Origin of the sequence: Providencia sp. PROV188, assembly GCF_027595165.1 — a bacterium.
Taxonomy (GTDB): Bacteria; Pseudomonadota; Gammaproteobacteria; order Enterobacterales; family Enterobacteriaceae; genus Providencia; species Providencia lanzhouensis.
In genome coordinates this window covers 461,372-519,042 of sequence record NZ_CP097291.1, presented here as the reverse complement: position 1 = coordinate 519,042, position 57,671 = coordinate 461,372, and the positions used below count along the sequence as shown (strand labels likewise).

Sequence of the window (57,671 nt, the reverse complement as noted above, 5' to 3'; positions counted from 1 at the left end):
CCAGAGTACGGCTCGACTCAGCAACGTGCTCAACATAGTTCAGACCGATCCCAAAAATGTTTTTTCTTGGGCGTGGAATTGGCGCTAAAATTTTTACATTCTGTACTGGCCATGCAGTTCCCGCAGGAAATTGCCCTTTATGTGCGTTTAATAATTCAGTACCTGCACGGATCCCTTGTGGACCTAACTCAATAAAATCCAACATATTATCAGGGAGATATTGACCATTCTGTTCCGCTAATCTCGCTAAATCCACGACTTGCTCGTTAGCAATCGCCCCTAAACGTGCTGCTGCGGTAACATCTGAACGGTAAGTAATAAGACGCATAATTTTTCTCCTTGAGTCAGGTCTCAGACCTAACTAAAATCTTCACGTAAACAATTAAAATAAGTCATCGGAATAAACAGTTATAAAAAATAAATAGTTAGCTAATCACTTTTTGGTGCCCGTCATTGTCCACAAGCGCCTCTTCATAATAGAGACCAAGGGAGTGCATCACTGGCAAGTCGTTAAAACAGAACAGACACGCGTCTTCGCTCTGGGATGTATTCACATGTTCGTGGAACATCCATGATGGTACACAAAAAATATCTCGCTCTTGCCAGTCAAAGCGCTGCCCATTAATAATCGAATACCCTTTTCCTTTCGCCACTTGGTAGATAAAACTGCCCGTATGACGATGAGCTTTGCCGACAAATCCAGGGCGTAATAACTGCATACTAGCCCCAATCGTTGGCATCACTGGCCCGCCGGTTAATGGGTTGGTGTAATTCATTAATACATCATCAAATACTGAGCCATCCGTTACTTTTGCGGCGCGTTGCAGCGCTTCATAAGTGGGTCCCCACTGGTATTTGAATAATGGCGAATAGGGCTTATCCCATCCCACATGGTGCGGACGTAACGCAGTCGCTCCCCACATGCCAACGGGATAATCAATTGGACGAGTTTGTGCTTGATGCAAATCGGGGTGAACTTTGTAGAAACCCGCTTCCATTGCATTGACTAATGGAATATCTAAACCATCTTGCCAAATACACGGTAATCCACCTTCTTCCACACCATGTTCATGCCAAGTACCATTTGGTGTCAGCACAAAATCATTAGCTTCTAAAATCATTTTTTGCCCTTCCACAATGGTGTAGGCGCCGCGCCCTTCCATGATGAAACGCAATGCTGATGATGAATGTGCGTGAGCCGAAGCGGCTTCTCCCGGATGCATCACCTGTAAACCGGAATACAACCAACCCACTGCCGCTGCCACATCTTGACGACCAGGGTTGTTTAAGTAGATAACACGGCGACCTGCTTTTTCAGGAGTCACCAAATCCACCGAACGCAAAACATGCTCACGTAAATCTTGGTAACGCCATAACACAGGTACAGATTGAGATTTTGGCTGCCACGGCTCAATTTTGTTGGCAACCGTCCACAATGCGCCCGTTTTGAGTTCATCTAACTGTTTGTAATACGCCAACAATTCTGGTGTATCTTCCACATCTGCGCGTCCTGCGACATTTTCTCTGTATTGGTCATGGGACTGAATCGTCATGGTGTTTCCCCCTCTCGCATTTACGCCATTAACGGCTTTTCGATTGTTGGATTAATTGTTGGCGACCATACTCATAAGGTGCTGGCCACGAGACTGAATTCCACCCAAAGCGAGCACACTCATGGAGTAACCAAGCAGGGTCGGCAAGAAGTGGTCGAGAGAGCGCACAAAGATCTGCTCGCCCTGACGCGATAATGCTATTCACTTGATCCGCATCAGTGATCGCACCAACGGCAATTACCGGCACCGATCCTTCATTGCGAATACGATCCGCCATTGGGGTTTGGTACATACGCCCATAAACAGGCTGTTGAAGAGGGGATACTTCGCCAGATGAGCAGTCGATAATATCTGCGCCCGCTTGATGAAGTGCCTGCCCAATTAATACCGCCTCATCTACTGTTGTGCCGCCGTCAACCCAATCTGTCGCAGAGATACGCACAGACAGTGGCTTATCCTCAGACCATACTTTTCTGACCGCGCTCACTACCGCTAGCGGGAAACGCAGACGATTTTCTAAAGACCCACCAAACCCATCGGTACGCTGGTTAGTTAACGGAGAAATAAAGCTTGATAGCAGATAACCATGCCCAGCTTGCAACTCTAACCAATCAAAACCGGCTTGATCCGCGCGTTTTGCTGCCGCCACAAACTGGTCGATAATCTTTGCCATTTGGGCTTCGGTTAGCTCAGTGGGCGTCTGTGAAATTGAAGGTAAATAAGGTAATGGTGATGCGGAAACTAATGGCCAATTACCTTGTTTCATTGGATGGTTTTCTTGCTCCCAACCGCGCTGTGTTGAGCCTCGACGCCCAGCATGTCCTAGTTGGATCCCAATTTTCGCATCCGTTTTTTGGTGTACAAATTGCGTCACATTTTTCCATGCCGCCACTTGCGCATCATTCCAAATTCCCGGGCAGCCTGTCGTGACTCGCGCTTCAGGAGAAATTGCCGTCATTTCCGTCATAATCAGGCTAGCCCCACCTAATGCGCGGCTACCGATATGTACCAGATGGAAATCACTGACTAGCCCATCAGTTGCGCAATACAGCAACGTTGGAGACGCTATCACACGGTTTTTCAGTTCCACATTTCGCAAGCGAAATGGCGTCAACATCGGGGCGACTTTTTGATTAGCCACCTGCGCTGGTAAACCCGATTTTTCGGCAAACCAGTTTTCATAGTGAGTTAACCAGTTACCATCACGCACACGTAAATTTTCATGAGAAATGCGCTGAGAACGAGTTAATAAAGAGTAAGCAAACTGCTCAGGATCGAGGTTTTCATAGCGCTGTACGTTTTCAAACCACTCGGTTGAGTTACGCGCCGCATTCTGGATTTTTAGCACTTCGACACTGCGAACTTTTTGGTAGTGCTCAAGTCCCTTGCGCAAATCTCCTTGAGTCGCTTTCAAGCTTTCGCACAGCTCAATCGCATCTTCTAGAGCCAATTTAGTTCCTGAACCAATAGAGAAGTGGGCGGTATGAGCGGCATCCCCCATCAGCACCACAGGAACCTCCTTGCGGCTTGTTGGTTGTGTCCAGTGCACCCAGTTATCACAAATCACGCGAGGGAATCGAATCCAAATCGCGGCACCACGTAAGTGTGCTGCATTGGCAATCAGTTTTTCACCATCCAGCCATGGGGCAAATAACTTTTCACAGTAAGCAATCCCATCTTCCTGAGACATTTGGTCGATACCTGCTTTCAACCAAGTCTCTTCCGTGGTTTCTACGATAAATGTGGATAACCCTTCTTGAAATTGATACGCGTGAACTTGGAACCAACCGTGTTCATTTTCTGCGAACAAGAAGGTAAATGCGTCGAAAATCTTTTTCGTACCTAGCCAAACAAAACGGCAACGGCGTTGGTCGATATCGGGTTTGAAGATATTTTCATAGCGAGTACGTACTGCGCTATTGATCCCGTCCGATGCAATCACTAGATCCGCATCATATTGGCGTGCAATTTCTTGGTCATCCGCCACTTGGGTTTCAAATACCAATTCCACCCCCACTTCAAGGCAGCGATCTTGCAAGATATTGAGGAGCTTTTTACGCCCAATACCGATGAATCCATGCCCGCCACTGCGGTTACAGCTACCTTTAAAGTGAATGTCGATATCATCCCAATGGCTAAATTCAGCGCTGATCGTTTCTGCTGAGACTGGGTCTGCTTTGCGCAAGTTACTTAATGTGGCATCCGAAAATACCACGCCCCAACCGAAGGTGTCATAAGGGCGGTTACGTTCAACGACCACCACACGGTTGCTTGGGTTTTGCAGTTTCATCAGCAACCCGAAATAAAGCCCAGCGGGACCGCCGCCGATACAAACGATATTCATGGAGTTTCTCCTTTATTACGTTGTGCCATTACACCGGTTGCTGCTGGGTTAAGGCGCTATACAGTGCTTCAGGGATAGGAATAGCCTGATGCGTAATCAATGATGTAGTGACATAGGTTTGCGTCACTTCCATGCGTAACTCGCCATCAAGGCTGGTACAGCGTTGACGTAAAGTCAGTGATTTACCGCCAATGCGTTCGACATGCAGCTCAAGCTGAACGTCATCCCCCATACGGCTAATCGCTTTAAAATCCGCCTCTAAATGCACTGTGGGCAAACCAAAACGTTGATCGAGGATGTACCCTGCAAATCCTTCAGGGAGTAATTCATCAAACCAACGCTCAATGAGATTGTTAAACATCACGAAATATTGTGGGTAAAACACGATCCCAGCAGGATCACATTCTGAAAAACTGATCCGATGGTTTCGAGAAAATGTCAGTAAACTCATGATGCTATCCTTATTCCATCGCCAAACGCTGACGGCATTTTTTCAACTCATTACCATGTTCATCCGCCAGCGCCGCTTCACGTAATTCACGTAAATTTATCGGTGCTAGCTGGCTACCATGACGTTCAACAATTTCCATCAAAACTTGGAAATTGCGCAATCCACGAGCATGGGTGTCGCTATACCCCTTAACCACTCTCTGACATTGCGCAATTTCGGTTGCCAAAGCAGGGTTACTGCTTGCGGCTTGCGCCACAGTGGCTAGCCATTTTTCAATACGATTATTTTCAAGCTGATAACGCAGCGTTGAGCGGCGCCCTCTGCGCCATGCGGCTAGCACGTATAACTGTAAGAATCCCCATAAGGAACTGGTAGTGATTGTTCGTCCCCTTTGCGTCAATTTGCGAACGGCTTTGTGTACCCAATGTGGTTTCATCAACCAATTGCCTAAATTTTTGGGAAGCGTTTCGCAAATCTCTTCGATTCTTGGATGCATAAATTCATTGATGTCGAGCAATTGGTTATCTTTCGCTTGGACTTCACTGCGTACTCGGGCAAAACGGCTATCACGAATTTTTAAGTCCGCAACGCGAATGGTGTCTTCATAGGACATCCATAGCGCTAAGTGGCGTACTAACGCACGCTGTAAACGCGGGTCATCACCGCCTTTTTGCGCAAATAGCCCTTGCAATCGATTGAGGTACGTCTCGGCATATGCAGGGTCTTGATAATCAACCAGCCGACGAACACCTTCGGTCGCAAGGTAGTGAACATGGTCAGGAAACTGACTTTCAATCCGAGAAAGGAGAGCTGCTACATGTTTGTTTTTTGGTGTTTTTTCTACCGCTTTTGCAGATTCTGCTTGATAAGCCTCTTCAGGCTGAGCCGCTTTTTCAGCACCCAATGCAAATGCTCGCAAACTCGGTTTCACGCCAACGCCACCACGAACGATGGTTTCTTCAAATTGTTCACGGCTAAAGGGCAGAACCCCCGAACCAAACAGCGCACCGAACAACACGGCGCTGATCACGCTGCCACTCTCTTGCGCAGCTTGTGCCATATCAAAATGCACAAACTGGCGGGCGGCTTGCCCCGCATGACGGATCAACGCTTGGCTATCCACTCGCCCATCCCCCATTGCCGATTTTTCTGCGATGGAATAAACCCGATGGGTCGAACTAATCAGCGTGGTACGCTCCGCGGTCACAAAACCACGTTGTACTGCACGCCCAGCCTCCATCAGCTCTGAAGCCAACACCACATCCACATCACCGGGCATTGGCATTAACGCTAAAACAGGTGAAGGGGTCTGCGGGTTATCAGCACCAGGGAATAATTCAACATAATAAATTGTTGCCCCTGTACGCTGCGCCACTCCTGGCACAGAAGTAGTTTGCGCAAAATAACCGTTATCTTCGCCAAGATTGACAATCCAGTCAGCGAGAACGCCACCACCTTCTCCGCCCATCGCAAGGATGGCGATTTTGATCGGCTGTAAGGCCATTAGCGATTGAGAGGTCATTAACGGTTGAGAAGTCATTAAAGATTGAGCCATGTGCCCCCCTAGAAACTCAGTTGTTCACGGCGGCGTGCATCACGACGCTGCAAGAAACCAATAAACCAACCGCGAACACGGTGGCGCAATTTGTCCCAGCCATTTGGGTTGGTAATAATCTGAGCTTTAAAGAATGAAGGGCACAGCACTGCGGCATGGGAAACCTCACCGCACAGTCCACAGCCTACGCAGCTATCCATCACTGTCGCGACAGGGTCTGTACGTAAAGGATCTGGGTTAGGTTTGATTGATAACGATGGGCAACCCGATAAACGAATACAGGAGTGGTCTCCCGTGCAAGTGTCTGAATCAACGCCAAAACGTTCACGGACAACTCGCTTGCCTGCTGAAACGTCATCACGAACTTTTTTCTTTTCGCGGCGCTGTTTGTTCAACATACATTCGCTTTGCGCAATTAACACTTTAGGACCGCTTTCTGTCGTCGTCAGTGCCTCACGCAGCGTATTCGTCATGGCTTTTAAATCATAGGTACGCTTGATGGTTTTTACCCAATTAACTCCAACGCCTTTAACTGCTTTTTCAATCTCATGCCCAGTGCTGCGGGTAGAATTTAGCGCCGTTGACGATAAAATATCTTGCCCACCGGTTGCAGAGGTATAACTGTTATCAACAACAATGGTTAAGTTATCGCTACGGTTAAATACACTGTTAGCAATACCGCTGGTTAACCCGTTGTGCCAAAAACCGCCATCGCCCATCACAGAAATCGCTCGTTTGCCCGCTTTGGCATTTAACGCAGCAGCACCCGCGCCACCAAGCCCGTATCCCATCGTCGTGTTACCGAGGTTAAATGGCGGCAGAATAGAGAATAAATGGCAGCCAATATCCGCACTCACATGGTGTTCACCCAGTTCACGCTCAATTAGCTTCATTGCAGTAAAAATGGGACGTTCAGGGCAGCCCGTACAAAATCCAGGTGGGCGTGCATGCACCGTTTCATTCAGAGTCGGTTCCGCCGCATTCACATATTCAGGTAGGTCATCATCGGCTTTGACAGCCGCGACATTAATAGTTGGAATACGAATCTGATTTGCAGCCGCTTTCACTTGTGGCTCAATTTTGCCATAACGTTCGAAGAATGAGCGCAGCCCTGCTAATACCGTTGCGGTGTTATATTCTCCCGCCATCGGCAGCATATCTTTACCGTGTAGCGCCACGTCAATATTGCGTTGACGTAAAATATTTGCCACGTTTTGCTCAACGAAATTCGGTTGCCCTTCTTCTAAAACTAAAATAGCTTTTTTATTGCGACAAAAACGTTCAAATTCGTCATCAACCAACGGGTAAGCCACATTCATGACATACAACGGGATTTTGCTATTACCAAAAACGTCGGCTAGACCAATTTGGTTTAATGCGCGGATCAGCGTGTTGTAGTTACCACCTTGTAAGGCGATCCCCACATCTTCGGCATCTTCCGCAAAAAATTCGTTGAGTTCACGTTCTTGAATAAATTTGATGGCAGCAGGCCAGCGAGCCTCAATTTTTTCTTTTTCATGTAAAAAACTGGCTGGCGGTAACACGATGCGGCTCACGTCGCGAGTTGGGTTCTCTAGCGCGTCTTTGACCGTAAATTTTGGATATTGATTATCAGAGCATGTGAACTGCCCATGAACATGGCAAGAGCGAATACGCATTTGCAGCATAACTGGGGTATTACTGGCTTCGGAAAGATCAAAACCATCTTTAACTGCTTGAACGATGCAAGGTAAATTAGGGCGTGGGTCGAGTAGCCACATTTGGGATTTCATGGCAAATGCGTGGCTACGTTCCTGCATGATGGAGGAGCCTTCGCCGTAATCTTCACCGACGATGATCAACGCACCACCCAGTACACCTCCAGAGGCTAAGTTTGCTAATGCATCTGAAGCCACGTTAGTACCTACGGTTGCTTTGAATGTCACTGCACCACGTAAAGGATAATTAACCGATGCGGCCAGAGTCGCGGCAGCAGTGGCTTCACTGGCGCTATTTTCGAAACGAATACCGTATTCCGATAGGATATCCTGCGCATCTGCCAGCACATCCATTAAATGGGAGATGGGAGCGCCTTGATAGCCTGCCACATAGGAAACCCCTGATTCGAGTAACGCTTTCGTAACGGCAAGTATCCCTTCACCGCTGAAGACTTCGCCTTCACCCTGCCGTAATTTTTGAACTTCTTGAACAAACGAGCGCTCAGCCATTTTAACCTCACCAGTCAACGTCAGCACGTTGTTATCTTTTTTGTGTTTCTTTCTTGTATCTCATTTGTTAATAAATGGTCAATCCATGATTAATCATGCATATTAGATTTTTGCAGAGAGTGGATAAGAGGTGCATAGAGCGGACAAAATCATTGTAAAACAATGAAAAAATGTCATAGAAATGGACAATGGATAAGAATCTTCACCAAAGAAAGCTGTGGCTAACTTTCCTAATGAATCAACGAATAATCCTAATTATCACTTACAAATAGAAGGGTATTAGAGTATTCCTCTAATAAAAAATGAAATGCCACCATAGATAACTTTTTGCTTAATCAATAGGTAGGTGAATATACAAAACAATATGAAAAATCATATATTTATAACTAAAAATTAATAAGAATAACTTTATTTTTTAGTTTGTTATAGAAATCACATTCAGTGAATTCTCTCTATTTTTTTGCAGTATCTGGATAGTTTTTGCACAAATATGGCTAGGTAAGCAAATTCCTTTATGCTATGTTCGAAGCGTAATTAGTTAAAATTTGTTTAATAAAATGTTAATAAAATCGACCTGTGTAATAAGTCGAAGATAATAAAAAAATAACAATGAGATATCGAAATATCCCATAGTGACCCTCGAGGATCCTAGCTTATCGCGACACTCGCTAGGCAACCTATCAAGGTCACAGTGTTTACTTTGGAGGCACCTCCTTATGTTGAGCAATTCATGGCCTTACGCACCTGCACCTCAGATAGAGAACCAACTCTGTTCTTCTGAGCGATTATTATTCAGTTCTGCTGATCCTGAAGAGATTAAATCTATGGTGGGGCGTGTGATGAAGCCTCATCAATTTCAGTTACTTAACCAGCATCAGCGTCTTGATGCTCGCATGCATTACATTCCAATGGGGGATATTTCTCTCAGCCGGCTACGCTATGGGGCAGATGTCGCTATCACCCCTGGACAACTGGAAGATTTTTTTCTGGTGCAAATGCCATTATCAGGTAGTGCAATTATCGAAAGTGGCGGGAAAACTTTAGAATCCACACCACAAATGGCTTCTTTGCTTAGCCCAGAAGAGTCTACGGTGATGCGTTGGAACAGTGACAATGACCAATTTATGCTACGAATTTCTCGTTCTTTATTAGAGCGTACGTTAGTTGGGCAGCTTGGGCATACCTTAGAGAAACCATTAGTTTTTGAATTAGGGTTTGCTTGGCAGTCTTGTATTGCATGGCGTACGTTGATGAATTATTTGGTTGAATGCGCTACACGTACACCTGATTTACTGCAGCATAAACTGATAACCACCCAAGTAGAGCAGTTGGTTTCTGTTACCCTACTTTCCACCCACCAGCATAATTATTTAGAAGATTCGGGTATGCGCCGAGCCACCATTCGCCCGCGTCATGTGCGCCGCGTTCAAGAGTACCTCGAAGCACACGCCCATGAACCGATTACCGTTGAACAACTCGCCCATATTGCTGGCGTCAGTTTGCGCAGCTTATATGCCGGTTTTAAAGAGTTTTTAGATATTAGCCCGATGCAATATTTACGTGATTTGCGTATGGAGCGAGTTAGAGCCGAATTGATGTCAGGGGAAGCCACCAGCGTGACTGGCGTGGCACTACGCTGGGGATTCGCCCACATGGGACGGTTTAGCGCAGAATATAAGCAACGCTACGGAGAAAGCCCAAGCCAAAGTATGAAAAAAGCGTAAATTCACGTATTAAAACCTATCTAGGTTAAAGTGACCGTATGGCTGATTAGCAAGCTGTACGGTCATTTTTCATATATGGAAGGCTCAACTATCACCTGAAAATGAAAATAGGTAATAAGAATTACGTACTTCAATATCAGCAGCCTTTCGGCTGCCAATATTGAGGAGGAAGGAATTAAAACGGAATAGACGCTTTGAGGTAAATTTGTGAACCTTCAGGACGGTTTTTCACAGAAAAATCCTTCTCCCACTTCGCCGTAAATAGCCAACCTTGTGGGTTTGCATAACGGATTGAAGGACCGACTGCGAAAGCTTGAGCCTTACCTTGCGCTGAGTTTGGACCACTGTCATTGGTGGTTTGCATAAATCCATAACCCCCAACACCCGCGATCCAGCCATTACCAAAGCCCCAGCCTAATGCATAATCGGCGTGGAATGCTTGCCCTGAACGCGTGTCCGTATCATTGTTACGGAAGTTAAAGTCATACATCATTTTTAAATCCGCATTCACCCCGACAGGAGGAATGTAGCTGATTGCCCACACCGGCTGTAATACCCAGTAATTTTTCCCTAAACTTGATGGGTCGGTTTTACTGTATTTTCCGGTTGGCGCGTAAGCATCCAGCCCTAAGACATAATGCAAGTCAGCGGAAGGATGGAAACCGAGTGCGGGGCCAAAAGTAATATCCCCGAGTCCACGACTGGTTTCTTTATTCCCCGCCGCCTTCGCCGTCACATCCAACAAAGGAAGGATGGTATGAAACGCTAAATCGCCACCAAACACTTTTTGGTCAGTTACCCAGATAAAACGTGGTGCGAGTACGTTCACATTCACACTAAACCCGGGGATTGGAATTTTATCGCCTTTGTTGTCGCGAACACTGTCATAGTGGGCATTTCCACCATAGACCAACACATGGACACCTTGCGGTGGCAGTGCGCCAGACATAAAGTTTTCTAGCCCATCAGGGTAGATCCCAAGACCGCCCCCTTCTGTTGCGACAGCACCAAATGACAGTGCACCCAAGCACGAGCCGACGAGCAGCTTATTCACCATTTCTTTATTCATCATTTACCTGCCGCTGTAGTGGTTTTATGATATTTTTTATATGTTTACTTTGATGTTTACTTGTATGTTTGCTGTGTTTGTCTTGCCTTGAATTGATTCAGGCCCATTCTCTATTACCGCTTTTTCTTCGCTGCTAATTTCTCAGCAACTAAATACCCAGAGCCCCCGCCAAGACCGGGACCCGGATGGGTTGATGCCCCAATATGGAACAGATTTTTGACTGCTGTTTGATGCGCTTTGGTCTGCCCTGAAGCGGCAAACGGTCGCAACCAAAAGAATTGATCTGGCGAACAGGTTCCTGAGTAAGGATCCCCCCCCACCAGATTGCAGTTATAACGCTCAAGATCGGCTGGGGAAATTGCTTTACGACCGACTATCAAATCAGACACCCCCGGCATCACCATTTCCAAACGCTGCTGAATGCGATCGGCAACTGCTTCACGCACCGCATCATTCCAACGGCCATCTTCAGGGATCGCAATTTCTCCCGCTGCATCCCCTTTAAGATAGCGAGGCAGTTCCTGCATTTGTATCCACAAGATCCACCCGCCTTCAGGGGCACGACTTGGGTCTAATGTGGTCGGTTGACCGATCCCAAACGTCGGGCGATCAGGTAGATAGCCATTATTGGCTTGCGTGACAGATAAGCACACTTGTTCCATGCTCTCTGTGAAATGAACCAACGGCACATTCAGTAATTCAGGGTTGCACCATGGCGGCGGCGCGCTTAGCGCAAAATGGATTTGCATCCCACCGCGACCATAACGATAACCTTTCGCCCTCTGCTTCACTTGTGGTGAAACCTCATCAAGCAAGCCGCCATATAACTGGGTTGGCGTTACGTTGCACACCACACTTTCACTCGCAGGGATAAACTGCCCATTCACACGAACCCCTGTGGCACGGCTATTTTTACCGCTGCCTTGTGTAATGATCTTCTCCACATGGGCGTTGGTACGTAACTCACCACCATGTTGCTCAATCACTTTGGCAAACGCATCGACAATCCGATAGCTGCCACCTTTGACAACGGGCATTCCACCCGCCACAACCGCGGCAAACGTCAGTTTACCAATCAGCGCCGAGCTGGCTTCATCAGGCCCTAACCCCGTATGCAGCACCCACGGCGCCATCAACGCACGGCTAAAATCATGCTGTAATTCCCGCTCAGACCAGCGACGAAAACTTTCCACGCCAGATTTAGCAAAATCCAGCAAGCCATCAACACCGCGTTTGCGCCACTCGGAAAACAGCAACTTGAGCATGCCGCCGCTGTAGGGATTTTGCCCTAATAGACCAAATGTCAGTGCGGCATCTTCGCTAAACAGTTTTTCTGCCATTTGGCGAAACACTAAGCCATCTCCGGGAGCGATAGCATCTAGCTGCTTAGCAGCCTGCGCAATATCTCGCTTTAATGCCACAGATTTGCCATCAGGCTGCACCAATCCAGTGGAATAGTCGCATTGCGCGAATTCCAACCCCTGTTGTTGAAGCAATGGCGCTAACTCTTGGTAGCCTGGGCTACCAACGAACAGTGAATACCAGCATGAAAGTAAGTCGTGAGTGTAGCCTTCAAATAACGCTTCGGTACGAATACAGCCGCCAAGGCGGTCGTTACGTTCTAGAACCAAAACCGATTTCCCACGCACCGCCAATAAGGCGGCGCACATCAGCGAATTCATCCCGCTGCCGACCACGATCACTTGGGGATTGGATAAGGTCGCCATACCTCACCCCACCAGCGCAAGCACGCGTAATGGGCTACCCGAACCGCCTTCAATTTTCAGCGGCGCAGCGACGATCACCACTCCAGTAGCCGGTAGTTGGTCGAGGTTTTTCAAGCATTGCAGACCGTATTTATTGTTGCCGTGCATTAGCGTGTGGCACGGGTATGGCACAGGCCAGCTGTAAGATTGCCCCGCATCCGTATTGATAGTTTCAACCCCAAAACCTTTGACATCACGCTGGTGGATAAGCCATTCAACCGCTTCTTGAGAAGGACCCGGTGTGTGAGCACCATCTTCGCGCATATTCACATACGCTTCTGGGTTATCGGACTTTTTCGACCAATCTGTACGCAGTAAAACCCATGCCGCTTTTGGAATTTTGCCGTGTTTCTCTTCCCATTTTTGTAGAAAATCCACAGTTAAAACCCAATCGGGGTTTTGCGCGACTTCTTTACTTGCATCAACCACTACCGCTGGGGCAATAAAGTGGTGTAGCGGGATGGTATCAACGGTGTTTTTTGGCTGATCTTTACCACTGATCCAATGAATGGGAGCATCAAAGTGGGTGCCGGTGTGTTCACCGCAGCTAAAATTGTTCCAATACCAAGCGGGACCATTCTCATCATAACGGGAAATTTGCTCCATTTTGAATGACCACACTTGCCCAAACTCAGCGGGCAGTTGCAATGCCGGAAATGAAGGCGATAAGATTTGTGTCAGGTCGATAATCTGAATATTGCCTTTTTGTAACTCGCTGGCAAATGACATCAAAGTTTGCTGTTCCATACTATCTCCTGCGCCTATTGCGCTTCATGTAGAGCGGTAAATGTGCCGCCGTGGAAAACTAAAGGCTTGCCTGTTTCACTGCCGATACGGCGTACATGCCCCACCATCAATAAGTGATCGCCAATATGATCTTGCTTGTGGTTTTCACACACTAAGGTGGCGATCGCGCCGTGTAAGGCGGGGATCCCTTCTGGCGTGATGTGTACGGCTACATCTTCGAATTTGTTTTCGATTCGAGGATTAGCAAAACGCATCGCTAACTCTTGGTGATCTTTGCCTAAGATATTGATCGTGAAATGTTGGCAATCACGAAATACCGCGAGATTGGGCGAATGGTTAACTAAACTCCATAGCACCAAAGGCGGGTCGAGCGACAGTGACGCAAATGAGTTGATGGTCAATCCAACGTCACGTCCATCAGGGGTGCGAGTGGTCACAACCGCTACCCCTGTGGGGTAGCAGCCTAGTAAATTGCGTAAGGTTTTCGATTCAAACTCGGTATGACCCCATTCGCTTTCGCACATAAGCGTGTCCTCTGCAATCATCGACATACTGATTTCTCCTACGAAGCGCGAACTTCTTCTTGCATCAGCGATTGAATATAGGCATCGCAGGCATGGGCATCATGCCACCATGGTGCAAGAACTGGCGGATAGTTAAAGGCGTTCGCGATGGTGTGCGCTAAGGTTGGCAGTTGTTGCGCTGCGCCTAATGCATTAAGAACATGCGGCTGTGGCGGCGCCAATAGAGCATTCGTCCACTCCACCACATGGCGACCGTATTTCCAGAATTGCTCAAACGTGTCGTTCATCCACTCCGCCGTATACGGCTTGTCACCACGGGCTAAAATAGCGTCGTAGTAGACTTTGCTGGCTTTCGTGGCGTTATTCGATCCTTGTCCAGTCAGTGGATCGTTGGTCACTAATGCATCCCCTAAACCAAAGACAATTTTGCCTGATGGCAGCGTGAGAACTGGCTTACGGACTGTTGGGGCAAAGCGCCCTGCCAGAATGCCATTTTCGTCAGTTAACTCCACATGGCGGCAGCGCTCTGCTTCCCACGGTAAATAGGTATCGATGATTTTTTTGCTGTAGGCCAAATGTTCTTGTGGTGTACGTGCTTCTCCCCACTGATCCATCGGCCCACCCGGTACACCTTCAAAAACCATGATGTGGCAGTCGCCGCTATTGGTTAGAGATGGGAACACAAAGTACTCCCCCACACCCGGTATTAGGTTGAAGGAGACTTGTGAAAATTCAGGGGTTGGCAGCATGCCGTGAACGTACGTGAGCGCTAATGCACGCTGAGGTTTATCATACGGAGAACGAATAGGGTCACGTTCTAGCAGCTTAACGATTTCCCCTTTTCCTCCCGCTAAAATCACTAAATCGTGAGTTTCAGCGAGTTTTTCTAACTCTGCTATGCCCACATCTTCAATCATCAAATTGCCACCACGAGCGGCAAATAACTCCAGCCAATAAGGCATTTTGATACGCTGATCAACGGCTTGAGCATAATTATCGATACGTGAGCGCCAGCTAATGGCTTTTTCACCTGCCTTTTCAGGATGCGGGACAGTAAAACCAATACCTTCTACTGGCGGACATTTGTCTTCCCAGAAGTTGATCCCTAAATCGCGCTCAAATTGCAGCGAAATATCGAACATACATTGGCTGGACATCACGCGACCATTTTTCACATCATCTGGAGTACGATTGGTGGCAACCGTCACGTCATAACCTTTGTCCAGCAGCCCTAATGCCAATGGCATACCCGCCTGACCACCACCTACGATTGCAATACGACGCATAGTGAATTCCTCGATAAAATTAAAATCAGGGTGTCTTATTCAGCAAGACGGGGAATGGCGGGTTTCGCCTGTTCAGGTCCCATGGCGGAGTATCCACCATCGACCGCGTAATCTGCGCCAGTGACAAAACTCGCTAGCTCAGACAGTAGGAATGCCACAACTTGAGCCACCTCTTCAGGGTCGCCAACACGTTGTAAAAGATGATAATCCGCCGCGACACGGTCGGTTTTTTGGCGATCGCCACCCGTCAATTCGTCCATCACCCGAGACCATGTCCAACCGGGGGAAACAGAATTGACGCGAATACCGTCGGGGGCATAATCCATCGCTTGGCTACGCGTCACTTCTAGCATGGCGGCTTTCGATGCGGGATAGAGCCAGCGACCTGTTTGCGCCACCGAAGAGGAGATACTGGTGAAGTTTACAATTGCACCTTTGCCCGCTTTGGCTAGATGGGGCTTGGCAAATTGCGCTGCCATCACAGCGCTCACCACATTGATATTTAATGCCGTTAGCCAGTCTTGACGTGAAGAGGCTTGACCGTCATCCAGATAGGTGGCGGCCAGATTAACCAAAAAATCGAGTTGACCATATTTTTGCGCAACGCGGTCAATACCTTGCTTTAACTGTTGGTCATCAGTGATATCTACGGGTAGAAAATCAATGTTGGGCTCCGATTGCGCCACAATTTCCCCATTGGTTTTGTCGATATCAAAAATGGTGACTTTGACCCCATAGGAACATAAGATTTTTGCCACGGTTGCGCCGATTTTGGTTGCACCACCCGTCACGATGGCAATTTTATTATTCAGACCTTTCATCACTGTGCCCTCTTTGCTCTCATTCGTTCACAAAAAATTAACATGACGAATCATTACGCAAAAAAGGCAAAAGCCTGTAGCCCATATGCGCAAAGATTATCCACACAGCGCGGCTATTTATTTAATAACATGATGATAATACAGAACAAATAGCCACATCTTGCCGTGGCTATCCAGATAGTGAAAAGTGTGATTTAAGGACGTTCGAGGATTTGGGCGCCCGAACCCTGATGACCTAAGATATCTTCAGGGTTGCGCAATGGGCAATCTTTGAGAGACAAACAACCACAACCAATACAGTGATCCAACTCATTGCGCAATCGAGTTAACTGTTTGATTCGTCTATCTAATGAACTTTTCCATTCCGTTGACATCCCTTTCCACTCTTCCGCGGTCAACTTGCTGTTTGCCGGAAACTGCCCCAGTGCATCTTGGATCTCTTTGAGGGGAATACCTGTGCTTTGTGCCACTTTGATAATGGCAATGTAGCGTAAAACCACAGGTGGAAAACGCCGTTGATTCCCTTGTGTTCGGGTACTTTGAATCAGCCCTTTCGCCTCATAGAAATGTACGGTAGAAACCGGAACGCCTGCGCGCTTAGCCACTTCTCCTACCGTCAGTGCCCGTGAAAAATCCACCTTTTCAGCGGCAATTTTTCGCGTTTTTATCGTATTCATGGTTTTACCCACCATTTCTTCTTTCCCCCTATTGACCTCAACTTAACTTAAGGTTTTATAGTGCCAGCCTCTTTAATTGTCAATTTAAGATGCCAATGATAATGAATAAAAAAACGCTAACTTTGCTATGTGCAGGGCTTCTCTCCGTAGGTGGAGGAGCCGCCATTTACTCGACTTACGCCAGCTCAGACGATAAGCCACAAGCGGCTTATCAGCATCCTCCAGTGAAAGTGGCTCTTGCTCCCGTCACCTTGGCTAATGCTCCACGCACTTTTTACGGTGTGGGGGAATTAGAAGCGGGTAGTCAGGTGTTTGTAGCCGCAGAAACCAGTGGGCGCATCACCAAAATTGGTTTTGAATCCGGTCAACAGGTCAAAAAAGGGCAATTATTAGTGCAGCTCAATGATGCGGTGGAACGTGCAGATTTAGCTCGCTATCAAGCACAATACCGCAATGCTGCCCGCCTATATGACAGAACCCGTTCTCTGTCTGCGCAACATTTAGTGGCAGAAGCGCAGGTGGATAGCACCCGTGCCGAGCGCGATATGGCACAAGGGCTGATTCAGCAGACCCAAGCACTGATTGCGCAAAAAGCCATTCATGCCCCATTCGATGGCACGATTGGTATTCGCCAAGTCCATGAAGGGCAATACCTTAGTCCTGGTGAAGCGATAGCCAGCCTTGTGGATACCCAAACGTTGAAGCTGAATTTCTCATTGGATGAGCAAGCCTCCCCGGAATTGCATCAAGGACAAGTGGTGGATATCACCGTCGATGCTTACCCCGAAACCCCATTCCCCGCCAAAGTGACGGCGATTGATCCGTTGATTGGCAAATCCCGAACAATTGCGTTGCAAGCTACGCTCGATAACAGCAATGGCAAGCTAAAAGCGGGTATGTACGCCAATGTCACTGTGGTGCGACAAGCAAACAATGCAGTGCTGACCATTCCTGAAACAGCGGTCACTTACACCGCTTATGGGGATACGGTATTTATCGCTGAAGGTACTGGGGACACCATGACGGTCAAACGCGTTTCCGTGAAAACGGGGCAGCGTTTTGATGGCAATATCGAAATTGAGCACGGACTTGCCGAGGGCGACCAAGTGGTCAGTTCTGGCCAGCTACGTCTGAATAATGGCTCTGCCATTACCCCTATCGCTCAAAATACATTATCTGAAACTCCGCAAGGTTCCTAAGGACGGTGCTATGAAATTTACGGACCTGTTTGTGCGCCGACCGGTATTGGCTTTAGTCGTCAGTGCCTTGATTGTATTGATCGGGCTGTTTGCGCTGAGTAAATTACCCATTCGCCAATATCCTCAATTAGAAAGTTCAACCATCACAATTACCACGCAATATCCGGGCGCATCGGCAAAATTAATGCAGGGGTTTGTGACTCAGCCGATTGCCCAAGCGGTCTCTTCCGTTGAAGGGGTTGATTACCTATTCTCATCATCCGTTCAAGGCAGCAGCCTTGTGACGGTGCGCATGGAGCTAAACCGCGATTCAACCCAAGCTCTCACCCAAGTGATGGCGAAGGTGAACCAAGTACGTTATAAGTTACCGAAAGAGGCCTATGACCCTGTGATTGAGCTCTCTTCAGGAGAGTCCACTGCCGTCGCTTATATTGGTTTTTCCAGTACCGAACTTTCGATTCCCGCACTAACCGATTACCTTTCCCGCGTGGTAGAACCAATGTATTCCGCCATTGATGGCGTAGCGAAAGTGCAGGTATTTGGCGGGCAACAACTGGCGATGCGTTTATGGCTGGATGCGGATAAGCTCGCTGGTCGCGGCATTTCAGCGGCTGAGGTCGCCCAAGCGGTGCGCCAAAATAACTATCAAGCAGCTCCCGGTAAGGTGAAAGGTGAGTTTGTCATTTCTAACGTGTATGTGAACACCGATTTAACCAATGTGGATGAATTTCGCGATTTGGTGATCCGCAATGATGGTAACGGATTGGTGCGCTTAAAGGATGTGGGTACCATTGAGCTGGGGGCTGCATCTACAGAAACCAGTGGCTTAATGAATGGGGAACCTGCCATTTACTTAGGTTTGTTTGCCACGCCAACCGGTAACCCGCTGGTGATTGTAGATGGCATGAATAAGTTAATGCCAGATATCATCAAAACCCTGCCGCCGGGGGTAAAAGTGGAAATGGCCTTTGAAACTTCACGGTTTATTAAAGCCTCCATCGACCAAGTGATCCAAACCCTTGTTGAAGCCCTACTGATTGTTATCGCCGTGATTTATCTGTGCCTTGGTTCGATTCGCAGCGTAATTATACCTATTCTTGCCATCCCGCTGTCCATGCTGGGTGCAGCGGCATTGATGATGGCGTTCGGCTTTAGTATTAACTTGCTGACCTTACTGGCGATGGTACTGGCGATTGGGTTGGTGGTAGATGATGCCATTGTGGTGGTGGAAAACGTGCATCGCCATATTGAGGAAGGAAAATCCCCTGTTCTGGCGGCCTTGATCGGCGCCCGTGAGGTAGCAGGTCCCGTTATCGCGATGACGATTACCCTCGCTGCGGTGTATGCACCGATTGGCTTAATGTCTGGATTAACAGGGGCATTATTTAAAGAGTTTGCGCTCACATTGGCGGGCGCGGTGATTGTATCTGGCATCGTGGCGTTAACCCTTTCTCCGGTGATGAGTTCGTTTATGTTGAACTCAAAACAGAATGAAGGGCGTATGGCGCGAATAGCAGAAACCTTCTTCGAGACCCTTGCCCATTACTATACGGCGGTGCTGAATTTCTCATTGAAAAACCGCTGGATCACCGGAATTTTGGCTGTCGGTGTCGTGATCAGCCTGCCAATGTTGTATCAATCCGCACCGCGGGAGCTGGCACCTGTTGAAGACCAGTCGAGCGTCTTAACGGCAATTAAATCTCCGCAGCATGCCAACCTTGAGTATGTGGAGCGTTTCTCCCGTAAATTACACGATGTGTTTATGGAGCTACCCGAAACGGAAAGTACGTGGATTATTAACGGTACCGATGGCCCATCAGCCAGTTTCGGAGGCACAAATTTAACGTCTTGGGAGCAACGAGAGCGCCCTGCGTCGGCGATCCAATCAGACTTACAAAATCGTGTTGGTGATGTCGAAGGTAACAGTATCTTTGTGTTCCAGTTACCTGCATTACCCGGCTCTACGGGCGGCTTGCCTATTCAAATGGTGCTAAAAAGCCCCCAAGATTATCCAGTACTGTATCGCACCATGGAAGAGATTAAACAGCAAGCGCGTGAAAGTGGCCTGTTTATGGTGGTAGATAGCGACCTCGACTATAACAACCCTGTGGTTGAGGTTCGCATTAATCGCTCGAAAGCCAACAGTTTAGGCATTCGTATGCAGGATATTGGAGAGTCCCTAACGTTGCTGGTGGGTGAGAATTATATCAACCGCTTTGGCATGGATGGACGCTCTTATGATGTGATACCGCAAAGCCTACGCAGCCAGCGACTGACGCCTGAAGCGTTATCCCGCCATTATGTTAAGTCCGAAGATGGCAGCATGATCCCGCTGTCGACGGTGGTGGATATTTCAACGCAAGTAGAGCCGAATAAATTGTCTCAGTTTAATCAGCAAAATGCCGCCATTTTCCAAGCGATCCCTGCACCGGGCGTTACCATAGGGCAAGCGGTGGCGTATCTCGATGAGATAGCCAGTGAGCTGCCAGCTGGTTTTAGCCATGATTGGCAATCTGATTCGCGCCAATATAAACAAGAAGGAAACACCCTCGCCTTCGCGTTTATGGCGGCGCTGCTCATTATCTATTTAGTGCTCGCGGCTCAGTATGAAAGTTTAGTAGATCCGTTGATTATCTTAATTACCGTTCCGCTTTCTATCTGTGGTGCCTTGATTCCGCTGGCATTGGGTTATGCCACCCTCAATATTTATACCCAAATTGGCTTAGTTACCTTGATCGGGCTAATCAGTAAACACGGGATCTTGATGGTGGAGTTTGCCAATGAGCTGCAAGCTAACGAAGGGTTAGATAAACGCCATGCCATTTTAAAAGCAGCACAAATCCGTTTACGCCCAATTTTGATGACGACGGCAGCAATGGTTATCGGTTTAGTTCCTCTTCTGTTCGCGACTGGCGCTGGAGCAAATAGCCGCTTTGGGCTGGGTTTGGTGATTGTCACAGGCATGTTGGTGGGGACGCTATTTACCCTGTTTGTGTTGCCAACTATCTATTCCGTGCTTGCACGTAATCACAGCGCAACAGCGTTAACCCCAAGACGTTATGAGCTGGCTGAAGCTAACCGTTTAATTAAACACTCTGAGGAGACGGCACCATGAATTTATCATCGTTAAACCATCTTTCACTTGTTCCCGCTCGCAAGGAAAAGCGAAGCGTTCATGAGAAACGGTCAGTTCATGACAGCAAATCAGCAGGTTCAGTGGCTAATCCTATGAGCAACAGTGTGGCAATGATGATGATTTATCATCCTTATCCGGTATGGAAAACGCGCTCCGACGCAACTAACCGATGGCGTAAATAGTGTTCTCAGCGATGTTTGAATTAATACTCTAATCAACAGAAAAAAGAGCCGCATACTTTCGTAGTGCGGCTCTTCTTCAAGCTATTATCAGGCTGTTAATTTACTGACCTTCATAGAAAGCCATCACTAACTTACCTTCTTTAATAATGATTGGCGTACCCGGTAAAGCATCAATGACTTCATTTTGCGAAGCATCAACCACCACCGCAACGTTGCGGTTATTTTGGCTCGCCAACAAGCTTGGTAGCTGCTCTAAACGGTAAAAACGATTTTCCGCATCTGGGTAATTCAGCCCGTAGCCTAGCTCACCCGTTTGATACAGCATGGTAATGTCATCGCGTTTGAGTACCCAAGCCAACGCAGTGCCTAATCCCACATTGTTGGTTAAAAGTACCGCGCGGTTTTGTAGCTGATCTTGGTATTTTGTTAACACGCCTTGCGGGGTGTTATTGCTCTCAATATATTTAGGGATCACATGCCCAATACTGAGGCTGAGTACTAACGTACAGGCGGCTGCCCATGACCAGAATTTGCGGTTAAATGACACTACCCCCATCACAGCCCAAAACAGAAATGCCCCTGCGGCAATCCACATTTTGTAGCTTTCATCCCCTTGATATAAATTCATTTTAGGGAAATAAGGTGATGCAATAAATGCCCCTGCCGCCGCGATACCCAACGTGATGTTTATCAGCGCATTCAGGCGAATAGTAGCCACTTTATTCTGAGTTAAAACCTGCTGCAAATAGGATGCCATCAAAATCGCGATGGGTGCGATGCACGGCAGAATATAGGTGAGAAGCTTCCCTTTTGTCACACTAAAAAACAGGAAAGGTAGCGCCGCCCACAATAAGAAATAGAGGTTCATGCCTCTCGCGCGAACTGCGTGTGCAATGGATGAGAAGAGGTAACCTAACCACGGAAGCACCGCCGCCAACAAAATCGGCATATAGAACCAGAACGGAGATTTGTTTTGTGCGTTATCCGCCATAAAACGCTGAATATGCTCAACCCAGAAAAAGTAGCTCCAATAATCTGGCTCTAGGCTTGCAATAGTAAGCGCCCACGGTAAGCAAACTAATACGGCAACAAGAATCGAAATTAATGCGTACAGGCAGACGTCTTTGAACTTTTTAAAGTAAATTGCGCTAACGGAACACACTAAAACGGGAAGCACTAAAACTAAAAAGCCTTTTGTCATAACGCCTAAACCGCATGCCACGCCAATCAGAATATAGGCATACAATTTATGAGCGCGTTGTGTCGTGGTTATCCCCCATTGGAAAAAGAAGATAATCATCGTAATAAAGGCGGTCACAATTGGGTCAAGGATGTTATAAGTCCCAATGGTCAAAATCATAAACATGGAAAGATAAATAAGCACCGCATTAAACGCGAGATCTTTATTTTTCCATGCCATCTTTGCACTAAGATAAACAAATAACCCGCTGATAAGGGTGCTAAACACCACACCTAACCGAACCGAGACATTGTTTTCACCAAATAACATTTGGAAGAAAGAACCGACCCAATAACCAAAAATCGGCTTTTCAAAATAGCGGATACCAAGCAGCTCAGGCACGCTCCAATGGCTACTTAATATCAGCTCACGGCTGATTTCTGCATAGCGTAGCTCATCGGGCTGCCATAGCATGCGCCCATTGAGAGGAAGAAAATAGGTTATGAGTACAAAACCGAATAATAGGCACCACTTAAAGTAGGCAACTTTATTATTTGCCATCATCATTTAATCTCAACCATTATTGTCATAAATATTTAATAATTATTATTTGCGCCGAAGCTTCAGGCACTTTTGATTAATAAAATCAGGGTTCTATTATCATTAGTTCGACTAAACCCAGTATAAACCAATAAACATTTTCGTATTTCATACATCCATATGAGATAAACAATCAATAAATGAATCTTTTATTTCAACATTAAGATAACAGGATGAGCTGCTTGTTAAGACTCGATTAAAAAACAATAGTTCAGCGATTTCCATTTATTTTTAACAGAATGAAAAATAAATTAAAAAACGGTGCCGCTTGCGAATAGTTATTAATTCTAGAAAGAAGAATAAAACCCAATAGTTAATCACGCAGGTAACAATAAAGGCAGTTATTGCAATATATTCTTCACAATAACCGCCTTTATTTATCGGTAGCTACTTAACAAGATTTACTTGGCTGCATCCAAGGCTTGGATTAAGTCAGCAAGAATGTCATCGATATGTTCAATACCAATGGATAAACGGATCATATCGCGCGATACTCCTGCACGAGCTAGCTCTGCATCATTTAATTGACGATGGGTGGTCGATGCTGGGTGGCAAGCTAATGATTTTGCATCGCCAATATTGACCAAGCGAACAATCAGGTTCAGTGCATCAATAAAACGCGCTCCCGCTTCTTGCCCGCCTTTGATCCCAAAAGACATAATACTAGCAGGTTTACCTTGCATATATTTTTGCGCAAGTGCGTGCTCAGGGTTGCTTGGTAGCCCCGCATATTTTACCCATGCCACTTGCGGATGGTTTTCGAGGAATTGTGCCACTTTCACTGCATTTTCAGTATGGCGCTCCATTCTTAACGCGAGCGTTTCCAGACCTTGTAAGATCAAGAAGGCGTTAAATGGCGATAATGCTGCTCCCGTTCCACGCAGCGGTGCCACGCGGCAACGCGCAATAAACGCCGCCGCACCGAAGTGCTCTGTATAGCTGACACCGTGATAAGCGATATCCGGCTCAACCAGCAGAGAAAAACGCTCTGCGTGCTCTGCCCATGGGAATTTACCTGAATCAATCACCATTCCGCCGATTGAGGTGCCATGACCACCGATATATTTGGTTAACGAGTGCACCACGATATCCGCACCGTGTTCGAATGGGCGGCATAAATATGGAGTCGCTACGGTATTATCGACAATCAGAGGTACGCCATGGCGATGAGCGATCTCCGCCAGCGCGGCAAGGTCAACAATAAAACCCGCAGGGTTAGAGATAGATTCGCAGAAAACGGCTTTTGTTTTCTCGTCAATTAGGGCTTCTAGTGCGGCTAAATCATCGTGTTCAGCAAACCGGGTTTCGATACCAAGGCGCGGTAGAGTATGCGCCAGTAAGTTGTACGTACCGCCATACAGTTTTGCCACCGAAACAATGTTATCGCCGACTTGGGCAATAGTTTGAATTGCATAGGTGATAGCTGCCATGCCCGAAGCCACCGCCAGCCCAGCAATTCCCCCTTCAAGGGCAGCAACGCGCTTTTCTAGCACATCGTTGGTCGGGTTCATAATGCGGGTATAGATATTACCTGCAACTTTTAAGTCGAACAGATCCGCGCCATGCTGTGTATCGTCAAATGCATAAGAGGTGGTTTGATAAATAGGCACCGCGACAGACTTGGTTGTAGGGTCTGGAGAATAGCCTGCGTGGATTGATAATGTTTCTAATTTCATTGAGTTATCCTTGTTATACCCGCACTGCCAATTGAATGGGTTCTTGTTTTTATTTCACGGTACTTATTATTTCACGGCAGTCCTTTCCAATATCCCCCAAGTAAATTCCTCGCACAACCATCTAGACTTGAAATAATTTCATCTAAAGTTATTCATAAAATAAATAAGACCGCATTAGAAACAAAAAAACCCATATTGCCGAAGTAATATGGGTTTCGGTACAACTGAATTTAATTACGCGAACGCGCCATAAATCACAGAGGTAATTGATGCTAAGCCGCATAGCAGCGTAAAGATTTGCGCTGGCTTAGAGGTACTAAACGGTTTCATTGCAGGCACGATACGCATCGCCACAACTGGCAGGATAAACAGGATTGCCGCAATCATTGGGGCACCCATGGTTTCAATCATACCTAAGATACTTGGGTTGATAATCGCGACGATCCAAGTGGTGATTACAATGAACAGTAAAGAGATTAACTCAATTTTCTTCACAGAAACTGAAGAGCGCGATTTGACTAATCCAACCAGACCTTCGTGCGCACCTAAGAAGTGACCAAAGTAGCTAGAAACGATAGCTGCGAATGCCACGATAGGACCTAAGTAAGACAGGATTGGTGATGGGTTAATGTTCGCAATGTGGGATAACACGCTGATATTTTCTTTCTTCGCGATTTCTAACTCAGCAGGACTCAGTGACAGAACCACAGAGAATACGAAAAACATCACGAAGCCAGTTAGCATAAATGCTGCGCCGCCAGTGATCATGTCAGTTTTAATCACAGCTTGGTCGCCAAATTGCTGACGTTGGTCTTTTGCAAACTGGCTGATGATTGGGCTGTGATTAAAAGAGAATACGATGATAGGAATCGCCATCCAGACAACAATCGGCATTGCGCTCCAATCTGGTGCGACTTCTAACATCGACGTATTCCACTCAGGGATCAGGTACAGAGACAGCGCTAATAAGATGAAGACTAATGGATAAACCATCATAGAAGTGAGCTTCAGCATTAAGTCACGACCGAATACGACACCTGCGGTCATTGCTGCAATTAACACACCAGACAGCAACCAACGTGGCAGTGGGTCCATACCAATTTGGTTCACTAAGAATGAGTCTACTGTGTTAGTGATACCCACGCCGTAAATTAATACGATTGGGTAAATCGCAAAGAAATAAGCAAAAGTGATAATATTCGCACCTGTTTTACCGAAATGTTCTTCCACAGTATCGGTAATATCAGCATCGTGTTTCTTAGCCGATAAAACAAAACGCGCTAACCCTTTATGAGCTAACCAAATCATTGGAGTTGCAATTAAAGCTAATACAACTAATGGCCAGAAACCACCCGCGCCAGCTTTAATTGGCAGAAAAAGAACACCCGCACCAACGGCGGTACCAAAAAGAGATAATACCCAAGTGAAGTCTTTATAAGTCCACTTACTGGCAGGTTTGTCTGTCGTGTTTACTGCGGTTTTTATTGTGCTCATACCGTCACTTCATCGTTTTAAAATGGATAAAAAAAGATGCGGCGAATTTTGCATTAAATGCGTTAGAGCAACTAGCTTATTTTGATTAATCTTTCTGGCTTTTTGGTGTAGATCTCATATCTGAATTTAAAAAAATGACAATTTGTTAATAATCGCAAATAAATTTTTATCATTTGATTGAAAATACCAAAACACCACGTCAAAAAAGCGTAGAGTTTTTTTCTTTTGAACCTAAGTTTTAACCGAAATAAATATCGATAAAAAAAATGGCTAGAATAATTTCTAGCCATCAGACCATTTCCAAACCCATCAGGGTTGGAAATGGCTCTTTTGGGTTGTAGAATTAACAAGGAAAATCAATTCATTGATTTTCGCCTGATAACACAAAGAGGGAAAAACCACGCTTTTATCCCTCTTTGTCAGCAACAAAAATGGCTAGAATAATTTCTAGCCATTTTTGTTTGGTAAATACCTATTTTGTTACAAATAGACTGGCACTAAAATCTCAGTGGCAATCACAACAACGATAAGCCCAACTAATACGGGAACCGAGGTTCTTTTCACCACTTCAAATGGTGAAATCTTCGCCATCCCCGATACCGCAACCACCACCCCAGAAACCGGTGATAATGTACGACCTAAGTTAGATGCCTGTAGCATTGGAATGACAAGGTAAGCTGGGTTGACGCCCATTTGCTTCGCTAAGTGAGGGATCAATTCAACGAATGCGTAGAATGGCGCGTTACCAGAACCAGTGGTCATCGCCGCTAACATAGTGATCACCACCAGCGCAATCATCATCACAATCGCGCCAGAACCAAAGGATTGCGCTAAGTCGATCAAGCCTTTAATAAAGCCGATGGTGCTTAGACCCTGAGCAAATACGCCAGCTGCCACTAACAGCATCACGACGGTTGCAAACGCATCAGCCATACCTCTATAGCAAACTTCTAAGCCACCATAGACATGTTTTGCACTGAAGCTACGAATGAACTCAATGATTGCAGCCATAATAATACAGCCAACAATAATGGTGACAATATGTAGCTCAGGCGCCCATTTACCATCAAACACTAATACGCCGATGATTGGAGTAAATGGTAGAATCGCGTAGAAACCTGGTGCGTGGGTTTTAATTTCATTCACATCCAGCATTTCGGTTTTAACGTGCTCTTTTCTATCCAGAAAACGCTGCCAGAAGAAGTGAGCCACTGACATCGCAACAATGGCAGCGATGGAGATAGGCAGTGTGGTTTTGAATGCGAAATCAATCAGAGGCATTTCTGCTGCTTTCGCCGCTAAGATAACGTCTCCAGACGTTGGTGCCAGAATGATAGCGGCCGGTGATGCACAGATAGCCGCCGCTGCGCCACGGCTGATCCCGACGTTAACCATCACAGGGAACAAGGTTGCCATCAATAACACCCCTAAACCTGTTGCCGATGAAACTGCCAGTGACATCAAGCAAGCAACAATATACGCCGCAACCATCAATAAGTATGGGGAGTTGATCATTTTTAATGGCTTGGAGGCAATTTTCACCACCACGTCATTCGCACCGATGTGAGTCATATAAGACGCAAACCCACACAGCACCATGATCATCATACCGAGGTCACCACCTCGGCTCATTAATAAGAACTTGATGTATTCCAGAATATCAGTAACGCGCCATCCCGTTGCTTTCACTGATTCTGGTAAAATGCTTTTACCCATTAACGCAGTAATAATTAGGAGTAAAATACCCCCCGTCATTAATACCCCAGTTGCAGAGTAACCCTTTATTATATAGCGCCCAACTCCAACGGCGACCAATACGCCTATTAAGAGCTCAATCATGTGTTTCTCCTGCCCGTCTCATTTTGTAATTATTGGTGGTACTCTGCCTAAAAAAAAAGCGAAATACACTGATAATGATCATAGTGGACAATATTTTTAATCTAGAAATAGATAAAAACACAAGTCAAAAAAATATTATTTTTTGACTAAGCAAAAGAAATGAAATTCAGGGGCATTAAACATTTAAACTAAAGCCAAATAATAGTAATTTAAGCGATATTAAATGGCGTGATTATCTACATAATGACCATCATAAATAATGTAAGATTAACTGCAAAAATTAGCGCGAGAATAACTCAAATATCATGTCACCAAAAAAACCTCGGTATTGCAGATAACGAATTTGTTTACCCTTCTCTTTAAAGTCAGTTGGGATTTCATCCCCAAATTTTTTACTGCGTACTTCTGCTGCCTTTTCAAACCAGTCGACATCAAGCTCAGCAAAATGGTGTTCGACTAATGTCTCGGCAAATCCTTTTTGCCGCATTTCTTGTTTGATCCGTAAAGGTCCATATCCTTTACGCGAATACCCTTGCAATAGCAGTGATACCACACGGTCATCATCCAAAAAGTGCTGCTCACTCAGTTTATCCAACACCCCTTCAATCAACTGCTCATCGATAATCCCCTCATTTTTTTCATACATACGGCGCTTCATACGGGCAAATAACTCCGCTTTGCCATAATCGCGTCTGGAAAGTAAAAATAGGGCATATTGGTACAGTTCAGGTTGGGTCATTGTCACATTTAACTCATTAAAAAGGGCACTGAATTCAGTGCCCTATTCGCATTAGTCAATCAAGATAGATTAATGCACTTGAGCACCACTAAGAAGTTTATAGATTGTATCAGGAGTATAGCTACCGTCCTGATAATAAATAGTCCAATCCGTGATATGGTCACGCGTTAGCGGATAAACACCGCCCTCTTCCATGGTTTCCACATAGAATGGGTGATTAATTAAACGGCCTTCAAACTGGTCGCCGTTCCATGTCAACGGCTCAAACCACATATGTTCGTGCCCTTCATCACCCTCTTCATCTTGATAACTAATGCCGCATTTAATTAAGAAGCGCCACTCTGATTCTTCCTCTTCTTCCGATTTTCCGAGCAGCTTCGCAAATAGCCCTTTTTTCGGTGTGACTGGCTTTGGACCATAGTTATCGAGCATGTGAGTGAAGTATTCCCAACGTAGTCTGGCTTTGCTGGACATATCCGCCGTTTCTTCATCAGTGCGCATAAACATCATTGCATTTTGGTCTTCAAACCCTTCAAAGAAGCTTTCCAATGTTGGGTTTTCTTGCGTGACACGGAATAACATTACGGATGGATGCTGGTGAGATTCGTCACGGTCGTGCCAATCCCCCATAAAACGCTCAGAGCTCATATCGCCAAACTCGAAGTTCATCTCTTCCAGCGGTTTTAAGTTATCGATCGGTGTGGAAGTTCCTACATGAAGGAGACCTTCTTCAAAAGGTACCGCCACTAAATATTCATAGCCGGTTTGTGTTTGCCCAATGAAAATCGGCTCATTAAAGTCGATTTTTCCGTTGGTAATGCTGTTGTTCACAAAGCTCCAGAACAACTCAGGGATCCCATAATAAGACGCAATCGGGTGTGGAATGATAATTTCCGCTTCCGATAAACCACAACGGGCTAACCCATGAGTATGGAACCAATATTTGGTCGGCGCTGAATCTTCGGAGTTTTCATCGTGATCGTAAATGGCATGCACCACATACAGGGAATCAATGCTTGGCATTAAATCGTCGATCAGCTGGAAGTTAAGCCATTCACGGGTAAAGACTTTACCTGCGGCAGAAATATCCAAGCCCAGTAATAAATCAGGTACTAAAATTTGGATAATTTTAAGCTGCTGTAAGTAGCTCACTAGAGGCTTTTCTTGGAATAGGCATTCAACCACCACGGCCTGTGGCGCATTGCTTGCCTGCGTGTAAAGTTCTTGGCTAATAGGATCTGTCGCGAAATACGGGTTGATGGTGTATTCCGGGTCGCTCTCCACAAGCGAAACGTAAAAACGTAACTCTTCTTCGCCACGTTTACAGCTAAAGAAGAAACCGCCGCCTTCTTCATCAGGCAGGTAATCAATTTCCCCTTCAGTAAAGTAGGTTTGCTCTTCCAGACGCTGTTCAAGTTGTAGGGAGGTCAGCTCTGATGCAGGGATTGCCACCATCATCGAGGCTTCTTTCTCCCCGTTTCCAGCAGCAATATCAAGGTATTGTTGTTTATTGTTCACTATTTTGCCCTGTTATTTATTATCTTACTGGAGGATATCAGCTTATATTCGATAAGAATATTGTGATAATTCTTAACCCAATCAGATAGGCGTTTAATCTCTCATATTTAAACTAGGAGCATTAATCATCATTATTTGATGCAACGTAATTCCACTTTTCATCCCGTATTCACTAGGGCACAATGAGAACCAGCATCACCAAGGCTTTTGGTTGGTGAAATAATCCTTTCTTATATAGGTTTTGAAAATAGAGGCTTTACAACATGGCTGATTTATCTGAGAAACAAAAAGAATATATTGATGACCTCGCAATGAAGCGCGTTTTTGATATGAATAATGATGATGTCTTAATTAATGCGCTGGAACAAAAAATTCACAGCATGGAAGCGCATTTAAAAGATTACTTCCATGAGCGTGTTCAGTTTCATCAGAAAAACAGCAAATAATACCGCTCTTACTCCTCTAATGCATTTCAGTGCTGAAATACCCAGAGTTTCAGCACGTTTTTTAGTACCTCAATAGCATCTTCTTAATATCTTAATCACATCCATCATATTGATAATAATATGCGTTCATAGGTAGCGAAATATCATTAAAATAGCACCATGAGCCATACTATCAATTGCCATATATGCTAAACTTTTGTGGATAACTGTAAGTTAATTAATTTATTGTTTCCTTCATTCTATTCTACTAATCATTGAGTCCATTATGACACGCATTCAATACAGCGCAGCGCTGCTACTTTCCTCTTGTCTGGCTATCCCTGCCAGTTTTGCCGATAGTGACACACCACTATTTTCATTAAGCATGAGCGAATCTGGAGTCCCTAAAAATAATAGCGAAGGCGGCGTCACGCGTTCATCCACGACTGAATCCCGTGTATTGCCTATTTGGGGAGATGAAGCACGCGCTCGAGGTTATGACTTACCAGAACCTTTTGGTGTCAGTTATGGCTATATGAATCTGCGTCAGGATGTTGTAGTGGACAAGATTGGCTTTCATACAAATTCAGAGGTCAAAGTTCCTGGAATGCCATTTGTTAAATTCGACATGAATAAAGATTTAAAAATAGAGACAGGGCATACCCGCAGCAAAAACCAATCTCAAATGTTAAAACTGGATACTTGGATATTCCCATTTATGAATGTCTATGGTGTTTATGGGAAAACTAAAGGAACATCAACAACTAACCTAACAAATGTTGAAGCTAATGTTAAAATATTTGGCCAAAATGTTCCAATCCCTATCGGTAAGAACCTCCCATTTGAATTAGATTATGATGGTAAATCTTATGGGGGAGGAGTGACCTTCGCTGGAGGTTATAACCAATTTTTCTCCACTTTAGATATCAACTATACAAAAACCAATCTCGATATTATTGATGGGGATATTAAAGCCTTAGTCATTACTCCTCGTATTGGCTATGAGTTTGTCTTTGAGCCGCTCATTTCTGGTCAAGGTAATACTAAAGTCCAAGTCTGGACAGGTGCCATGTACCAAGATATTACTCAGCGCTTTAAAGGTAATATTAGTAATTTAGATTTACCACCCGAATTAAATAAATGGATGGCTTTAGCGCCCGCTGATACTAAGTTCGATGTAGAACAACACCTTGCCCATAAATGGAATAATACCGTCGGTGCTCGCGTTGAGTTAACTCGTAACTTTAACGTTCTGACCGAAGTGGGCTTTAATAACCGTAACAGCTTCTTTATTTCAGGCGAGTTCCGTTTTTAATGTTACAACAGAAACACCTGCGTAGGCTGACACTGCTCAGCCTTATCATTGCCTTCTCCTCGCAAGCGAAAATCCTTCCTGAACGTGAGCAAATTGATGGTTGGCTCAGCGAGCTTGGGGGCGAAAACAGCTTTGATGAATCCAAAACTATCGACTGGGGCGTCTTACCGGGGCCTTTCTATACTCCTGAAATGGGGTTAGGTGTCGGAACCGCTTTAGTGGGTTTATATCGTCTCGACAAACAAGACACCAAAACCCAGCCCTCTTCGATTGGATTAAGTGGTTTTGCATCATCCACAGGGGCTTTTGGACTCAACTTCACTAACTACAACTTTGTAGATAGCGACCAATGGCGACTGTTTGTATCTGGCACCATCAATAATGTACCAACTTATTATTGGGGTAAAGGATACGCAGCGGGTAAAAAAGAGAGCAATAAAGAAAAATACCATTCCCAAGAGTTCAAAATTACCCCAAGGGCTTTATATAAGCTAACCGATGCCACCTATGTGGGACTAGGTTGGAATTTTTCGTCGATCAATGCCAGCGATCCCGATGAAGGCGCAAAAGCTTACTTTTCGCAATCAGTTGGCGGGCGTTCGGTTATCAGTTCAGGCGTCAGCGCCTACTATAGCTATGACACCCGAGACTTTTTACCCAACGCACACCATGGGCAAACACTTGAGGTTATTTATACTTATTTTTCACCGAACCTCGGTAGTGATACCCGTTTTCAAGCGACCCAGTTGCAGTATGCCTATTACCATGAGCTCACAGAAAAAACCGTCGTAGCCGTTGATAACTATGCCCGCTTTACCACGGGAGATGTGCCGTGGAATCAGCTTTCTTTATTAGGTAACAGTAACCGCATGCGGGGTTACTATGAAGGGCGCTATCGGGACAACAATATTTTTACTAGTCAAATCGAGTTACGGCATAAATTAGACTGGCGGCACGGGGTTGTTGGCTGGTTAGGCACGGGGACCATGAGCGACTCTCCCTCAGAATTAGGTGCTGGACACTGGCTACCAAGTGCCGGTGTAGGCTATCGTTTTGAATTTAAGCCTCGGATGAATGTGAGACTGGATTTTGGTGTTGGTCGCAACAGTACGGGCGTCTATTTCCAAGTTGGTGAGTCTTTTTAATGTTTAAGCTGCTAATAACTTCATGTTTTTTACTTATGCTCGTCGCCTGCCAAACTCGCGAGGAGCTGAACTTACCTGCGGCGAACCTTAATCTAGATACGATTTCCAACGAGGAAGCATCTAAAGCGTGGTCTGTTCTACAAGATCTCAAAGCCCCTCAAGGACTTCGAGCCTGCTGTGCTTTTGGCTATAACCTGCAAGCGGAAGTGGCAGGTATCCCCGTACCTTTCTATACCATCGACAACATAGTGGAAGCCGATAATCTTGGTGAGCACCATTATAATGATAGTTACTTGGGCGCCACCGCAGGTCTAATGGGGATCAGTAACGAAAAAGTGGGGCTTATCTATACCACAGATGGCGGATTTATTGATATTGCACATGTTCGAGATACCGCCGACTATACGTTATATCTCTTTAGCCAGATTTACCCAAAACTTGGTGAAGAGTGGACACTAACCCTCAGCGATGAACTCGCGAGCAGACAAATCCATTTTTCAGCCTTTACACCACCTGCGTCCCCCGCAGAGCGCTATACGTTAAGTACTTATCTGGCAGCTAAACTTGCATTTCAGTTAGCTGCTTGGCATGAAATTGCACAATGGTATGGCTATCAATCAGTTCCTGGCTTTTCGGAGGGGATATCTGCCTTCTCTCCCGAAGACTTATATTCCAACTTAGTGGGAGCAAGACTAGCAAGTTCGCTGATTTTACAAGGTCGTGCTGAGTCACTTGCGATATTCTCGCAATCTCTCGAAGCACTGCTTCCCATTGCACTACATCAACTTGGGGCTCAAGAAAAACCCTTAACTCGCGATGCATTTAACAAAATTGATGGGCTTTGGTGGAATAGTGCGAAGCGTGTTCCAGATAAATTTTTAGTGCTCACACGCGATTATGACACCACCGATAGCCGCTATCCGTTTTTACCAACCCAAGCTGTAGCGACTTTGGGGCTGAAACTCAGTTTGCCGTCGGAATATGCAGGATTTGCATTATCCTCTCTCGCACAGTTTCGCTTAGTACCCACCGATCATATGGCACAACTTCCTATCCCAGAGACATATTGGACAGTTGATGATTTCAAACGGCTCGCGGAGAATGCAAAAATTGAAGATCAGAAACAGCAAACCGTGCCATTCTACGACTAAAAAAGTCGTCGACTAATAGTAATATTTGGCTGAGGCAAAAGGTCAAAAAACGGCATTTTTTTTGTCCTTTTCACACATTGAAAGTCGATTTTGATTCTGTATTTTTAACAACCAATACCACTCATAAAATGCGAAACACCCCATTTTGTTTAAAATTTAGACCACTGATCGGTTATTTTTTAAGCATAATAACCCTACAATACACCTGTTAATTGTTTGAAAATCAATCTAATTTAGCTTAAATCAGATGATTGCAAGATGAAATCAAAAACAAAAATTGATAAATAAAGCATTGAAAATATAAATAACGCAATTATTTTTAATATAAAATCATTAATTTAAAATAAATCAACACTTAATGACATACTAATACAGAAATTTACCTAATGTGAGTCGGATAAAGGTAGCTCGTGAAAAATTATTCTGCTACCATTCGCTCGATTTTTGTTCAGAGAAACATAGGAGAAGCAAATGCCCTCTCGAACGATGGGGACAAACGCCGTCTTCGCTTTCTTATTTTTACTTTTGTTTTCGGGCCTCAGTTTTGGCTCCACCAGTACCAGTACGATGCTTAAAAAAGACTTCACACTGAAGTCGGCACAAAACTCAAATCAAGCAGAAACACCACTGCCTGATATGCGTAAATACCCGTCTGGTACTCCACGTAAGAAAGCGTTTTTGAAAACGATTGTCCCGGTGATTGAAAAAGTCAATCAACAGATTATGGAAGAGCGTAACTGGCTGCTTTCCGTGCGCACGAACACCAAATGGAGCGCCCAAGAGCTACGTCGCCTAACCCAGATCTGCGATAGTTATGGCATCAGTTGCAGCAACCCAAAACGTATTAATTGGGATAAGCTGTTAAGTCGTGTAGACATCATGCCAACGCATTTAGTTGCGACACAAGCGGCTACAGAGTCTGGTTGGGGTACTTCTCAGCTTGCTCTACAAAACGGAAATTTATTTGGTATGCGCTGTGGTAGCGGTTGCCAAGTTAGCAAAGGAAAGATCAAAGGCTACTCAGCTTACGCTTCTGTTGAAGCAACAGTGACTGCCTATATGAAGAATATGAATACCCATAACGCGTATGAGTCTTTACGTCACTCGCGTGCTAAACAGCGTCAATCACAAGATGAGTTAGACTCCGTCAAGCTGATTAACGATATGAAAGGGTACTCAGAGTTAGGTTCATCATATAACCGCTATTTGAAAGAGATGTACGCGAGCAACGAAGAATTGATTACACAAGCTCAACAAAGAGCAGCGACTCGCAGCTAATTTTAGTATCTACACACCAGGTACACAGTATAAAAATCCACTTTTTCGAAAGTGGATTTTTTTTGCACGTTTTCCCATCCACTCGAAATATGACAACCCACCCCGCCCCAGCTATACTTCTTAAACTTTGAGTCTTGAGTCTTGTATAACTTATTTTCCCTATCCCCGATTTACTCTAAATCATTAGGTTTTTTGGGTAAGAAAAATTCATCTACGGTTGAATTTCTAAATAGTTCGTGTTGTCGCTAGGCGTCGAGGATTGATATCCCTAGGAGCATACACAAGTATGTGACTAGGGTGGCAATACGATGACAACACCGCGACGGCGCGAAATATGACGAAATTCTGATTGCAAGCCGAGGAAGAATAAATATCATGGTCACCCATAACAAATAACACCTGAGTCTAATATGAATTTCTTCTCATTTGAGTTTCTTGGCTCTTTTTTAGTTTTTTTTCTTATTTATTGGGGCTGCCAACCCAGCTCTAAATTGCAGAATGGGTTGCTCATCACAGCAAGTTATTTCTTTGTCTACTCGTTTAGCCCTGACTTTGCCTATATTCTGTTTGGCTACACGTTATTTATCTATTTTCTCACCAACTGGGCAACGGTTTGGTTATCTAATCGATGGGTATATTCGTTATTAGCTATCGGGATCATTGGCTGCTTTACTGCGTTTAAATATTATTCTTTTTTCCAGGAAACTATTCAGCAAACCCTCGATAAGTTTGGATTTAGCGTTGGACTGCCTGTACTGGAACTGTTGGCACCATTGGGGCTCTCTTTCTACGCCTTCCATTCCGTCAGCTATACCGTTTCTGTATGCCGCAAAGAAATTGAAAAAGCCGACTTTTTTGACGTCGTATTATATTTGGCTTTTTTCCCAAGTATCGTTGCGGGTCCAATTAACCGTGCAAAAAACTTTTTACCGCAAATCCAAGCTGAAAGCCGCGTTATTCTCGACTCTCGCCGCGCCATTTTGTTAATTAGCTTAGCACTGGTAAAACTGTTTCTATTCAGCTCATACCTCGCTGAAAACTACGTTAATCCAGTATTTGATGCTCCCGCAGGCTTTAGTGCAGGGGAAATATTAATTGCCACCTACGCTTACGCGTGGAATATCTATTTTAACTTCTCCGGTTATACCAATTTAGTGACGGGGATTGCGTTACTATTAGGCTTTAGAGTGCCACTTAACTTTAATGCCCCATATTTAGCCACTAACTTGCAAGATTTCTGGAAACGTTGGCATATCAGTTTATCGACCTTCATCATGGATTATATCTATATTCCATTAGGTGGTAGTCGCAAAGGATTTGTACGCAAAAATATCAACGTATTAACCGCAATGTTAATTTCGGGTCTGTGGCATGGTGCTGCAATGACATTTGTTATTTGGGGCGCAATTCATGGCTTAGGGACGGTAATTTTTAATATTAAAACTGAGCTAATGAAAAAACTGGGGAGAACCCACTTAATTCCCAACGCCCATGTTTCAAAATTACTTGCACGAATTCTGACTTTCCATTTTGTCTGCTTTGCATGGATTTTTTTCCGTAGCCCATCGTTTGATGATGCTCTGGTGATGCTCAATCAATTTATTGAGCCTGGATTTATCGCCTCAATTAGCGCGAACCTCGGCTTGCTGATTGCATTCTGGTTACTGTTCTTCGCCTACCCTTATTTCGTTCAAGGCTACCAGTATGTTGCCAAGAAATATCAAGATATCGCTTGGTACTATTACCCAATCCCATTAGCCATCGTGTTGACGATTATGTTTATGCTTTCACCTTCAGGAATGCCAGGATTTATCTATGCTAACTTCTGAGTTTAAAAATAACCTGAAAAAAACCGGACAAGTGGTGCTGATTGTCATCATCACTGGCTTGCTACTGATTTGGTTAAACCAAAGCTCCTTAGAGCGATTCTGGCAGCAAAAGTATCACCAAGATACCCCATGGGCGAAAATCAGTGGAAACCCTGTCTGGGATTACGGGAGCGCGTTACATGATGGTGTCCAAGAAGCAGGGGCAACTTTTGCCTATCACGCATCTGGACAAAAAGCCGCTGAAGATAAACTTGCCGCCCAAATGGCCGCTAACCACGAAACGTTAGTTTTCCCACAAGATTTCCGTGTCGGGCTACACTTTGTTAATGGTTATATTCATCCCGCAGAGAGCTTATCGGTCACATTCCCTGAGTTATTAAAACGCCCTCAAGCTCGCGCTAAAATTTCAGGTCGAACCTTTGCAGGAGTGACTATTGCGCAGCCTGAAGGACCTGTTGTTCAAAAACAGATAGCCAATATTGCTGCAGGGGATCAAGTCTTGTTTGCTGGGGACTCCATGATGCAGGGCGTCGCTCCCCATGTTAAAAACATGCTGTTGAAAAAGTATAATATTGAGAGTATTAACTTAAGTAAGCAGAGTACCGGTCTCGCGTACCCTAAATTCTTTAACTGGCCAGATACCATTGCCAAAGCATTGAACGATAACCCGAAAATTAAAGTCTTAGTGGTATTTTTAGGTCCTAATGACCCGTGGGATATGCCACCACAATCGGGCTATAAGTATGTGAAATTCAAGAGTGAAGAGTGGGAGCAAACCTATCGTTCGCGTATCAGTGAAATTCTTTCCACCGCACGCCAACATCATGTCGATGTGATTTGGGTGGGTCCACCGAATATGCGTAAAAACACTCTCTCCGATGGAATGAAGTTCCTACGCGGTCTCTACCAAACCGAAGTTGCGAAGTATGGCGAAATGTACATTTCTGCTAATGACGTCTTTAAATATAAAAATGACGACTATTCCGACTATATTGGGGATGGTAGCAATGCTATAAAATTGCGCAGTGGTGATGGGATCCATTTCAGTGGTAAAGGGCAACAAATGATTGCCGAAAGCGTATTTTCACTGATCCATTTCGAAGAGGAAGACAAGGAACCTCATGAAACTGAACAACCAGAATCAGATCAAGAGCAAGCTACTCACAGCTAGTGTTATTACCCTGCTGTCATTAGGCTTAGTCTCTTGTCAAACCCCTGATACTAAACGCGGCAAAACGTCGCAAACTCAGTGGCAAGCGCCTACAGAGCAAGGGCAGTTAGTCAATAACGGTGAACCCAATTTAAGTCAATTGGCGTCTAAACTGCGCCAAGGTGGTCAACAAGTCCATATCGTTCAGATAGGGGATTCACACACGGCCGCAGATTTTTTCACTGGTGAATTAAGAGCATTGTTCCAACAACGTTATGGAGATGCAGGTCCTGGTTTTGTACCGCCAATTTCGGTACCGGGTCAACGCACCGCCACCATTAATCGCGTCAGTGATAAGTCAGATTGGTCACTTTCCAGTAGCCGCAAAGACGAGCGTTTTGACTACCCGTTAGGTGGATTGATAGCGGAGCCACAAGGTAGCAAGAGCAATGTGTTATTAAAACCGTTGCAGCCTGTCCAAAATAGTTATCGCTTACAAGCACTGTACCAAAGCTCGAATGGTGCCCAGATGCAGGTTTCGCCATCCTCATCTTCGACAGTTGCCTTACCTGCCACGGGAAATAGCTGGCAATTCTCTGCGCCAGTGAGCACGCAATTGCCATCAACTGTGTCAGTTGGAACAACAAGTAATCTCAAAGTGGGTGGATGGTTAGTCCGTTCGAATAAACCCGGTGTGATGTTATCTGCTATCGGTTTAAACGGTGCGACCATCAACATGCTGGATAAGTGGCAACCACAGTGGAGCGCCACGCTGGCTCAAATGTCGCCAGATATGGTGATTTTAGCCTTCGGCACCAATGAAGCGTTTAATGACACACTGAACTTAGTGGCTTACGAACAAAATCTACGGGATAAAATTCGTCAGATCCGCCAGCAATCACCTAATGCCGTGATTATGCTAGTGGGGCCTAGCGACTCAATTAAATTCAGTAATGCGGCGGGTTGTAGCGCACAGATGCCGGTGAATTTGATGGATGTGATCCGTATTCAGAAAAACATTGCCGCTCAGGAACATACGCTGTTTTGGGATTGGCAAGCGAACATGGGCGGGCCTTGCTCTATCCGCGCATGGGCATCACAAGGTTTAGCCCGTCCTGATAATGTGCATTTCTCTGCGGATGGTTATAAGAAAAGCGCACAGGCTTTATATAGCCAGTTTAATCAGATGTTGAAATAAACCTATTTCGTTATCTTCACATACAAAAAAGTCAGCCTACCTAAGTAAGCTGACTTTTGTTTTTTACAGAAGAGATAGAGAGAAATCAGTTTTAGAGGAAGGTAAAGAAAATCATCCCAACAATCGCACCCGTCGTTCCTAAAATCGTTTCCATGATAGTCCACGTTTTTAAGGTTTGAGCTTCAGTTGCACCTGTAAATTTACCGAATAACCAGAAACCGGAGTCATTCACATGGCTCAGAATTAATGAACCACCAGAGATACAAATCGCTAATGCAGCCAGTTGTGCGCCAGAGTAACCTAGCTCACCGATAACAGGCAGGACTAAACCAACAGTCGTTAGACAAGCAACAGTCGCAGAACCTTGGATAACACGCACCGCACCCGCTAAGACGAAACACGCGACAGCAATCGGTAAACCTGCACCAATCAGCGAATCACCTAATGCCGGACCTACACCTGAGTCCACCAGCACTTGTTTGAATACACCACCCGCACCAGTCACTAACAGGATGATACCCGCAGGTTGAATTGCTGCGGAACAGACCGCCATCACGCGCTCTTTATCCATGCCGTAGCGGAAGCCTAAGCCGTAGATTGCCAGCAAACATGCCAGTAATAATGCAGTAAATGGATGACCAATAAACTCTAACCAGTTTTCTAGATTCGAGCCTTTTTCCACAAAGTGAGTCCCGATGGTTTTTAAACCAACCAGCAGTAATGGGAACAACACGAGGCTTAAGCTGAAGCCAAAGCTTGGCATTTTGCCGTTAGTGCTTTGTGGTGCTTGGTAGTCAGCAGGAATTTCAATACTAACAAACTTGCTGATAAAGCTACCAAACAGTGGACCCGCTAAAATCATGCTCGGGATAGCCGCACACAGACCAATTAAGATCATCCAGCCATAATCTGCACCCATTTGCGACGCCACCAGCATTGGTGTTGGCCCCGGTAACAGGAAGGCTGCCGCTGCTGCCACACCAGCAAACAGAGGAATTGCTAAGCGAACTACGTTGTGGCCAGTACGGTTTGCGACCGCAAATACCACGCCGATTAATAGCACGATAGCCACGTCAAAGAACAATGGCAGTGCGCAGATTAAACCGGCGATCCCCACCGCATAATGCGCGCGCTTTTCACCGAAAAGGTCTAATAGCTTATGAGCAACCTGATCCAAAGCGCCCGTTTCATGCAAGATTTTACCGAACATGGCACCTAAGGCGACGACGATAGCAAGGAATCCCAGGGTTCCCGCCATCCCTTTTTGCATGGTTGCAGTGATATCTTGGACTGGCATACCAGAAAATAGACCCGCGCCAATCGACACAATCATTAACGCTACAAAAGCGTGTAAACGCGCGTACATCACTAAAAATAGCAATAATACCACCGAGCCAACGGCGGTCAGTACCAATGTTAAGGTACTTAATGTTTCTACTGGTGCGTTCATGCTTTATCTCCCGTCATGATTTGACGAATGGTTGCACAGGTATTGTCGATAACCTCATTGAGCGCAGGACGGATATCAACCGCATAAGCGTCGGCTTCTTGGGTATCTGGTTCTTGCAGTGTATCGAACTGTGATTTCAACATTTCTGGTTTAAAGAAATGACCACGACGCGCTCTTAAACGCTCTTCAATCACTGCTGCATCGCCTTTCAGATAGATAAAATAGAGATTTTTATTATCTTCACGAAGAATATCGCGATAACTCTTTTTCAATGCAGAGCACACAACCAGAGAAACCTGATTGGTTCTTTGCATTGCAAAAATGGCACCGTTCAGCGCTTCTAACCACGGACGACGGTCATCATCATTCAGTGCATGTCCAGATGCCATTTTCATAATATTGGATTTCGGGTGCAAAAAGTCCCCGTCTAAAAAGGCAGCTTGTAACTGCTGAGCAACGCCACTCGCCACTGCGGATTTGCCGCTACCCGATACCCCCATTAAGACAAATGTGTAGTTTTGATTTTGGGTATCACTCATAGGAAACTCCTCGGGTGTTGAAAAGAGGTTATTTAATTCTAGATTTGAAATTTAATTTAGGTTGTTATTCCGGTGCCCTGGCTGGATGTTACCGGTAACAGGTTGCGGGTAACATTATTGCTAGTGGATATTTATTTAGCAATTAGATAGGTGAAGAAAACAGCGGAATTGTGATGGTAATCGCAATAATGTTTTGCTGACTCGATGCAACCTTACTAGATACTTTCACCAGTTAGTAACTTAAAACCAACATCGAATTTTTTCTGTGCTAATTTTTCACCGCGCATCCTTGCCAGCAGCACTTCTGCCGCCTTGCGCCCCATAAGGTCACGAGGGGTTAAGATACTGGCTAATTTCGGTGTCATCACCTGTCCCACATCGTGTCCATGGAAGCCCGAAATAGCCAAATCATTGGGGACATTAATCCCTAAACGCTGGCATTCAAAAATCGCGCCGATGGCTAAGTCATCGTTGGTACAAAATAGCCCATCAGTATCGGGGTATTTTACGCGGCATTCTTGAAGTAATTGTGCGCCAAGAGAATAAGAGGAGCTCTCTTGAGTCATTAAATTACGCGGAGTTAGTTTGGCATCGAGCATGGCTTTTTCATAACCTTCCAAACGGATGATTGTCCGCTCATCCTGCCTCGCCCCTAAATAGACTACTTTTCGGCAGCCACGGTCGATCATCGCCTGCGTCATTTGGCGAGACGCTTCAAAGTTATCAATACCTACCGCGGCATCAAAACAAGGCGAAATACTGTCCATAATTTCAACGACAGGGATCCCCGCCGTTTTTAACATGCGCAGGGTGCGCTCGGTATGGGTACGCTCCGCTAAAATCACGCCATCAATATTGTAAGAAAGTAACGAAGTTAAGCGCTCTTCCTCTTTTTCTGCACGATAACCATAGTGCGCCAACATGGTTTGATAACCATGTTTGTCGGTGACGGCTTCAATACCGCGGATCACTTCGGCAAAAACTTGGTTAGTTAATGATGGCAATAGAACGCCGATGGCGTGGCTTGTGGCATTCGACAAAATATCAGGCGCTTTGTTTGGGATATAGCCTAATTCCTCCACTGCACTGGCAATTTTCCCACGCAAGGATTCTGAAACTTGCTCAGGATTTCGCAGGAAACGACTCACCGTCATTTTTGTGATACCGACTCGGTCGGCTACATCTTGCAAAGAAGGTCTTTTATTCTTCATATATCCCAGATTATCTATAATACGCCGTTATATTTCGCTATGTTCTGCGATCTGCCAGTGGATATCAATCCTTGATATTGCTTTAAATCACAGAAACATCGACTTTTCAGTGCTATCTCATTTTTACTGTTGACTCTGTTGCCTGACTTCGCTAATTTTCGCGCTATATAAATATAAGTATAACGATGTTAATTATGGCAATGAACAGAAGACATTTTATCCAATCCTGCGCTGTCCTTGCGGCATACTACAGTTTACCTGCATTTAGTCGCAGCCCTGTCGCAGAGGCATTATTCGGTACTTTACCTGCAAATGGTAACATTCAAAAGGTGATCACGGCGGGTCCGCCCGCAGACTTACTGATGTTTGCCCTCACCCCAGAAAAAATGGTGGGTTTTGCCTCGATTAACTTGAAAAAAGGGAATAGTGAACTATTTGCGCCACAATGGATGAATTTGCCTGTTTATGGTCGTCTTGCGGGACGAGGTAGCACGTTATCCCTTGAACAATTATTGGCTTATCACCCTGATTTGATCCTCGATACTGGCAATATCGATGAAACCTACCGTTCCCAAGCGGAAAAAGTCGCCAAACAAACGGGGATCCCGTATTTGCTGATGGATGGTAAGCTGATTGATGCTCCGCAACAGCTGCGTCAACTTGGTCGTCTATTGAATGTTAATCAGCAAGCTGAAAAACTGAGTATGGTAGCAGAACGCTATCTTAGCAATGCGCAGCAATTTGCACTGACTCAACAACAAAAACCCCTCAGTTTTTACCTCGCCAGAGGTGCAAAAGGACTACAAACCGGCACAAAAGGTTCTATTCATACTGAAGCCATCGAAATGCTCGGTTTTCGTAATGTGGTGGACATCGATGGATTCCACGGTTTGACCGATGTTTCCATGGAACAGCTGTACCAGTGGGAGCCAGATATTATCATCACCCAATATGATGAATCTGTTGAATTAATTACTCGCTCGCCATTATGGGCAGGACTCAAAGCCATCTCATCGAATAACCTGTTCGTATTCAGTGGGATGCCATTCGGTTGGTTAGATGGTCCACCAGGGATCAACCGTTTACTGGGCATGAGACGCTTACAAAGTCACTTTGATAAAGCGGTTGAAGAGACGATGACTCACGATCTAAGACAATTTTTTGAGCTGTTCTACCATTCATCGCTCACTCAAGAGCAGGTCGACTTACTAATGGAAAGGTCATGACGGCGAGCTGGCTCAATACCAAAACTAAGCCATTATTATTGATGGCTATTTTGCTACTCTGTTTTCTGATGGCATTAACCAGTGGTAAATACTCACTAACCTTGGAAGAGCTCTATCACTTGTTTACTCAAGCGCCCGTCGATGATCCTCGTAGCAATACGGTATTTTGGCAAATTCGCTTTCCACGCGTCTTAGCCGCCATCTTGATTGGCGGCGGGCTAGCGATTGCCGGCGCGGCTTATCAAGGTATGTTTCGTAACCCTCTCGTTTCCCCTGATATTTTAGGCGTTTCCGCAGGGGCGGGCGTCGGAGCTGTTTTAGGGATATTTCTCGGACAATCTCTGGTTTCTATCCAACTGTTTGCTTTTGTGGGTGGGCTTATCACGGTGGCGGTGGTGTATCTGATTGCTCGCCTAGCCCGCCAGCACGATCCTATTCTATCCCTTGTTCTAGTTGGGGTTGCCGTCAGTGCGATTTGCGGCTCCGCCATCTCATTAATGAAAATTTTAGCCGACCCCTACACGCAGCTTCCTTCTATTACGTTCTGGCTACTCGGTGGATTATCTTCCATTACTCAGCAAGATTTATGGTCAGTGTTGCCCATTATGATCGTGGGTTTCGTGCCATTATTGATGCTGCGTTGGCGCATGAATTTGCTAAGTTTATCCGATGAAGAAGCCAAAAGTTTAGGCGTAAATGTCACACTCAATCGCACCATTTTGATTGTTAGCGCAACCCTGATTACCGCCAGCACCGTGTCGATAGCTGGCATTATTGGCTGGGTAGGATTGATTGTTCCCCATATTACGCGAATGATAGTGGGTGCTAACTTCCGCTATCAGCTCCCTGCAGCAATGGCTATCGGCGCTATTTTACTGCTGATCACCGATACGCTAGCTCGCACCATTGCAGCCATTGAGTTACCGCTCGGGATCTTAACCTCCGCCGTGGGCGCACCCTTTTTCTTAGCCATTTTGCTACAAACAAGGCGGGTTAAATGAGTATTTTAACCCTAGACAATGTGGCGATCGGCTACCACCGCCAAGCCATTATTGAAGGCATTAACCTGCATTTACCTGAAGGTGAGATGACCTGCTTGCTGGGCGCGAATGGGTGCGGAAAAACCACCTTAATGAAAACCTTATTAGGGTTACTTCCTGCCATTGATGGGGATATACGCTTGCAAGGGCAATCCATCAGCCGGCTGAAACAGCGAGATATCGCGAAAGTGATTGCTTACGTACCCCAAGCTCACGATACGCCCTTTACGTTTTCGGTGGTCGATATGGTGATGATGGGGCTAACCCCCTATCTCTCAGCGTTCAGCGTACCGGGGGAAAAAGAGAAAGTCAGTGCCATGGAGCAATTGACCCAATTTGGCATTGCTCACCTTGCAGAGCGCTTGTATAGCACCCTCAGCGGGGGAGAAAAGCAGCTGGTTTTAATTGCCAGAGCCTTAGTCCAAAAACCCAAGTTATTGATTATGGATGAACCCGCAGCCAGCCTCGATTTTGGCAATCAAATTCGGCTGTTACAGCATATCGAAACACTGAAGCAGCATGGGATCACGGTGTTAATGTCCACCCATCACCCCCAACATGCCGCTGCCATTGCCGACCATGTGATTTTATTAAACAAACAACAGCAGGCACGGCAAGGCTCGACTCAAAGTATGTTAACGCTCACTAACTTGGCAGAACTCTATAATATCGATGCACCGAGTATTACGGCGCATTTTCAGCTTCCACTCAATTTTACTTGTTAAGGTCAGGGATCATGCTTATTCACCAACTCGATTTTGCCGCGATGTATCAGCAGCATATGCAACAAGCCCAACGCACACGCAAAGAACCAGAACATTGGGATAAAAAAGCCCACCAAATGGCGCAAAACTGTGCCAATCCGAACGACCCATACTTAATTCGCTTTCGCCAATTAATGGATTTTACGGGTGCAAAAACCTTGCTGGATGTGGGATGTGGACCTGGCTCTATTAGCCTTTATCTCGCTAACCAATTTCAATCTGTCACCGGCATTGACTACAGTGCAGGTATGCTCGAAATGGCCAATATTCGCGCCAAAGAGATGAATGTCACCAATGCGCAATTTAAAACCCTTGCGTGGGAAGATAGCTGGGACGACTTACCAAAAGCCGATATTTCGGTGGCCTCCCGCTCTACCCTCGTGGATGACTTAAAAGCTGCGATGTTAAAACTCAACCGCCAAACTAACCTGCGCGTGTATACCACTCACACCGTTAACCCGACATTTATTGATGAGAAAATTATCCGTGAAATTGGGCGCGAAGTGGTTAGCCTGCCAACCTATATCTATGCCGTGAATGTCCTGCATCAAATGGGGATCCATGCCCGTGTCGACTTTATTAAAAGTCCAAATCGAGGTGGATTCGATAACGTGGATGCATTTATCGACAGCGTAAACTGGTCGCTCAAAGATCTCACCGAAGAAGAAACTGAAAAGCTGCGCGCTTACTACGAGAAACAAACCGCCGATGGTAAAGCCCTGCCGTTCCCATCCCGCGATTGGGCGATGGTCTCATGGGATGTGGTGGATGAAGCGGAACTGACATTATGATTTACTTGCCTGACACCCTAATTGACCAGCTGCTTCTCGATGATATCCAGTATGGGGATCTCACCAGCCGCGCACTTGGCTTACACACCCAGCAAGGCACCATGACCTTTACCTCGAAACTTGGCGGCTGTGTAAGCGGGTTGGATATCGCCCAGCGTATGCTCACAAAGCTGGGCATACGCAGTGAATGCCTATTTCGTGACGGAGATATTGTGGAGCCACAAAGCCGCTTGATTAACGCGTCTGGCTCGGTTGAAGCACTGCATCAAGGGTGGAAGGCAGTCCAGAATGTCCTTGAATGGTGCGGTGGCGTCAGTCACTACACCCATCAAATGGTCACGATATTAAAAAAATATCACCCTAATGGGCAGCTCGCTTGCACACGGAAAACCATTCCCGCGACCAAGCCCCTTGCGTTAACCGCGATCCTCGCTGGTGGCGGCATTGTCCATCGTGCTGGCAGCGCAGAAACTATCTTGCTGTTTACCAATCATCGCAACTGCCTTACAAATCCCGATGATTGGCAATCTCATGTCGATACGTTACGAGCGGCCGCGCCTGAGAAGCAGATCATCGTTGAAGCCGATGATTATCAGCAAGCTCTGCTTGCCATTGATACCAACGCCGATATTGTCCAGCTGGATAAACTTCCTGTGGAGCAGATTCAGCAATTACAACGCTTGGTGAATGAGAAAAAATCCCGCTGCCGATTATCCATTGCCGGTGGCGTTAACTTGCAAACTATCGAAAGTTTCGCCCAAGCGGGTGTTCCTCTGTTGATCACTTCAGCTCCCTATTACGCAAACCCGAGAGACATCAAAGTACAGATATTTAAATCTTAACGACCCAAATACATAGATTTAAAACCTTATCCTGCGGCTCACCGCGGGATGGTGTTTTATGGCAAAAGCGACGCCCATCGTTATATAAAAATAAATATATCGATATAAGTCGCAGGAAAAACTAACTGGAAATTATTAATAATGAAAATAAAACAAATTACCTATTTGATAGGAATGGCGTTATTCGCAACACAGGGGCAAGCAGCAACGACCTCTCCAGAGAATAATCAGACACAAGCTGACGCGAGCCGCGATGTGATGTCAGTCTGGAGTACCCCACTCGCCGCTGATGCTAACGTGATCACTGAGTCGCAAATGAAGCAACTCAATAAAACCAACGTGGCTCAAGCTCTCAGCACCCTACCCGGCGTGGCGATCCAAAAATCCGGTAACCGTAATGAGACTCAAGTGAATGTACGTGGTTTTGATAGCCGCCAAGTGCCTGTTTTCTTCGACGGTATCCCGACCTATGTTCCTTATGACGGTACCCTTGACCTTGGGCGTTTTATGACCAGTGAACTGGCAAGTGTTGAGCTTTCTACGGGGTATACGTCCCTGTTACAAGGTCCGAACTTAATGGGCGGCGCCATCAACTTAACCACCGCGACCCCAAAAAAACCGTTCGAAGCGAATATCAGCCTGAACCAAGGCTTTGCGCGTGGTGCAGATAATGCCCATAACGTTAGCGCCCGCCTTGGTGGTCGCAATGATTTAGGTTTTATTCAAGTCAGTGGTAGCCAATATAAGCAGCGCTTTATGGGTCTACCTAGCTCTGATGATAATAACCCGTATGCGGGAACGCATGGACGCCGCACTAACTCCGCCACCGATGATAAGCGTTTGATGCTGAAAATGGGCTGGACGCCACGAGAAGCCGATGAGTATGTGGTGACTTATATTAAGCAAGATGGTGACAAAAACAGTGCGCCGAATGCCAACTCTGATAAGCAGCAGATCTGGCAGTGGCCAGCTTATGATAAAGAAAGCATCTACTTTAATGGCACCACCCAAGTCACTGACGGTATTGCCCTGCAAAGCCGCGTTTATCACGATTCATTCAAAAACACGCTGCACCAGTACAAATCCGTCAAGGATTATCAAAAAGGTAATTATAACTACAGCCGCTATGATGACTACAGCAACGGCGCAGACCTACGCGCAGACTTTACTGTGCGTGAATTAGATATGCTGTCATTTGCCGCACACTGGAAAGAAGACGTTCACCGCTCTCGCAGTAATAAAACCAACCCATTTGACCGTTATAAAGATCAAACCTGGTCTGTCTCTACCGAATACCAATGGGTTGCGACAGATAAGCTCGATATCATCGGCGGAATTGGCTATGACTGGCGTGATAGTGATGATGGAAAACGCTATATATACAATAAAAAAACCGGTGCAATGGAAGGCGTTCAACATTATGACAATAACAACCAACATGCCTTCAACTGGGAGATGATGGCCCGTTACCATTTAGAAAATGAAGATACCGTTCAATTCTCTGTATCCGAAAGAACACGTTTCCCGACACAAAAAGAGCGCTACACCGAAAATAAAATGAAGAATGATGATTCATTCCTCATTAACCCGCATTTAGATGCTGAGCGTGCACTGACCTTTGATTTAACTTATAAAGGGCATTTCACTCCAGTGTGGAGCTATACAGCAAGTACCTACTATAACCACGTTTCTGATGCCATTATGGCGCACCATGTAGGCGAAAATAAAAAAGGTGGCGCATTACTGCAAAACCGTAATAGCGGCAAAGTGGATTATATCGGCGCGGATTTAGGCACTACAGGGCAAATCACCGATTGGATGGAAGCAGGTATGAACTACAGCTATATCCACGCGGATCCGAAACACTATAGCGTACGCCATGTTGCAGAGCTGCCAACCCACAAAGCGTTTGCTTGGGTGAAATTTACCCCATATCAGCCAATGAGCATTACGATTACAGAAGAAGCCAGAAGCTGGGCATTTAACTATGTGGACAGTGAAGATAAGGTACGCGGCTTCGCCAAAACTGACCTCCGCGTGGATTATGACTTAGGGCATGGGCTATCTGTGAACAGCTCAGTCAACAACCTGTTCGACAAGTCTTATGAATATACTGATGGCTATATAGAAGAAGGTCGCAACTATTGGCTAGGAATTGAATATAAATACTAATACTTAATTTTATAAGGCAAGATATTACTTTCTTGCCTTATAAATTGAGAAATAAATTGTCTTATCAGTTAATTTCACCTATAAATAGAATTAAGCGAAATCCCTTAGGATAATTCTTATAAATAACTCTACTTATCGCGCTAGAAATTTAGTTTTATCTACCGATATAACAACGAAAACGAATATATTTATAATAATAAACTAGCAATAATATTTTATTTAGTTTATTACTCCAATATGATATTCAAATCAATATTTTTGCTAATTTACAGCAAAAAAGCTCATCTCCGAATACTTGAAGTTATTCCAATCCCTATTTAGACTATACCTATAATTAAATTAATAAAAATATATAAATCCCTAGAATAAATTTAACTTAAATTACATTAAGCCACTAATTAATAGTGGCTTAGCTATTGAATTATTTGAATTTCAGAGAGCAGAAGATAACTATGATTGAAAAACATGATTATACAATCGATAACAAGTTTATTTTTGAGCACAGGACAAGTCGTATTTTTCTAAAAGATGATCCAGATCAACATATTGAATTATCTAAACCTGCCGCTCGATTATTTGGTGAAATCCTTTTATTAAATTTAAAGAAAGGTATTGCTACTCGAGACGAACTTCTTACAAATGTTTGGGAAGAATATGGTCTGGTTGGATCAAATAATAATTTAAACACCTATATCAGCGAAATAAGGAAAAAGCTTGAGCTGGTTGGTATTGATCCAAAAACAATTGTTACGGTTCCCAAAAAAGGATTTAGAATTGATAGTCATCTATCCAGTATTGCAATGGATAATGACAACAAGCAAACTGTATCCAATGAAATTATCACTTCAGATAATTATGGAATAACAGAAACACTTGTCACCCCATCTAAGAATTTGCTAATACCCCAAAATACTGAACTGACAAAAGTCGCTATTTCAGAGGGTGAAAATGAAATTTTAGAACTTAATACTTCAATAAGTAATAGCACCGATAATTCAAAGACGAAACCCATTGCAACTTCAGAAATCATTGCCACTAAAAATAGTAATCTAAAAGGTAGGATGCTTTTATTCGCTATCATTTCATTCATCTTTATTGGATCATTTTACTTATTTATCAATACACTAAAACCAAATAATGATAAAAGGAATAGCTATACAACATTTGGAAGCCGAGATAATTGCGTATTTCAATCTCCCATCAAAATGAATGAACAGGCAAAAAAAACCAATCTCGATTTTATTAATAAAAAGCTAGATAAATATAATATTGCCTGCGAAGAACCAAAACGAATTATTGTTCTTTCAGATGTCAATGCCTCTTACTCATTCGATAAAAATGCTGCAATTAGCGTTTGTAAAGAAAAAAATAATAAGTTTGACTGTGTTTCTATTAACGATCAGAGAATTTAAATGAAAAAGTATCTTATTACTGCGGCTCTAGCTGCGGTTATTATCCCCATTACTTATGTTACCTTTGCAAAAGATAAAGATGATGTAAAACTTTGTCATTCTGAAATTGTTTGGATAAAAGAAAATGGCACACCGGATGGTATTATCCTTAAATCTAAAATGTCATTACAGGTTTCAGACAATCATAATGGCAGAATGAATTTTTATGGTTATATAAAAAACCAAGAAACCATTTATCGATTAGATCGTGCTATTTATTTTTCCTATACACCGGTAGATAAAAAAGGTAATTATTTAATCGTGATGAATTCCTCATCAGTGACAAACTCTGATAGCACCCCTAATGACGTATTTACCAATTTCATTCAATTGGAAAAAGACAAAATAAAATATTATGTAAATGTGACTAGAATGGAGGATAATGTTTATATTTTGAAGGATGAGGCCTATTCTGCCTTCACCTGTTATGTTGAATAAGCATAAAGCTTAATAAGTTCTATATTAGAAATGCGTATTTTAGAATAAATAAAAAAGATTAAAAAAAAGCCTACCAACATTTACGTTTAAGTAGGCAAAACCGTCAACATGGGAAAATGACGAATACAAAATTCTTAACGCTTTACATTATGGAATGGTCATTACCAGTGTAATTACACCACTAAAGTTACCCGCTGCAACCGTACCATTCGTTTTCAATACAGATTCTACTGTCACAAGCTCATTCGTATTTGCTCTTGCATTGATGATCGTGCCAAACCAAGCCGGTTGACCGTTCAATGTCACTCGTGACATCAATTCACCATTCGGACGTAAATTCACATACTCTTGCAACATATTTGAAGAAACTTTTACTCGCATGTTTTGGTTACAAACAATCGAGAAGAATCCACGCTGCGTATTTCCATTCAGATCCCCAGTGTTCAATGTACCGTGATCTAATTCCATTCGGTTATTTGCAACATAATTGAAATAGCACTTACCGGCAGGTGGTGGCGCAATACCACAGATCCCACCGGGTAGCATTTTCGCAGAACTATTAGTGCGGTTTGTGTCTAAAAAGATACCGACACACTCATCTGCTGTAATCGCTCCGGAGTGACGACTATCCCCTCTTTTAGGAAAACTTAAACCGCATTGATTTTGCGCTGCATCAATAATTGATTGCATCGTCGGGTAAGTCGCGAAATTTATGGAACACTCCCAGTCTTTACGAGACCCTGCTCCCCCAATATTTGGCGCTGTATGTAAATGGTTAATCGTAAAATAACAGTTCCTAGCGCCACCAGAACCCAGAACAGAAACACATGGGTTTGGTTCCGTAGGAGAGCTAGCTCTCCAATAGTCAAATTGGTAATAATAGGTATGGCTACTCCCTGAAGAGACAATGTCTTCAACATACGAAAAATATGTCGACCCATAACCAAGAGAGCTTATAAAAAGCAACGGTATTAAAAATAACCTTTGAATTCGTTTTCCCATTTCAGTTCTCTTTATTTACTTAATAAAGCTTAATTAAATCAAAGCCATAAACTTTGATAATAAAATTACTCGTACTCAAATATAAATGTTGCAGTGGCTGATATTTTACCGACTTTCACTTGTTTATTATTCACAACATCCGATGTCGCTTTGATAAATGAATTAAACTGTAATTCATTCTTACCCGCTTTACTGATCGGCATTAGCGATGAAAATTGGTTAATTTTCATCGGGGTTCCATCAGTTAACTCAATAAAAATACCTAATCCAGGGTTTAAATCACTGCCCGTCAACGCAAGGGAACCCGGTAACAATAAGTTTTCAGTTCCAGAGAATTTCACTTTCAACTTTTGTGCAATGGTCAAATCGCAATCTGACAACACTAACGTGAAGGATTCATTCGGAAATTGAAATCCCGGCTCATAGATATCCAACAGTCGGATATCACCAAAATCGACTTCAACCTTTGAATTTTCTGGTAACACCACACAAGGTGCGTTCACCAGCGTCCCTTTGATTTTCATATTATTCTGCGCGGCTTGTGCAGGCATCGTTGCTACCGCAGCGAGGTTTCCCAGTAATGCAAATAAAATTCCAAAACGTATTTTCTTATTCATTATTGGTACTCCACTAGCATGGTTCCGCTTGCAATAAAGTCGCCCGTTTTCAGCTCTTTATTACCATCACGAACCAATACAGCCCAAAGTACCCCAGGGTTACTTGGGTTAATTAAATATTTTTTGCCTAAATCTAAAGTTTGATCGCCCAGTTGAAATTTAACCGCAAGATTGGTAATTCCTGTATTCAACCCATTAGTATCAAATGCACTTTTTGCGCCATTTAATGTTAAATACATGGCCCAATTGTTCTTGTTTTCTTCACACTGGATTTGGTAATTCACTTGTCTCTTTTGAGCATTACCTTGAATGGATTTAATGGAAACGTTACCAAACTCCACTTCAATATCTTTACCATTATCAATATGGCACGGTGGCGGCGTGATTAAATTACCTTTAATCAGAATGTCTGTTTCGTTATCTCTCGCCGTTGAAGAGAAAGGAAATAAGATAAACAGTAAAAACACCCCAATAAGCTTATAAATGTCCCGCATGTTTATCACCCTTATTGATACTCAACTTTGAGTGTCGCATTAGCCGTGAAGGCTTTCGCTGGCAAATCAGTACCGCTTTTCTTCACCAACACCGCAAATAATTTAGTCGGTGATGCAAAGTTAAAGGCACGCCTAGTTTTTAATGGGAAATCGCTGGTATCCGCCTTAAAAAGGACACCGAGATTATCGACACTCGTTTTAAGCACCCGCTGGTCAAATGCAGCGGGCGTGCCGTCAATATACATATTCAATTTTGGCTGAACGCCGTCTTTACAGGTAATGGTGTAGTCCATTGGCTGTTTATACACTTCACCTTCAATACGCGTTGTCATGACATCGCCAAAATCGACTTCTATGGCTTGTCCATTATTAATCTGGCAGGGTTTGGATAAGACGACACCTTTAATTTCTACATACAGGTAGCCTGAAAATCCAAGGGCACCTGACGTAAAAAGAGTCGATGATATCAATAATACCTTGGCTAAATTTTTAATAGACATCATAGCGGTAGACCTTATTTTCTAGGTACGACAGAACACTCAACCGCGCTGCAGTTAAATTTCAAGTCAATCGTACCGCCAAAATCGTTGAGATATACTAAGGTTGGTGATGCCCCGATATCCCCTGTATTTTTTCCTAAGCTAGTTTCACCACGTGGTGGAACCATAATAGGTTCAAAATCGGCAACTTCTGTCTTACCTTTGCTGAGTTTAGTGACTGATAGGAAGTAAGGGGTTGGGTTTTTAACGACATATCCACTACCCTGTTTCACCAGTTTAATATCGTTTTCTTGAGGAATAGTTTCCATTCTATCTTTCGTTGCAATCGCAGCGGGACGATAGAACAGTTTAATTTTTGTTTGTAACGCAATTTGTAATACATTGGCTTTCTCACTGCGCGGTGGTATTTCTCGCACGTTTAGGTAATAAACGCTTTCCTGATCTTTCGGTAATTTAGCGATAGCAGGTACAGACTGAATTTTAATTTGGCTTTTTGAATCCGCCTCAAGTCGGTGTACTGGCGGAGTCACAATAAAAGGTGAATTTACTTTTTCATCTTTATCATTTTCTATCCATGCTTGCGCCAAATAAGGGCTGGTTTTGTGTTCATTACTTAAACCTACGCTCACTGATTTATCGCCCTCGTTGTAAATCACACGAGTTCTATCAATAGCAATGGCTGCATAAGCTGATTGAGCCAATAATGAGGCACTTAAAATAGCGACCGCATTGCGTTTAGTTAATAAATTCATATATTCACCGTTGACGTTAAAAATTTTTTTTTAATTATTTACATGGCAGTAAAACATCATGCTCCATGTTGCTATCTAATTTTTCAGGCAGTTGAATATGGCATGAAGTATCATCACCCCATGTCACATCAAGCGACTCTGATGGGTTAACACCCGCTAAGTAAACAAAACCTTTATCTGAAATAATTCCGACTTCTATTTTTTTCGCATTTTTCACTGAAGCCCCAAATGGTGGATAGCTTCCATCAGCTAAGCTGATAATTCCCATTAATTTTTCACCCGTGATGACATTGAATTTACGGTAACCAATGGCACCTTCTGTCAGAGTTGCATACTGTGTGGATTGCAGCGCTTCTGCATTATCCGGCACATTTTTCAGATCAATATTTAAGTTATTACGGTTATAGTCCATCACACTGGTGACCACCGCTTTACCGTAACGGTTAGTTTTTATTGGTGTTACTCCATTTAAGATGGGTACATCTGCGACACCATTAGTATCGACTAATATTCTGGATCCGCCACGAACTGAGTTATTACGGTGTATCGCGCCACCTTCAGGTGTCATCGTCATACCGCCTTTTAACTGCATAGAAACGGCGGTTTGGTTATCCTGAATATAGGTACCACTCAAATTCAGCTGGCTTCTATCGCCATCGTAACTATATGTACCCGCGGTCGTGACTTTATCTTTATCCCAGTTACCTGCAGATACAGAGTAAGAAGAGCGATTATCAATTCGGCTATAATAGTTAACGTTATTAGAGTTATTCCCCCCAGAAAAGGAACTGGAATAACTTATGCTCGACTCATTTTTATTTAATGGGATCATGAGGTTTAAATAAACGCCATCATCATCACGGTCACGTGATTTCGTTTTATAAGCTGTTAAACTCAGGCTGATATTTTTTACTTTGCCAATATCAAAATAGTTTGAAAGCGTAAAGTTATACTGGTTGGTTGATGCTCTATTCCAATAGGTTTGGTGCGAATAGTTCAAATACATATTGGCGTTATAATCCGGGAACGCCGTACCAAAAATAATGGTATAAAGTTCTTTACCGCTATCGACCTTATCGCCTTTATAGCGACGGTCAATAAACTGACTCATTGACATATAATTTCGTTCAGAGAATCGATAACCCGCAAACGTAATCTGGCTGTTAATTTCATCAAACTGCTTAGAATACGTCAGGTTATAAGAGTTACCGGTTAACGTTTCATTGTCATCCAGTCGCCCCATTTGCGCGCGAGAAATGTTGATGTTTCCCGATAAAACACCAAATGGCGCAAAGTCACGACCTAAACCAAATGCAACGTTTTGATATTCAGATGATGCCTGTAAACCACCATAAACCGTGATATTGTTTGTCGCCCCCCAAGAGAGCGATCCCATGCTAAATGCAGGGCCTTGAGTATCATGGTCATCTTTTGTCGGTTTACCCATCACAAATTGATAAATCAGCTGACCAGGGCGTGTCAACGTACCCAGTCGAGAGGTTTCCACTCGATAGCTGCTTGTTGTGCCATCTTGCTCTTGAATCACTACATCCAGCGTACCGCCACCGAATGAGTTCACATCCTGAATACGGAATGGACCAGGGCTAACTTCTGTTTGATAAATAATACGACCATCTTGTTTTACCATGACTGTCGCATTCGTTTTTGCAACACCCGCAATTTCAGGCGCATAGCCTTGTAAGCGAGGTGGCAGCATGGATTCGTTGGTTTCTAAACTCGCACCAAGATAACGAATACTGTCAAACAGGTTTGACGCTAAATATTGCTCCCCGATCGTCAAACGCGCACTCAGTGAACGAATCGCTCTATAGGCGTATAATTGGTTCCAAGACCATGATTTACTACCTTTATTCAGCTCACCGTTTTGAGTTTGCCAATCGGCACGCAAACGCCATGCACCGAAGTTTGCACCCATTGTCCCTGTGGCCGTCAGACCTGATTTCGTTCCTTTATCGCCGGTTTGTCTATTAACAACGCGTCCTGTCGCGTTATAGTCAATAAATGCACCCATAATCCCGTCATCCCAACGAGATGGTGGGTCCCAATCAGGGTCTGAGTACTCCATGTAGGCCTGAGGAATATTGAACTGTACAACGTTCTTTGCCAAATCCCCTTGAATGGTCATATCCGGAACTGAGCGAATATCCAAACATTTTCCATCATCTAGCCATTTGACTTGGCTATTCCACTCCTTTTTTAATCCCAATAATGCATAAATTTCAGGCGTGATACATGCCAACGAAACTTTGTCGTCGTAATTAGGATTAAAAAAGGTGATAGGTTGTTCCATAGAAACTTTAGCGCGGTTAACTTCAATCGCTAAAGAGTAATCCCCAGGAGGGACATAGTTGGCATGAGAGAACTTACTGAAGTCGACGTTTTCTTTACCTTCAGAATCAATGAAGTCGGTGTTAAAATCAACGGCCTCTTCAGAGAATGCAACCATTGGCGTTAACATTAAAAGCATTAATTTTGTAATTAGATTTAGCTTCATGCTTTTCATTAACTATGCGCCTATACAAACAAATACAGTGAAGACGATATAAGAAATATGGCGTATGACTACGCCATATTGTTCTCTAT

At 44.5% G+C, this 57,671-nt stretch carries 48 protein-coding genes (1 of these 48 cut by a window edge); 20 read left to right on the top strand and 28 right to left on the bottom strand.

Going from position 1 to position 57,671, the window contains the following annotated elements; genetic code table 11:
* The 6 genes from M5X66_RS02275 to M5X66_RS02250 form a co-directional block, all read right to left on the bottom strand.
* A protein-coding gene (locus M5X66_RS02275; RefSeq protein WP_036955256.1) for a fumarylacetoacetate hydrolase family protein crosses the window boundary here: on the bottom strand, positions 1-328 show its 5' end (the start). 584 nt of this gene lie to the left of the window's left edge; the window shows 328 of its 912 coding nt (coding positions 1-328); the start codon lies at positions 326-328; the stop codon falls past the left edge of the window.
* Between the two features lie 97 nt (positions 329-425).
* Positions 426-1,553 carry a cupin domain-containing protein gene (locus tag M5X66_RS02270; RefSeq protein ID WP_036955260.1) on the bottom strand — a complete coding sequence of 376 codons (1,128 nt, stop codon included), beginning with the start codon at positions 1,551-1,553 and terminating at the stop codon, positions 426-428.
* Between the two features lie 28 nt (positions 1,554-1,581).
* Complete coding sequence (locus M5X66_RS02265; protein ID WP_154599650.1) at positions 1,582-3,897, bottom strand: bifunctional salicylyl-CoA 5-hydroxylase/oxidoreductase; 2,316 nt, start codon at positions 3,895-3,897, stop codon at positions 1,582-1,584.
* A gap of 28 nt (positions 3,898-3,925) precedes the next feature.
* Positions 3,926-4,348: an acyl-CoA thioesterase gene (locus M5X66_RS02260; RefSeq protein ID WP_036955269.1), complete on the bottom strand. Its 423-nt coding sequence runs from the start codon at positions 4,346-4,348 to the stop codon at positions 3,926-3,928.
* Between the two features lie 10 nt (positions 4,349-4,358).
* On the bottom strand, positions 4,359-5,903 hold the full coding sequence (locus M5X66_RS02255; protein WP_230083159.1) for an indolepyruvate oxidoreductase subunit beta family protein: 1,545 nt from the start codon (positions 5,901-5,903) through the stop codon (positions 4,359-4,361).
* A gap of 8 nt (positions 5,904-5,911) precedes the next feature.
* The gene (locus M5X66_RS02250) at positions 5,912-8,110 is read right to left on the bottom strand and encodes an indolepyruvate ferredoxin oxidoreductase subunit alpha (protein ID WP_336432856.1); all 2,199 of its coding nucleotides are present in this window, start codon (positions 8,108-8,110) and stop codon (positions 5,912-5,914) included.
* Positions 8,111-8,826: 716 nt separating this feature from the next.
* Here M5X66_RS02250 and M5X66_RS02245 point away from each other — a divergent pair.
* Positions 8,827-9,834 carry an AraC family transcriptional regulator gene (locus M5X66_RS02245; protein WP_036955273.1) on the top strand — a complete coding sequence of 336 codons (1,008 nt, stop codon included), beginning with the start codon at positions 8,827-8,829 and terminating at the stop codon, positions 9,832-9,834.
* A gap of 175 nt (positions 9,835-10,009) precedes the next feature.
* Here M5X66_RS02245 and M5X66_RS02240 read toward each other — a convergent pair whose 3' ends face one another.
* The 7 genes from M5X66_RS02240 to soxR form a co-directional block, all read right to left on the bottom strand.
* Entirely contained in the window at positions 10,010-10,906 is an 897-nt protein-coding gene (locus M5X66_RS02240) for a SphA family protein (protein ID WP_270103842.1), read from the bottom strand.
* 110 nt (positions 10,907-11,016) lie between these two features.
* A complete protein-coding gene (locus tag M5X66_RS02235; protein ID WP_270103841.1) occupies positions 11,017-12,630 on the bottom strand; it encodes a phytoene desaturase family protein in 1,614 nt (537 codons plus the stop codon).
* Between the two features lie 3 nt (positions 12,631-12,633).
* Entirely contained in the window at positions 12,634-13,416 is a 783-nt protein-coding gene (locus tag M5X66_RS02230) for a cyclase family protein (RefSeq protein ID WP_270103840.1), read from the bottom strand.
* 14 nt (positions 13,417-13,430) lie between these two features.
* Positions 13,431-13,967, bottom strand: coding sequence for a flavin reductase family protein (locus M5X66_RS02225; protein WP_230082440.1), 537 nt, complete (start codon positions 13,965-13,967; stop codon positions 13,431-13,433).
* A gap of 11 nt (positions 13,968-13,978) precedes the next feature.
* Positions 13,979-15,226: a styrene monooxygenase/indole monooxygenase family protein gene (locus M5X66_RS02220; RefSeq protein ID WP_036955290.1), complete on the bottom strand. Its 1,248-nt coding sequence runs from the start codon at positions 15,224-15,226 to the stop codon at positions 13,979-13,981.
* A gap of 35 nt (positions 15,227-15,261) precedes the next feature.
* A complete protein-coding gene (locus M5X66_RS02215) occupies positions 15,262-16,047 on the bottom strand; it encodes an SDR family oxidoreductase (protein WP_036955294.1) in 786 nt (261 codons plus the stop codon).
* Positions 16,048-16,241: 194 nt separating this feature from the next.
* On the bottom strand, positions 16,242-16,724 hold the full coding sequence (gene soxR / locus M5X66_RS02210) for a redox-sensitive transcriptional activator SoxR (RefSeq protein ID WP_187128693.1): 483 nt from the start codon (positions 16,722-16,724) through the stop codon (positions 16,242-16,244).
* 101 nt (positions 16,725-16,825) lie between these two features.
* On the opposite strand from soxR, the gene M5X66_RS02205 reads away from it, so the two are divergent.
* From M5X66_RS02205 to M5X66_RS02195, 3 genes are read left to right on the top strand one after another with little or no spacing between them, the layout of a single operon-like run.
* The gene (locus tag M5X66_RS02205) at positions 16,826-17,923 is read left to right on the top strand and encodes an efflux RND transporter periplasmic adaptor subunit (protein WP_154599653.1); all 1,098 of its coding nucleotides are present in this window, start codon (positions 16,826-16,828) and stop codon (positions 17,921-17,923) included.
* Between the two features lie 10 nt (positions 17,924-17,933).
* The gene (locus M5X66_RS02200) at positions 17,934-21,038 is read left to right on the top strand and encodes a MexW/MexI family multidrug efflux RND transporter permease subunit (RefSeq protein WP_270103838.1); all 3,105 of its coding nucleotides are present in this window, start codon (positions 17,934-17,936) and stop codon (positions 21,036-21,038) included.
* Positions 21,035-21,241 (top strand): hypothetical protein, encoded by a 207-nt coding sequence (locus M5X66_RS02195; protein ID WP_270103837.1) that lies wholly within the window; start codon positions 21,035-21,037, stop codon positions 21,239-21,241. Before M5X66_RS02200 ends, M5X66_RS02195 begins: the two co-directional genes overlap by 4 nt.
* 100 nt (positions 21,242-21,341) lie before the next feature.
* On the opposite strand, the gene arnT is transcribed toward M5X66_RS02195, so the two are convergent.
* From arnT to M5X66_RS02165, 6 genes are all read right to left on the bottom strand, one after another.
* Positions 21,342-22,988 carry a lipid IV(A) 4-amino-4-deoxy-L-arabinosyltransferase gene (arnT, locus tag M5X66_RS02190; protein ID WP_036955307.1) on the bottom strand — a complete coding sequence of 549 codons (1,647 nt, stop codon included), beginning with the start codon at positions 22,986-22,988 and terminating at the stop codon, positions 21,342-21,344.
* Between the two features lie 434 nt (positions 22,989-23,422).
* The gene (locus M5X66_RS02185; protein ID WP_270103836.1) at positions 23,423-24,697 is read right to left on the bottom strand and encodes a bifunctional O-acetylhomoserine aminocarboxypropyltransferase/cysteine synthase; all 1,275 of its coding nucleotides are present in this window, start codon (positions 24,695-24,697) and stop codon (positions 23,423-23,425) included.
* Positions 24,698-24,931: 234 nt separating this feature from the next.
* The gene (locus M5X66_RS02180) at positions 24,932-26,191 is read right to left on the bottom strand and encodes an aromatic amino acid transport family protein (RefSeq protein ID WP_036955312.1); all 1,260 of its coding nucleotides are present in this window, start codon (positions 26,189-26,191) and stop codon (positions 24,932-24,934) included.
* 480 nt (positions 26,192-26,671) lie between these two features.
* The gene (gene dcuC, locus M5X66_RS02175; RefSeq protein ID WP_036955315.1) at positions 26,672-28,030 is read right to left on the bottom strand and encodes an anaerobic C4-dicarboxylate transporter DcuC; all 1,359 of its coding nucleotides are present in this window, start codon (positions 28,028-28,030) and stop codon (positions 26,672-26,674) included.
* Positions 28,031-28,310: 280 nt separating this feature from the next.
* Positions 28,311-28,769, bottom strand: a complete 459-nt coding sequence (locus tag M5X66_RS02170; protein WP_036955318.1) for a regulatory protein RecX — start codon at positions 28,767-28,769, stop codon at positions 28,311-28,313.
* Positions 28,770-28,838: 69 nt separating this feature from the next.
* A complete protein-coding gene (locus tag M5X66_RS02165; RefSeq protein ID WP_036955321.1) occupies positions 28,839-30,287 on the bottom strand; it encodes a DUF4026 domain-containing protein in 1,449 nt (482 codons plus the stop codon).
* A 263-nt stretch (positions 30,288-30,550) separates the two neighbouring features.
* Between M5X66_RS02165 and M5X66_RS02160 the strand changes: the two genes are divergently transcribed.
* The 8 genes from M5X66_RS02160 to M5X66_RS02125 all read left to right on the top strand — a co-directional run bounded on the left by M5X66_RS02160 (position 30,551) and on the right by M5X66_RS02125 (position 39,778).
* Positions 30,551-30,733 (top strand): hypothetical protein, encoded by a 183-nt coding sequence (locus M5X66_RS02160; RefSeq protein ID WP_006658236.1) that lies wholly within the window; start codon positions 30,551-30,553, stop codon positions 30,731-30,733.
* 265 nt (positions 30,734-30,998) lie between these two features.
* Positions 30,999-32,027, top strand: a complete 1,029-nt coding sequence (locus M5X66_RS02155; protein WP_036955323.1) for a hypothetical protein — start codon at positions 30,999-31,001, stop codon at positions 32,025-32,027.
* Complete coding sequence (locus tag M5X66_RS02150; protein WP_036955326.1) at positions 32,027-33,172, top strand: BamA/TamA family outer membrane protein; 1,146 nt, start codon at positions 32,027-32,029, stop codon at positions 33,170-33,172. Before M5X66_RS02155 ends, M5X66_RS02150 begins: the two co-directional genes overlap by 1 nt.
* The gene (locus tag M5X66_RS02145) at positions 33,172-34,323 is read left to right on the top strand and encodes a DUF4056 domain-containing protein (RefSeq protein ID WP_154599657.1); all 1,152 of its coding nucleotides are present in this window, start codon (positions 33,172-33,174) and stop codon (positions 34,321-34,323) included. Before M5X66_RS02150 ends, M5X66_RS02145 begins: the two co-directional genes overlap by 1 nt.
* 471 nt (positions 34,324-34,794) lie before the next feature.
* Complete coding sequence (locus tag M5X66_RS02140) at positions 34,795-35,601, top strand: protein bax (protein ID WP_036955332.1); 807 nt, start codon at positions 34,795-34,797, stop codon at positions 35,599-35,601.
* Between the two features lie 410 nt (positions 35,602-36,011).
* Positions 36,012-37,430 (top strand): MBOAT family O-acyltransferase, encoded by a 1,419-nt coding sequence (locus M5X66_RS02135; protein ID WP_154636930.1) that lies wholly within the window; start codon positions 36,012-36,014, stop codon positions 37,428-37,430.
* Positions 37,417-38,601 carry an SGNH/GDSL hydrolase family protein gene (locus M5X66_RS02130; RefSeq protein ID WP_270103835.1) on the top strand — a complete coding sequence of 395 codons (1,185 nt, stop codon included), beginning with the start codon at positions 37,417-37,419 and terminating at the stop codon, positions 38,599-38,601. The genes M5X66_RS02135 and M5X66_RS02130 overlap by 14 nt, the downstream gene beginning before the upstream one ends.
* Positions 38,552-39,778 carry an SGNH/GDSL hydrolase family protein gene (locus M5X66_RS02125; protein WP_270103834.1) on the top strand — a complete coding sequence of 409 codons (1,227 nt, stop codon included), beginning with the start codon at positions 38,552-38,554 and terminating at the stop codon, positions 39,776-39,778. The genes M5X66_RS02130 and M5X66_RS02125 overlap by 50 nt, the downstream gene beginning before the upstream one ends.
* A gap of 91 nt (positions 39,779-39,869) precedes the next feature.
* Here M5X66_RS02125 and gntU read toward each other — a convergent pair whose 3' ends face one another.
* The 3 genes from gntU to gntR form a co-directional block, all read right to left on the bottom strand.
* Positions 39,870-41,228: a gluconate transporter gene (gene gntU, locus M5X66_RS02120; RefSeq protein ID WP_036955341.1), complete on the bottom strand. Its 1,359-nt coding sequence runs from the start codon at positions 41,226-41,228 to the stop codon at positions 39,870-39,872.
* The gene (gntK, locus tag M5X66_RS02115; protein WP_036955343.1) at positions 41,225-41,767 is read right to left on the bottom strand and encodes a gluconokinase; all 543 of its coding nucleotides are present in this window, start codon (positions 41,765-41,767) and stop codon (positions 41,225-41,227) included. Before gntK ends, gntU begins: the two co-directional genes overlap by 4 nt.
* Before the next feature lie 215 nt (positions 41,768-41,982).
* Positions 41,983-42,978 (bottom strand): gluconate operon transcriptional repressor GntR, encoded by a 996-nt coding sequence (gene gntR / locus M5X66_RS02110; protein ID WP_036955346.1) that lies wholly within the window; start codon positions 42,976-42,978, stop codon positions 41,983-41,985.
* Positions 42,979-43,172: 194 nt separating this feature from the next.
* Between gntR and M5X66_RS02105 the strand changes: the two genes are divergently transcribed.
* From M5X66_RS02105 to M5X66_RS02070, 8 genes are all read left to right on the top strand, one after another.
* Positions 43,173-44,204: an ABC transporter substrate-binding protein gene (locus M5X66_RS02105; RefSeq protein WP_036955537.1), complete on the top strand. Its 1,032-nt coding sequence runs from the start codon at positions 43,173-43,175 to the stop codon at positions 44,202-44,204.
* Complete coding sequence (locus M5X66_RS02100) at positions 44,201-45,205, top strand: FecCD family ABC transporter permease (RefSeq protein WP_036955349.1); 1,005 nt, start codon at positions 44,201-44,203, stop codon at positions 45,203-45,205. The genes M5X66_RS02105 and M5X66_RS02100 overlap by 4 nt, the downstream gene beginning before the upstream one ends.
* Entirely contained in the window at positions 45,202-45,969 is a 768-nt protein-coding gene (locus M5X66_RS02095; protein WP_154609811.1) for an ABC transporter ATP-binding protein, read from the top strand. Before M5X66_RS02100 ends, M5X66_RS02095 begins: the two co-directional genes overlap by 4 nt.
* 11 nt (positions 45,970-45,980) lie before the next feature.
* Positions 45,981-46,799 carry a class I SAM-dependent methyltransferase gene (locus M5X66_RS02090; RefSeq protein WP_154634465.1) on the top strand — a complete coding sequence of 273 codons (819 nt, stop codon included), beginning with the start codon at positions 45,981-45,983 and terminating at the stop codon, positions 46,797-46,799.
* Complete coding sequence (modD, locus tag M5X66_RS02085; RefSeq protein ID WP_154634464.1) at positions 46,796-47,641, top strand: ModD protein; 846 nt, start codon at positions 46,796-46,798, stop codon at positions 47,639-47,641. Before M5X66_RS02090 ends, modD begins: the two co-directional genes overlap by 4 nt.
* 141 nt (positions 47,642-47,782) lie before the next feature.
* On the top strand, positions 47,783-49,813 hold the full coding sequence (locus tag M5X66_RS02080) for a TonB-dependent receptor plug domain-containing protein (protein ID WP_154634463.1): 2,031 nt from the start codon (positions 47,783-47,785) through the stop codon (positions 49,811-49,813).
* 452 nt (positions 49,814-50,265) lie between these two features.
* A complete protein-coding gene (locus tag M5X66_RS02075) occupies positions 50,266-51,225 on the top strand; it encodes a winged helix-turn-helix domain-containing protein (RefSeq protein WP_036955363.1) in 960 nt (319 codons plus the stop codon).
* The gene (locus M5X66_RS02070) at positions 51,226-51,702 is read left to right on the top strand and encodes a FidL-like protein (protein WP_108479285.1); all 477 of its coding nucleotides are present in this window, start codon (positions 51,226-51,228) and stop codon (positions 51,700-51,702) included. It begins immediately after the preceding gene.
* A gap of 147 nt (positions 51,703-51,849) precedes the next feature.
* On the opposite strand, the gene M5X66_RS02065 is transcribed toward M5X66_RS02070, so the two are convergent.
* From M5X66_RS02065 to M5X66_RS02040, 6 genes are all read right to left on the bottom strand, one after another.
* On the bottom strand, positions 51,850-52,704 hold the full coding sequence (locus M5X66_RS02065; RefSeq protein ID WP_270103833.1) for an MrpH family fimbial adhesin: 855 nt from the start codon (positions 52,702-52,704) through the stop codon (positions 51,850-51,852).
* Positions 52,705-52,769: 65 nt separating this feature from the next.
* The gene (locus M5X66_RS02060) at positions 52,770-53,321 is read right to left on the bottom strand and encodes a fimbrial protein (protein ID WP_211887905.1); all 552 of its coding nucleotides are present in this window, start codon (positions 53,319-53,321) and stop codon (positions 52,770-52,772) included.
* Entirely contained in the window at positions 53,321-53,815 is a 495-nt protein-coding gene (locus tag M5X66_RS02055) for a fimbrial protein (RefSeq protein WP_270103832.1), read from the bottom strand. The genes M5X66_RS02060 and M5X66_RS02055 overlap by 1 nt, the downstream gene beginning before the upstream one ends.
* Positions 53,816-53,826: 11 nt before the next feature.
* A complete protein-coding gene (locus M5X66_RS02050) occupies positions 53,827-54,318 on the bottom strand; it encodes a fimbrial protein (protein WP_036955381.1) in 492 nt (163 codons plus the stop codon).
* Positions 54,319-54,329: 11 nt separating this feature from the next.
* Positions 54,330-55,067, bottom strand: coding sequence for a fimbria/pilus periplasmic chaperone (locus M5X66_RS02045; protein WP_108479282.1), 738 nt, complete (start codon positions 55,065-55,067; stop codon positions 54,330-54,332).
* A gap of 34 nt (positions 55,068-55,101) precedes the next feature.
* Positions 55,102-57,582, bottom strand: coding sequence for a fimbria/pilus outer membrane usher protein (locus M5X66_RS02040; protein ID WP_230082443.1), 2,481 nt, complete (start codon positions 57,580-57,582; stop codon positions 55,102-55,104).
* Positions 57,583-57,671 lie beyond the last annotated feature (89 nt).

What these genes read in the sequence shown, in the direction of transcription:
- M5X66_RS02270 (WP_036955260.1), bottom strand. Translation starts at nt 1,553, where the DNA reads ATGACGATTCAGTCCCATGACCAATACAGAGAAAATGTCGCAGGACGC.
- M5X66_RS02265 (WP_154599650.1), bottom strand. Translation starts at nt 3,897, where the DNA reads ATGAATATCGTTTGTATCGGCGGCGGTCCCGCTGGGCTTTATTTCGGG.
- M5X66_RS02260 (WP_036955269.1), bottom strand. Translation starts at nt 4,348, where the DNA reads ATGAGTTTACTGACATTTTCTCGAAACCATCGGATCAGTTTTTCAGAA.
- M5X66_RS02255 (WP_230083159.1), bottom strand. Translation starts at nt 5,903, where the DNA reads ATGGCTCAATCTTTAATGACTTCTCAACCGTTAATGACCTCTCAATCG.
- M5X66_RS02250 (WP_336432856.1), bottom strand. Translation starts at nt 8,110, where the DNA reads ATGGCTGAGCGCTCGTTTGTTCAAGAAGTTCAAAAATTACGGCAGGGT.
- M5X66_RS02245 (WP_036955273.1), top strand. Translation starts at nt 8,827, where the DNA reads ATGTTGAGCAATTCATGGCCTTACGCACCTGCACCTCAGATAGAGAAC.
- M5X66_RS02240 (WP_270103842.1), bottom strand. Translation starts at nt 10,906, where the DNA reads ATGATGAATAAAGAAATGGTGAATAAGCTGCTCGTCGGCTCGTGCTTG.
- M5X66_RS02235 (WP_270103841.1), bottom strand. Translation starts at nt 12,630, where the DNA reads ATGGCGACCTTATCCAATCCCCAAGTGATCGTGGTCGGCAGCGGGATG.
- M5X66_RS02230 (WP_270103840.1), bottom strand. Translation starts at nt 13,416, where the DNA reads ATGGAACAGCAAACTTTGATGTCATTTGCCAGCGAGTTACAAAAAGGC.
- M5X66_RS02225 (WP_230082440.1), bottom strand. Translation starts at nt 13,967, where the DNA reads ATGTCGATGATTGCAGAGGACACGCTTATGTGCGAAAGCGAATGGGGT.
- M5X66_RS02220 (WP_036955290.1), bottom strand. Translation starts at nt 15,226, where the DNA reads ATGCGTCGTATTGCAATCGTAGGTGGTGGTCAGGCGGGTATGCCATTG.
- M5X66_RS02215 (WP_036955294.1), bottom strand. Translation starts at nt 16,047, where the DNA reads ATGAAAGGTCTGAATAATAAAATTGCCATCGTGACGGGTGGTGCAACC.
- soxR (WP_187128693.1), bottom strand. Translation starts at nt 16,724, where the DNA reads ATGAATACGATAAAAACGCGAAAAATTGCCGCTGAAAAGGTGGATTTT.
- M5X66_RS02205 (WP_154599653.1), top strand. Translation starts at nt 16,826, where the DNA reads ATGAATAAAAAAACGCTAACTTTGCTATGTGCAGGGCTTCTCTCCGTA.
- M5X66_RS02200 (WP_270103838.1), top strand. Translation starts at nt 17,934, where the DNA reads ATGAAATTTACGGACCTGTTTGTGCGCCGACCGGTATTGGCTTTAGTC.
- M5X66_RS02195 (WP_270103837.1), top strand. Translation starts at nt 21,035, where the DNA reads ATGAATTTATCATCGTTAAACCATCTTTCACTTGTTCCCGCTCGCAAG.
- arnT (WP_036955307.1), bottom strand. Translation starts at nt 22,988, where the DNA reads ATGATGATGGCAAATAATAAAGTTGCCTACTTTAAGTGGTGCCTATTA.
- M5X66_RS02185 (WP_270103836.1), bottom strand. Translation starts at nt 24,697, where the DNA reads ATGAAATTAGAAACATTATCAATCCACGCAGGCTATTCTCCAGACCCT.
- M5X66_RS02180 (WP_036955312.1), bottom strand. Translation starts at nt 26,191, where the DNA reads ATGAGCACAATAAAAACCGCAGTAAACACGACAGACAAACCTGCCAGT.
- dcuC (WP_036955315.1), bottom strand. Translation starts at nt 28,030, where the DNA reads ATGATTGAGCTCTTAATAGGCGTATTGGTCGCCGTTGGAGTTGGGCGC.
- M5X66_RS02170 (WP_036955318.1), bottom strand. Translation starts at nt 28,769, where the DNA reads ATGACCCAACCTGAACTGTACCAATATGCCCTATTTTTACTTTCCAGA.
- M5X66_RS02160 (WP_006658236.1), top strand. Translation starts at nt 30,551, where the DNA reads ATGGCTGATTTATCTGAGAAACAAAAAGAATATATTGATGACCTCGCA.
- M5X66_RS02155 (WP_036955323.1), top strand. Translation starts at nt 30,999, where the DNA reads ATGACACGCATTCAATACAGCGCAGCGCTGCTACTTTCCTCTTGTCTG.
- M5X66_RS02150 (WP_036955326.1), top strand. Translation starts at nt 32,027, where the DNA reads ATGTTACAACAGAAACACCTGCGTAGGCTGACACTGCTCAGCCTTATC.
- M5X66_RS02145 (WP_154599657.1), top strand. Translation starts at nt 33,172, where the DNA reads ATGTTTAAGCTGCTAATAACTTCATGTTTTTTACTTATGCTCGTCGCC.
- M5X66_RS02140 (WP_036955332.1), top strand. Translation starts at nt 34,795, where the DNA reads ATGCCCTCTCGAACGATGGGGACAAACGCCGTCTTCGCTTTCTTATTT.
- M5X66_RS02135 (WP_154636930.1), top strand. Translation starts at nt 36,012, where the DNA reads ATGAATTTCTTCTCATTTGAGTTTCTTGGCTCTTTTTTAGTTTTTTTT.
- M5X66_RS02130 (WP_270103835.1), top strand. Translation starts at nt 37,417, where the DNA reads ATGCTAACTTCTGAGTTTAAAAATAACCTGAAAAAAACCGGACAAGTG.
- M5X66_RS02125 (WP_270103834.1), top strand. Translation starts at nt 38,552, where the DNA reads ATGAAACTGAACAACCAGAATCAGATCAAGAGCAAGCTACTCACAGCT.
- gntU (WP_036955341.1), bottom strand. Translation starts at nt 41,228, where the DNA reads ATGAACGCACCAGTAGAAACATTAAGTACCTTAACATTGGTACTGACC.
- gntK (WP_036955343.1), bottom strand. Translation starts at nt 41,767, where the DNA reads ATGAGTGATACCCAAAATCAAAACTACACATTTGTCTTAATGGGGGTA.
- gntR (WP_036955346.1), bottom strand. Translation starts at nt 42,978, where the DNA reads ATGAAGAATAAAAGACCTTCTTTGCAAGATGTAGCCGACCGAGTCGGT.
- M5X66_RS02105 (WP_036955537.1), top strand. Translation starts at nt 43,173, where the DNA reads ATGGCAATGAACAGAAGACATTTTATCCAATCCTGCGCTGTCCTTGCG.
- M5X66_RS02100 (WP_036955349.1), top strand. Translation starts at nt 44,201, where the DNA reads ATGACGGCGAGCTGGCTCAATACCAAAACTAAGCCATTATTATTGATG.
- M5X66_RS02095 (WP_154609811.1), top strand. Translation starts at nt 45,202, where the DNA reads ATGAGTATTTTAACCCTAGACAATGTGGCGATCGGCTACCACCGCCAA.
- M5X66_RS02090 (WP_154634465.1), top strand. Translation starts at nt 45,981, where the DNA reads ATGCTTATTCACCAACTCGATTTTGCCGCGATGTATCAGCAGCATATG.
- modD (WP_154634464.1), top strand. Translation starts at nt 46,796, where the DNA reads ATGATTTACTTGCCTGACACCCTAATTGACCAGCTGCTTCTCGATGAT.
- M5X66_RS02080 (WP_154634463.1), top strand. Translation starts at nt 47,783, where the DNA reads ATGAAAATAAAACAAATTACCTATTTGATAGGAATGGCGTTATTCGCA.
- M5X66_RS02075 (WP_036955363.1), top strand. Translation starts at nt 50,266, where the DNA reads ATGATTGAAAAACATGATTATACAATCGATAACAAGTTTATTTTTGAG.
- M5X66_RS02070 (WP_108479285.1), top strand. Translation starts at nt 51,226, where the DNA reads ATGAAAAAGTATCTTATTACTGCGGCTCTAGCTGCGGTTATTATCCCC.
- M5X66_RS02065 (WP_270103833.1), bottom strand. Translation starts at nt 52,704, where the DNA reads ATGGGAAAACGAATTCAAAGGTTATTTTTAATACCGTTGCTTTTTATA.
- M5X66_RS02060 (WP_211887905.1), bottom strand. Translation starts at nt 53,321, where the DNA reads ATGAATAAGAAAATACGTTTTGGAATTTTATTTGCATTACTGGGAAAC.
- M5X66_RS02055 (WP_270103832.1), bottom strand. Translation starts at nt 53,815, where the DNA reads ATGCGGGACATTTATAAGCTTATTGGGGTGTTTTTACTGTTTATCTTA.
- M5X66_RS02050 (WP_036955381.1), bottom strand. Translation starts at nt 54,318, where the DNA reads ATGATGTCTATTAAAAATTTAGCCAAGGTATTATTGATATCATCGACT.
- M5X66_RS02045 (WP_108479282.1), bottom strand. Translation starts at nt 55,067, where the DNA reads ATGAATTTATTAACTAAACGCAATGCGGTCGCTATTTTAAGTGCCTCA.
- M5X66_RS02040 (WP_230082443.1), bottom strand. Translation starts at nt 57,582, where the DNA reads ATGAAGCTAAATCTAATTACAAAATTAATGCTTTTAATGTTAACGCCA.